At 38.6% G+C, this 44,612-nt stretch carries 44 protein-coding genes (1 of these 44 only partly in view); 15 read left to right on the forward strand and 29 right to left on the reverse strand.

The window, feature by feature from the left end:
* On the forward strand, nt 1-1,898 hold the 3' portion of the coding sequence (locus ACPC57_RS02180) for an ABC transporter substrate-binding protein/permease (RefSeq protein WP_434066216.1). The gene continues 310 nt to the left of window position 1, outside the view; the window shows 1,898 of its 2,208 coding nt (coding positions 311-2,208); its start codon lies beyond the left edge, outside the window; it ends in the stop codon at nt 1,896-1,898.
* Complete coding sequence (locus ACPC57_RS02185) at nt 1,886-2,626, forward strand: amino acid ABC transporter ATP-binding protein (protein WP_130555592.1); 741 nt, start codon at nt 1,886-1,888, stop codon at nt 2,624-2,626. The genes ACPC57_RS02180 and ACPC57_RS02185 overlap by 13 nt, the downstream gene beginning before the upstream one ends.
* Before the next feature lie 25 nt (nt 2,627-2,651).
* Here ACPC57_RS02185 and ACPC57_RS02190 read toward each other — a convergent pair whose 3' ends face one another.
* The 3 genes from ACPC57_RS02190 to ACPC57_RS02200 all read right to left on the reverse strand — a co-directional run bounded on the left by ACPC57_RS02190 (nt 2,652) and on the right by ACPC57_RS02200 (nt 5,328).
* Nucleotides 2,652-3,146: an adenylate kinase gene (locus ACPC57_RS02190; RefSeq protein WP_277837182.1), complete on the reverse strand. Its 495-nt coding sequence runs from the start codon at nt 3,144-3,146 to the stop codon at nt 2,652-2,654.
* On the reverse strand, nt 3,143-3,634 hold the full coding sequence (locus ACPC57_RS02195; protein WP_434066217.1) for a GNAT family N-acetyltransferase: 492 nt from the start codon (nt 3,632-3,634) through the stop codon (nt 3,143-3,145). Before ACPC57_RS02195 ends, ACPC57_RS02190 begins: the two co-directional genes overlap by 4 nt.
* A 122-nt stretch (nt 3,635-3,756) precedes the next feature.
* Complete coding sequence (locus tag ACPC57_RS02200; RefSeq protein ID WP_217375085.1) at nt 3,757-5,328, reverse strand: L-lactate permease; 1,572 nt, start codon at nt 5,326-5,328, stop codon at nt 3,757-3,759.
* 449 nt (nt 5,329-5,777) lie between these two features.
* Between ACPC57_RS02200 and ACPC57_RS02205 the strand changes: the two genes are divergently transcribed.
* The gene (locus tag ACPC57_RS02205) at nt 5,778-7,310 is read left to right on the forward strand and encodes an ATP-binding cassette domain-containing protein (RefSeq protein ID WP_434066218.1); all 1,533 of its coding nucleotides are present in this window, start codon (nt 5,778-5,780) and stop codon (nt 7,308-7,310) included.
* Between the two features lie 80 nt (nt 7,311-7,390).
* Here ACPC57_RS02205 and ACPC57_RS02210 read toward each other — a convergent pair whose 3' ends face one another.
* Nucleotides 7,391-8,671, reverse strand: a complete 1,281-nt coding sequence (locus ACPC57_RS02210; RefSeq protein WP_434066219.1) for an O-acetylhomoserine aminocarboxypropyltransferase/cysteine synthase family protein — start codon at nt 8,669-8,671, stop codon at nt 7,391-7,393.
* 177 nt (nt 8,672-8,848) lie between these two features.
* On the opposite strand from ACPC57_RS02210, the gene ACPC57_RS02215 reads away from it, so the two are divergent.
* On the forward strand, nt 8,849-9,175 hold the full coding sequence (locus ACPC57_RS02215) for a hypothetical protein (protein WP_434065263.1): 327 nt from the start codon (nt 8,849-8,851) through the stop codon (nt 9,173-9,175).
* Between the two features lie 138 nt (nt 9,176-9,313).
* Here ACPC57_RS02215 and ACPC57_RS02220 read toward each other — a convergent pair whose 3' ends face one another.
* Both ACPC57_RS02220 and ACPC57_RS02225 read right to left on the reverse strand, forming a co-directional pair.
* Nucleotides 9,314-9,868 carry a hypothetical protein gene (locus ACPC57_RS02220; RefSeq protein WP_239604799.1) on the reverse strand — a complete coding sequence of 185 codons (555 nt, stop codon included), beginning with the start codon at nt 9,866-9,868 and terminating at the stop codon, nt 9,314-9,316.
* Between the two features lie 20 nt (nt 9,869-9,888).
* On the reverse strand, nt 9,889-10,356 hold the full coding sequence (locus ACPC57_RS02225) for a hypothetical protein (RefSeq protein ID WP_434066220.1): 468 nt from the start codon (nt 10,354-10,356) through the stop codon (nt 9,889-9,891).
* A gap of 136 nt (nt 10,357-10,492) precedes the next feature.
* On the opposite strand from ACPC57_RS02225, the gene ACPC57_RS02230 reads away from it, so the two are divergent.
* Nucleotides 10,493-11,278: a helix-turn-helix domain-containing protein gene (locus ACPC57_RS02230; protein WP_434065266.1), complete on the forward strand. Its 786-nt coding sequence runs from the start codon at nt 10,493-10,495 to the stop codon at nt 11,276-11,278.
* Between the two features lie 613 nt (nt 11,279-11,891).
* Here the strand turns inward: ACPC57_RS02230 and mutY are convergent.
* From mutY to ACPC57_RS02270, 8 genes are all read right to left on the reverse strand, one after another.
* Nucleotides 11,892-13,043 (reverse strand): A/G-specific adenine glycosylase, encoded by a 1,152-nt coding sequence (gene mutY / locus ACPC57_RS02235; RefSeq protein WP_434065267.1) that lies wholly within the window; start codon nt 13,041-13,043, stop codon nt 11,892-11,894.
* 445 nt (nt 13,044-13,488) lie between these two features.
* A complete protein-coding gene (locus ACPC57_RS02240) occupies nt 13,489-13,881 on the reverse strand; it encodes a PaaI family thioesterase (RefSeq protein ID WP_434065268.1) in 393 nt (130 codons plus the stop codon).
* Nucleotides 13,865-15,607 carry an ABC transporter ATP-binding protein gene (locus ACPC57_RS02245; protein WP_434066221.1) on the reverse strand — a complete coding sequence of 581 codons (1,743 nt, stop codon included), beginning with the start codon at nt 15,605-15,607 and terminating at the stop codon, nt 13,865-13,867. Before ACPC57_RS02245 ends, ACPC57_RS02240 begins: the two co-directional genes overlap by 17 nt.
* On the reverse strand, nt 15,594-17,330 hold the full coding sequence (locus ACPC57_RS02250; RefSeq protein ID WP_434066222.1) for an ABC transporter ATP-binding protein: 1,737 nt from the start codon (nt 17,328-17,330) through the stop codon (nt 15,594-15,596). The genes ACPC57_RS02245 and ACPC57_RS02250 overlap by 14 nt, the downstream gene beginning before the upstream one ends.
* A 1-nt stretch (nt 17,331) precedes the next feature.
* Nucleotides 17,332-18,306 carry a phosphate acetyltransferase gene (pta, locus tag ACPC57_RS02255; protein WP_434066223.1) on the reverse strand — a complete coding sequence of 325 codons (975 nt, stop codon included), beginning with the start codon at nt 18,304-18,306 and terminating at the stop codon, nt 17,332-17,334.
* 21 nt (nt 18,307-18,327) lie between these two features.
* On the reverse strand, nt 18,328-19,218 hold the full coding sequence (locus tag ACPC57_RS02260; RefSeq protein WP_434066224.1) for an RluA family pseudouridine synthase: 891 nt from the start codon (nt 19,216-19,218) through the stop codon (nt 18,328-18,330).
* A complete protein-coding gene (locus tag ACPC57_RS02265; protein WP_434065298.1) occupies nt 19,218-20,036 on the reverse strand; it encodes an NAD kinase in 819 nt (272 codons plus the stop codon). The genes ACPC57_RS02260 and ACPC57_RS02265 overlap by 1 nt, the downstream gene beginning before the upstream one ends.
* Nucleotides 20,020-20,691 (reverse strand): GTP pyrophosphokinase, encoded by a 672-nt coding sequence (locus ACPC57_RS02270; protein WP_434065271.1) that lies wholly within the window; start codon nt 20,689-20,691, stop codon nt 20,020-20,022. The genes ACPC57_RS02265 and ACPC57_RS02270 overlap by 17 nt, the downstream gene beginning before the upstream one ends.
* Nucleotides 20,692-20,777: 86 nt before the next feature.
* Between ACPC57_RS02270 and ACPC57_RS02275 the strand changes: the two genes are divergently transcribed.
* From ACPC57_RS02275 to ACPC57_RS02305, 7 genes are all read left to right on the forward strand, one after another.
* Nucleotides 20,778-21,353, forward strand: coding sequence for a CYTH domain-containing protein (locus ACPC57_RS02275; protein ID WP_217375074.1), 576 nt, complete (start codon nt 20,778-20,780; stop codon nt 21,351-21,353).
* Nucleotides 21,354-21,473: 120 nt separating this feature from the next.
* On the forward strand, nt 21,474-22,451 hold the full coding sequence (locus tag ACPC57_RS02280) for a ribose-phosphate diphosphokinase (RefSeq protein WP_434066225.1): 978 nt from the start codon (nt 21,474-21,476) through the stop codon (nt 22,449-22,451).
* An 11-nt stretch (nt 22,452-22,462) separates the two neighbouring features.
* Nucleotides 22,463-23,578, forward strand: coding sequence for a cysteine desulfurase family protein (locus ACPC57_RS02285; protein WP_434066226.1), 1,116 nt, complete (start codon nt 22,463-22,465; stop codon nt 23,576-23,578).
* 1 nt (nt 23,579) lies between these two features.
* On the forward strand, nt 23,580-23,930 hold the full coding sequence (locus ACPC57_RS02290; protein WP_171988438.1) for a DUF1831 domain-containing protein: 351 nt from the start codon (nt 23,580-23,582) through the stop codon (nt 23,928-23,930).
* Nucleotides 23,927-24,130 (forward strand): DUF4649 family protein, encoded by a 204-nt coding sequence (locus tag ACPC57_RS02295; protein ID WP_130554878.1) that lies wholly within the window; start codon nt 23,927-23,929, stop codon nt 24,128-24,130. The genes ACPC57_RS02290 and ACPC57_RS02295 overlap by 4 nt, the downstream gene beginning before the upstream one ends.
* Nucleotides 24,131-24,306: 176 nt before the next feature.
* Nucleotides 24,307-24,945, forward strand: coding sequence for a redox-sensing transcriptional repressor Rex (locus tag ACPC57_RS02300; RefSeq protein WP_434066227.1), 639 nt, complete (start codon nt 24,307-24,309; stop codon nt 24,943-24,945).
* 3 nt (nt 24,946-24,948) lie between these two features.
* A complete protein-coding gene (locus ACPC57_RS02305; protein ID WP_434066228.1) occupies nt 24,949-25,644 on the forward strand; it encodes a gamma-glutamyl-gamma-aminobutyrate hydrolase family protein in 696 nt (231 codons plus the stop codon).
* Here the strand turns inward: ACPC57_RS02305 and radC are convergent.
* The 3 genes from radC to gyrA form a co-directional block, all read right to left on the reverse strand.
* The gene (gene radC / locus ACPC57_RS02310; RefSeq protein WP_130554875.1) at nt 25,641-26,321 is read right to left on the reverse strand and encodes a RadC family protein; all 681 of its coding nucleotides are present in this window, start codon (nt 26,319-26,321) and stop codon (nt 25,641-25,643) included. The genes ACPC57_RS02305 and radC overlap by 4 nt on opposite strands.
* Before the next feature lie 142 nt (nt 26,322-26,463).
* The gene (locus ACPC57_RS02315; protein WP_274504864.1) at nt 26,464-27,213 is read right to left on the reverse strand and encodes a class A sortase; all 750 of its coding nucleotides are present in this window, start codon (nt 27,211-27,213) and stop codon (nt 26,464-26,466) included.
* A gap of 3 nt (nt 27,214-27,216) precedes the next feature.
* Nucleotides 27,217-29,661: a DNA gyrase subunit A gene (gyrA, locus tag ACPC57_RS02320; RefSeq protein ID WP_434066229.1), complete on the reverse strand. Its 2,445-nt coding sequence runs from the start codon at nt 29,659-29,661 to the stop codon at nt 27,217-27,219.
* 190 nt (nt 29,662-29,851) lie between these two features.
* On the opposite strand from gyrA, the gene ACPC57_RS02325 reads away from it, so the two are divergent.
* Nucleotides 29,852-30,835, forward strand: a complete 984-nt coding sequence (locus ACPC57_RS02325; RefSeq protein WP_217375064.1) for an L-lactate dehydrogenase — start codon at nt 29,852-29,854, stop codon at nt 30,833-30,835.
* A gap of 198 nt (nt 30,836-31,033) precedes the next feature.
* Here the strand turns inward: ACPC57_RS02325 and ACPC57_RS02330 are convergent, their stop codons facing one another.
* The 9 genes from ACPC57_RS02330 to ACPC57_RS02370 form a co-directional block, all read right to left on the reverse strand.
* Nucleotides 31,034-31,579, reverse strand: a complete 546-nt coding sequence (locus ACPC57_RS02330) for a dihydrofolate reductase family protein (RefSeq protein WP_434066230.1) — start codon at nt 31,577-31,579, stop codon at nt 31,034-31,036.
* A gap of 349 nt (nt 31,580-31,928) precedes the next feature.
* Nucleotides 31,929-32,882: an ABC transporter permease gene (locus tag ACPC57_RS02335; protein ID WP_418127417.1), complete on the reverse strand. Its 954-nt coding sequence runs from the start codon at nt 32,880-32,882 to the stop codon at nt 31,929-31,931.
* Between the two features lies 1 nt (nt 32,883).
* On the reverse strand, nt 32,884-33,945 hold the full coding sequence (locus ACPC57_RS02340) for an ABC transporter permease (protein WP_434066231.1): 1,062 nt from the start codon (nt 33,943-33,945) through the stop codon (nt 32,884-32,886).
* Complete coding sequence (locus ACPC57_RS02345) at nt 33,938-35,473, reverse strand: ABC transporter ATP-binding protein (RefSeq protein WP_217375061.1); 1,536 nt, start codon at nt 35,471-35,473, stop codon at nt 33,938-33,940. The genes ACPC57_RS02340 and ACPC57_RS02345 overlap by 8 nt, the downstream gene beginning before the upstream one ends.
* 217 nt (nt 35,474-35,690) lie before the next feature.
* Nucleotides 35,691-36,752 (reverse strand): BMP family lipoprotein, encoded by a 1,062-nt coding sequence (locus ACPC57_RS02350; protein WP_434066232.1) that lies wholly within the window; start codon nt 36,750-36,752, stop codon nt 35,691-35,693.
* Nucleotides 36,753-36,833: 81 nt separating this feature from the next.
* Complete coding sequence (locus ACPC57_RS02355) at nt 36,834-37,223, reverse strand: cytidine deaminase (RefSeq protein ID WP_434065279.1); 390 nt, start codon at nt 37,221-37,223, stop codon at nt 36,834-36,836.
* Nucleotides 37,210-37,872, reverse strand: coding sequence for a deoxyribose-phosphate aldolase (gene deoC, locus ACPC57_RS02360; protein ID WP_277837166.1), 663 nt, complete (start codon nt 37,870-37,872; stop codon nt 37,210-37,212). Before deoC ends, ACPC57_RS02355 begins: the two co-directional genes overlap by 14 nt.
* Before the next feature lie 15 nt (nt 37,873-37,887).
* Nucleotides 37,888-39,165 (reverse strand): pyrimidine-nucleoside phosphorylase, encoded by a 1,278-nt coding sequence (locus ACPC57_RS02365; protein ID WP_434066233.1) that lies wholly within the window; start codon nt 39,163-39,165, stop codon nt 37,888-37,890.
* Nucleotides 39,162-39,752, reverse strand: coding sequence for a class I SAM-dependent methyltransferase (locus tag ACPC57_RS02370; protein WP_172006703.1), 591 nt, complete (start codon nt 39,750-39,752; stop codon nt 39,162-39,164). The genes ACPC57_RS02365 and ACPC57_RS02370 overlap by 4 nt, the downstream gene beginning before the upstream one ends.
* 75 nt (nt 39,753-39,827) lie before the next feature.
* On the opposite strand from ACPC57_RS02370, the gene coaA reads away from it, so the two are divergent.
* On the forward strand, nt 39,828-40,748 hold the full coding sequence (coaA, locus tag ACPC57_RS02375; protein WP_130555511.1) for a type I pantothenate kinase: 921 nt from the start codon (nt 39,828-39,830) through the stop codon (nt 40,746-40,748).
* Nucleotides 40,749-40,806: 58 nt separating this feature from the next.
* Nucleotides 40,807-41,055 carry a 30S ribosomal protein S20 gene (rpsT, locus tag ACPC57_RS02380; RefSeq protein WP_434065281.1) on the forward strand — a complete coding sequence of 83 codons (249 nt, stop codon included), beginning with the start codon at nt 40,807-40,809 and terminating at the stop codon, nt 41,053-41,055.
* Nucleotides 41,056-41,088: 33 nt separating this feature from the next.
* Here rpsT and ACPC57_RS02385 read toward each other — a convergent pair whose 3' ends face one another.
* From ACPC57_RS02385 to ACPC57_RS02395, 3 genes are all read right to left on the reverse strand, one after another.
* Nucleotides 41,089-42,306 carry a transglutaminase domain-containing protein gene (locus tag ACPC57_RS02385; RefSeq protein WP_434065282.1) on the reverse strand — a complete coding sequence of 406 codons (1,218 nt, stop codon included), beginning with the start codon at nt 42,304-42,306 and terminating at the stop codon, nt 41,089-41,091.
* Between the two features lie 86 nt (nt 42,307-42,392).
* Nucleotides 42,393-43,766 carry a sensor histidine kinase gene (locus tag ACPC57_RS02390; RefSeq protein WP_434066234.1) on the reverse strand — a complete coding sequence of 458 codons (1,374 nt, stop codon included), beginning with the start codon at nt 43,764-43,766 and terminating at the stop codon, nt 42,393-42,395.
* Complete coding sequence (locus ACPC57_RS02395; protein WP_434066235.1) at nt 43,759-44,430, reverse strand: response regulator transcription factor; 672 nt, start codon at nt 44,428-44,430, stop codon at nt 43,759-43,761. The genes ACPC57_RS02390 and ACPC57_RS02395 overlap by 8 nt, the downstream gene beginning before the upstream one ends.
* Nucleotides 44,431-44,612 lie beyond the last annotated feature (182 nt).

A 44,612-nucleotide genomic window follows, 5' to 3' on the forward strand; every position in this document is an offset into this window, starting at 1 on the left:
CATTCTCAGATCCATATTTTGATACAAAGATTATTGTTGCAACAACAAAAGCAAACAAAATTTCGTCTTATGAAGATTTGAAAGGCAAAACCGTCGGTGTAAAAAACGGTACAACTGCACAAACATTCTTAGAAGAAAATAAAAACAAATATGGTTTTTCAATCAAAACCTTTGATACTGGCGATTTGATGTACAATAGCTTAGCGACTGGCTCTGTTAATGCTGTAATGGATGACGAAGCGGTTATTCAATATGCTATCCAACAAGGTCAAGATTTAAGTTTAGATATACCTGGTGAACCAATTGGGTCATTTGGTTTCGCCGTCAAAAAAGGTAGCAAATACGAATACCTAGTGGATGATTTTAATAAAGCTCTGGCTGAAATGAAAGAAGATGGTACCTATGAAACCATCATGAATAAATGGTTCGGTTCATCTGATTCTTCTGAAAGTACGGATTACTCTTCTCGATTAAACCTGACAGGAAGTGTCACTGCTAAAGCTACACCTGTAAAATCAAGCTATACCATTGTTTCTGACTCATCATTTGCACCATTTGAATACCAAGATGAATCCGGCAAATATGTTGGGATTGATATGGAATTGATCAAAGCCATTGCTGAGCAACAAGGATTTACTATCACCATTCAAAACCCAGGTTTTGATGCTGCCTTAAATGCTGTCCAAGCTGGACAAGCAGATGCTGTTATCGCCGGTATGTCAATTACAGATGCTCGTAAAAAAATCTTTGACTTCTCTGATGCTTACTATTCTTCAAATATCTTACTTGCCGTAAAAAATGGAAGCGATATTGCTTCCTATGAAGACCTAAAAGGAAAAACAGTCGGCGCTAAAAATGGTACAGCCTCATATACATTCTTAGAGAGCAACAAAGACAAATATGGCTATACTTTGAAAGCATTTGATGAAGCTTCTGGAATGTATGATAGTTTAAATTCTGGTTCAATTGATGCTCTTATGGATGATGAAGCTGTTCTTCTCTATGCCATCCAACAAGGACGCGACTTTGCGACACCAATTCCAGGTGAAAAATCTGGTGAATACGGATTTGCGGTCAAAAAAGGGGCTAACCCAGAATTGATTGAAATGTTTAACAATGGCTTAGCTGCCTTGGTTGAATCAGGCAAATATGATGAAATTCTAAACAAATATTTCAACTCAACAGAAGAAACAAGTGCTACGACTTCAACAGTAGATGAAACTACTATCATTGGACTTTTGAAAAACAACTACGGTCAGCTCTTGTCTGGTTTAGGTATCACAGTTGGACTTGCCTTGCTTTCATTTGCAATTGCCATTATCATCGGTGTTATCTTCGGTATGTTTGCTGTAAGTCCAGTTAAGTCACTCCGTGTTATTGCATCTGTATTTGTCGATGTTATTCGAGGTATTCCTTTGATGATCGTCGCCGCTTTCATTTTCTGGGGTATTCCAAACTTAATCGAATCCATAACTGGACAGCAGTCACCAATCAATGACTTTGTAGCTGGTACCATTGCTCTATCTCTCAACTCTGGTGCCTATATTGCAGAGATTGTTCGAGGTGGTATTCAAGCAGTCCCAGTAGGTCAAATGGAAGCCTCACGTAGCTTGGGTATTTCTTACGGAACAACCATGCGTAAGATTATCTTGCCACAGGCAGGTAAAATCATGCTACCAAACTTCATTAACCAGTTTGTAATCACATTGAAAGATACAACTATTATCTCTGCTATCGGTCTCGTAGAACTTTTCCAAGCAGGTAAAATTATTATTGCACGTAACTATCAGTCATTCCGTATGTATGCAATTCTTGCTATCATCTACTTGGTAGTGATTACACTCTTAACACGCTTAGCTCGTAAACTTGAAAAAGGAGGTAAACAATGGCACAATTAAAAATCAATATACATGATCTCCATAAGTCTTATGGATCTAATGAAGTGTTAAAAGGAATAACCACAAAATTCTATGAAGGTGACGTTGTGTGTATTATCGGCCCTTCTGGTTCTGGTAAATCAACCTTCCTCCGCACAATGAACTTACTGGAGACCATCACAAGCGGCCAGGTAACAGTTGATGGTTATGATTTAACAGATCCTAAAATAGATGTTGATGCCTTTCGTTCAAATATCGGAATGGTATTCCAACACTTTAATCTCTTCCCACACATGACAGTTCTGGACAATATCACATTTGCCCCTATTGAACACAAGCTTTTGGATAAAACAGAAGCTGAAAAAGTTGGAATGGAATTGTTGGAGAAAGTCGGTTTATCAGACAAACGTGATGCCATGCCAGATAGCTTATCTGGTGGCCAAAAACAACGTGTAGCTATTGCCCGTGCGCTTGCAATGAACCCAGATATCATGCTCTTTGATGAACCAACTTCTGCTCTTGACCCTGAAATGGTTGGAGACGTACTTAACGTAATGAAAGACTTGGCTGAGCAAGGTATGACCATGTTGATTGTTACTCACGAAATGGGCTTTGCTCGCAAGGTTGCTAACCGCGTTATCTTTACAGATGGCGGAGAATTCCTTGAAGATGGTACACCTGAACAAATCTTCGACAACCCACAACATCCACGTCTCAAGGACTTCCTAGATAAGGTATTGAACGTGTAAGCTAAACGAAAAGCCTTGACTTGCGTCAAGGTTTTTTGATTTGCTTCAAAAAATAGTTAGCCTCTTTTCTGGATGAAAATATAAAAATTTCCTTGTCCTTATAAACGGAAAGCAGATTAAAAATATTTGGGCGAACCTGCGTTCGAAAATTCTTTACAAACTCTAATAATTCTTCATCGACAGTAATCTCAACCCATGGCATATCCACTCTCGGTTTGCCAACACGACTGTATAGCCCCTCCACGCAAACTGCTTCTGGATAATCTAAAAATAGTATCGTATCACAAGCCGCCATTCGAAGTTCATAAGTCCCCCCATAATTACCATCGACAATCCACTCTTCTTGCCTTAATACTTCTTCTTGACGAGCTTGAAAAACTTCCCTAGCAACTGTTGTCTTGTCCGATAACCAGTTTAACTGATCCAAATGATAGAGGGGCAGTCCTGTAATTTCTTTCAATTTCAGTGAAAAGGTCGATTTTCCAGCACCAGGGCAACCAATAATCATTACTTTCTTCATACTATTAACCTATAGGACCAACCTTTCTGTGTCTTTTCAACAGCTTCAAAGCCACATTTCTCAAATAGCTTACGAGAACCTGTATTCCAGTCATAGATTTCTTTGACAAGTATTTCCTCAAGCCCCACTTCCCTTGCACGCTCGATCATTCGATGTAACACCTTAGTCCCAATCCCTTTTTTCCAATACCTCCTGTCTCCAATGGCAATAGCAAAATCATCTTTAAAAAGAGTCACATCACCTATTGGTTGATACTTCCCATCTTCAAGGATTTCAATAAAATAGCACTCTCCATTTTTTGATAAATAGCTATACATACGATTAAGCAAGTCCACACTATAAACTTCCTCATCCCCATCAATGAGCCAGACCAATTCCAAATCTTGATGCCATATCAAAGCAAAATCATGATATCCATCATATTTTCTTAACCGAAGATACTTGTTGATTTCTAATAGTTTCGGTTGTTCCACTCCCTCTATAGCCACATTTTTCCCCTTAGCAAGTAATATTTTTTTCCATTTTATCACAATCTGCTATCGAACGACATCATTTTATTGATGGATTAATTCATAAACATAAAAACCTCATTTTCATGAGGTTTAGAATTTTATAAAAGTAGTCCAATCAGTGCTGCGATAATTCCATAAACAAACATTGGGATTGCTGTCTTCTGCATAATATAGCCTTCCTGGCGACGAACACCAGATACCGAAGACGCTGCAATGATGTTATTGATACAAGTCATATTGCCCATTGCCCCACCAACTGATTGCATCGCCAAAATACTAGTCATATTTAGCCCCGTCTGAGTAGCAATTGACTGCTGAACTCCTCCAAAGATCAGGTTGGAAATGGTAGCGGATCCTGAGAAAAATGCACCAATTGCACCGAGATAAGAAGCAAACAACCCCCAGAATGGTCCTGTCGCTGTCGCAAGAGACATACCAATAATAGAGACCATGGAATTGTCACCATTTAGTAACATAAATTTCACCATGGTCACCCCGCCAAGAAGAGCAAAGAATGGTTCTGCAACTTGATGAGCTGTTTGTCCAATTGTTCTCCAAACATTCCCTTTCATACTTGGATACAACCAAGATAACATAAAAACGATAAGGAAGAATGGAATAAATGCTGGTGCATACAGCAGTTCAAACGATTCGCTGGAACTCGTACCAAACACATTGGTCAAAGTGATTTTTAAAGCCTTTGTTACTTCCAAATCTGCAAAGCCAAGATTAGTCTTAAACAAGATAGAATCTGTCCTCATCAAGGCCTTAATTCCTAATTGAGGAACCCGTGTCACAACTAAGATAAGCACCAGACTAATTAATGGTAATAGGGCCTTAAATAATTCGTTCAGATTCACAGGTTCGAGCTCAGAAATGCTCGTATCAAATTTGCTTAATCCAATTTTTTTCTTAGCCAATGCAATGGAAATAAGAAAACCAATTGCACCCCCGATTAAGGAAGGAAACTCATAGTTTATAGTTGCCAGAAGTGTCATTGGAAGTGCGCATGAAAATACAGTCAAATAAACAAAAAGAAGATTTTCTTTAATCTGTTTCCAGCTGAACACATACCTTAAAGCAATAATTGGAATAACCAATCCAGCAGCTAAATGTACAAGAGAGGCTTTAAAACCAAGTTCTCCTATCTGCTGACTCGTCAACCCCAATGCTCCAAAACCAAACCAAGTAGGTGTTCCAACCGCACCGAATGAAACTGGTATGGAGTTAAAAATCAATACTGCGATGACAACTTTTATAGGCTCAAATCCTAGGGCAATTAAAATGGGTGCAGCAATCGCAGCTGGAGTTCCAAAACCAGAAGCTCCTTCAACCATAAAAGCAAAGGCATAGCCAATAATCATCATTTGTGCAACAGGATTCGGAGTCAAACCAGACATCCACCTATTGATAATCGACTGATTTCCTGTTTTCTGTTGAAAATTATTAAATAACACAGCTCCCATAATGACGGTAATTGGCGTCAGAGTTGCCCAAAAACCTGTCACCAGACCTGAATTAAGTAAAGCAAAGTCAGTTTTGAAATAGACAAGCAAAATCAAGTAAACCAAACCTGCTATCGCTGGCAAGGCATAATTCGCTGCCACCCTCAATTTTATCATCAGAAAAATCAAGACAACAATGGGTAAGACACTTAAAAAGATATCCATAAATTTTTTTCATTTCCCTATTTATTTTCAAACCAAAGATTTGAATCATCTGTCAGCTCTACATCATACCTAACCAGCATGATCAAGTAAAAGAAACCTAACATTGTGTGTATTATAGCACAGGTTGGGGAAAAAAGTAACACCCTATCTATGAATTATTTTCATTATTTTTCAACAAGTAGTCTCCTACGACCAATCATTCGTCTTGCTGACTATCTCTTTAAAAATTGACAAATCTCAATACATATGGTAAACTATTAGAAAATTGTAATTGCGAGGTAAGGAGAAATGGACAGTAACAAGTAAACTCAATTTAAGTTCAATGCTTATTTAGTAGTTTTCTTGCGTCCATTTTTCTGTTCCCTCTATTCCTTGAATAGGGTCTTTTTGAGCAGATTTTGACACACTACTAAATAGGTAGTGTGTTTTTTTCTTGTAAAGGAGGCCTTATGCTACTAACCACTCATCACCTATCCCTCGACCATCAAAAAGATTTGCGAAATCTAGTTCAGGACCTAAACCTCATTGTTAACCCTGGCGATAAAATAGCCATCATCGGCGAAGAAGGAAATGGAAAATCCAGTCTCTTACTAACCTTGATGGATTCAACACTTGTCGCCAACTACCTACTTCAATCAGGCAGTATTCACAGATATTTTCACTCACCAGTCTATATTCCCCAAAGTCTTCCACTGGAAATAGCAGAGCTAACCTTGAACGACTACTTCTTCGCTGACTTGGACAGCGACATTGATTACGGCCTTCTCTACCTCTATGCTGACCAGCTCCAGTTTGACAGCGAGCGATTTTCCAGTCAACAATTGATTGAAAGCCTGTCAGGTGGTGAAAAACTAAAAATTCAGTTAATCAAATCTCTAGCAACTCCATCTGATATTATTTTTCTGGATGAGCCGTCCAATGACTTGGATTTAGATACCTTACTTTGGCTTGAAAACTATATCATCACGAGCCCAAAAACAATTCTATTTGTTTCTCACGATGAAGACTTCCTCAGTAAAACAGCTACAAAAATCATTCACCTGGAATCTGTTAAGAAGAAAACTCTTGCACAGACTAAGGTTGAAGAACTAGATTACCAGGATTACGCACAGAAGCGCCAACAAGCCTATCAGAAACAAGTTCAACAAGCTCGGAATGACCAAAAAGAATTTGACAAAGCCATGAATAAGCACCTACGACAAAAATCACAGGTGCGCAATACCTTGCTCAATACACATGATGCTACTATGGGACGCCTCATTGCCAAGAAAATGAAGAATGTCTTATCACGTGAAAAACGCTATGAAAGAATGAAGGAAAATCTCACAGAAGTACCTTTTTATGAAGATGCCATTTCCCTCTTCTTCTCAGACATTTCACCACTACCAGCTAGAAAGCAAGTGCTTCACTTAGAAAACTTTCAATTGAACGTTGACAAGCAGCAATTAGTTAGCAATATCCATTTCAACATAAATGGACAAGGGAAAATTGGCATCATTGGACAAAATGGAATTGGTAAATCCAGTTTTCTAAAGCTAATCTATCAAGAACTCAGGCAACGAGCAGATATAAACTTGGGATACATGCCCCAGCGCTATTCAGAAGTCCTTGATGATTCTAAAACTCCACTTGATTTTCTATTGGAAAATGGCAATCGTGAGGAGGAACAACTAATCTTGACACATCTAGCCAGTCTGCAGTTTACACGACAAGAAGTTCATCACAGGAACTGTGAACTTTCAGGGGGACAAAAAGCCAAGTTACTCTTGTTAAAAATGGTTCTTGATCAAGCCAATTTTCTCTTATTAGATGAACCCAGTCGAAACTTCTCTCCTACTTCTCAGCCATATATTCGTCAACTATTTGACGATTATCCGGGTGGTTTGGTATGCGTATCACACGACAGACGTTTTTTGAAAGAAGTTTGTCAAAGAATCTACCGACTAACTGAAAGTGGACTGGAAGAACTAAAACAAATATAAAAAAGAAAACTGGCGTACATGCCAAATTTCCTTTTATTATTTATTCATAAAGAATGAAGTCAAGCAAATTAACTCATAGCCTATAATTTATCAAGAGCAAGTTGCAAATCTTCAATCAAATCATCGACGTTTTCAAGTCCGATGGATAGGCGAATTTGATTTGGTGTGACACCAGCAGCAAGCAAATCTTCTGGAGCTAACTGAGCGTGCGTGGTTGTAGCTGGATGAACTACTAGTGATTTCGCATCGGCAACGTTTGCTAGATTAGAAAAGATTTCCAAGCCATCAATAACCTTACGAGCTTCTTCTGTTCCGCCTTTTACTTGGAAAGAGAAAATAGATCCAACACCTTTAGGCAGGTATTTATCTGCCAAAGCCTTATAAGGACTATCTGGAAGTGATGGATAATTGACCGACTCAACATTAGGGTGATTGAGCAAGAAATCAACAATCTTTTCAGCATTTGACACATGACGCTCTACACGGAGAGACAAGGTTTCTAACCCTTGCAAAAGCAAGAAGGCGTTAAATGGAGAAAGGGCTGCACCTGTATCGCGAAGTAATTGTACACGAACTGCTAAAATAAAAGCTGCTGCACCAATATCACGAGTGTAACTAATATTGTGATAACTTGGATCTTCTTCAACAAATTGCGGAAACTTACCAGATGCCGCCCAGTCAAACTTGCCACTATCGACAATCACACCGCCAATGGTCGTACCATGCCCACCAATAAACTTTGTTGCAGAATGAACTGCGATATCAACACCATGAGAAAATACATTAATCAAATATGGAGTTGCAAAGGTATTATCTGAAACAAGCGGGATGTGGTGATTGTGTGCAATTTCTGCCAATTTTTCAAGATCAGGAATATTGATAACAGGATTTCCCAAGGTTTCAATAAATACCAGTTTTGTATTATCTTGAATGGCAGCTTCTACAGCTTCAAAGTCATCAATATCGACAAAGCTTGTTGTAATACCATAGCGAGGAAGGGTTTCTTTGAAAAGATTAAAGGTCCCACCATAGAGAGTGGTCGCTGCTACAATATGATCCCCAGCGTGTGCCAATGCTAAAACAGTATAGGTAATCGCTGCCATACCAGAAGCTACTGCGAGCGCCCCAATGCCACATTCTAAGGCAGCAATACGATTCTCAAAAGTAGCAACCGTTGGATTGGTAATACGAGTGTAGATATTACCAGGTTTACGTAAAGCAAACAAATCCTCCGCTTCTTGAGCATCTTCAAATACATAGGAAGTTGTCTGATAAATAGGTACCGCACGCGATTTTGAAGCAGCATCAACCTCCTGTCCAGCATGAAGTTGAAGGGTTTCAAATGAAAATTCTCTAGCCATAAAGATACTCCTTTGGTCTTTTTCAGTATTCTACCTTATTTTTACCATCTTGGCTAATATTTAAATGTTACGGGACTCTATAGTTAATAACTATAGCTATTTACTGAATAATTCTTCCATTTTAATCCAATACTCATATTACTTGAATAAAATAAGAAGAACAGATACAATGATATTATGAATACATTACTAGAATATATTGGGCCAATATTCCTTGTTATCTTGATAATTTCTTATAGTTTTTATCGGCGGTTCCATCCCGATACTAAGGATACCAAACAGCCACCTAGGTGTCCAAAATGTAAGTCTATTAAGCTTCAAACCTATACTCCAAGTCGAAAACAATATTTTCGTAAAGCTGGTATGGTCGGCCATGCAATCAACGGTGTTGAAGGAGCAATGTTTGCAATGCTCTATGAAGCCAATAGAACATATTATCGCTGCCAATACTGTGGTCAACGTTTTTCCAGAAAAGAAAACCGTTTTATCTCCAACATTGAATAACCCCACCTAATTTTTATTCGTTAACTTCTATCTTAAAACGCATTGCTTAGATTCCTTTACTTGGAATTCTAACCAATGCGTTTTTATATTTATCTACTATTCTTACCCTTATGGAATCTATCCTTACAAGTATGTCGACTAGCTAACCAACTTAAAAATTCCTGTCCAATTCAAGAAAGCCTTTCTGCGCATCCGTTCAATCTCAGTTCGAAAGAGGCCTGCTATTGTTGCACGATTTAAAACGACACTATTTTCACGAGAAGAATTCATCACTTTAGTAACAAGTCTTTCCACTTCTTCTCCTTCTCTAGTTCCCATATCCCACAATTCTTGAAGTACTGTTTTATTATACATCTTTTCATACTCTGCCATACCTTGTAGCACCCAATATCTGTGATCACTTTCGACTTCTAACCACTGCCATACAATTTCAGCATCTGCCACATCTGGTTTTTCATACTGACACGATTGACAGAGTACCATTTGATTCGCAAAACTAGTCATGTCTGTTTTCCATTTATGCGATACAATTTGATAAGCAGCCACAGCATGAGAAGTTTTACATCTCCAACATAGACCGTTGTGAACTTCTGTATCATCAAAAATCCCTCGCTCAACCAAGGTGTCCATCCAGTAGTCCTCAATCTTTGATAAATCCATTTTAGTATTTTGCATAGATAACATCTTTAACATCTTCATTCTCCCTTAAATCCTTATTTATTTTCCAATAGTTGTGACCGAATCATACTCGCTTGTAGCATTGCCAGCTCGACAATACAAGGATACTGACTTAAATCTAAATTCTCCAACAAACGGTAAGATAAAAATAACTTCGGCTGTAAATGTGTCAGAGGTTTTGACCAAATAACTTGTTCATCTTGAAGTTGTTTGATGGCCAAAAAATATAGGTGATTGACCATGAGATAGGCTTTGCCATTTAACAAATAGGCATAATCCTGCATCAAATCCCGACAAAATGATGCAATCCACACAGCAGCTGTCTTTTCAACATCGAATTGGTTAGTACGTAATAAGTTTGCTGTGAACAAACTTCCCTTTCCAAAATCCTCAGACCACCTGCCTTCAAAATCTTCCCTGTTTAACGGAGAGGTCAACCCAAAATGGCTAGCATATGTTTCCCATTCCTTATAAATATCATTCCAAGAAATAACTGTCTTCATAATCGACCCTACCTCCGTTTTTCATTTATGTGAGATAATTTTAACACCAATTTTCTGTTTTGTCAAACATGTTAAACAATATTTGCAAACAGAAATATAAAATGGTATAATTAGTTAAACAAATAAGGAGACAACCATGATACTAGGCGAAATATTAAAGGAATACCGAAGCAAACATTCATTATCAATGGATAAATTTGCGGAGCTATCTGGTTTAACAAAGGGATATATTTCCATGTTAGAAAAGAACCAACATCCCAAAACAAAAAAAGCTCTTTTGCCGACATTGGATACTCTTGAAAAAGTAGCAAAAGGAATGTCCATATCTGTTGGGGAATTGATCGAACAGTTAGACACCAATCAAGATATTGCTTTGACAATTACTCCTAGGCAATTCAAGCTTTTTCAGCAACCAATCCATCCTCAGGTCCAGCTCTTGGATAAAGAGTTACAAGAACCATTTCACAGTCAATGGCTAGCCTTTGGTCAAGAACAGTTACTGGCTATGCGGGAAACTAGTCAGACAAATATTTTACAAATGGATGATTACCGTGATCGGGTTGAGTTAGCCGTTCCAGGTAAAGTCTCTGCTGGTACTGGTTATTGGCAGGATACTGATTTGAATAACCTAGTATCATTCTTCAGTGATGACATTCCCGACAGCCACACATATGATACAATCGCCCAAGTAGTTGGGGATTCCATGGCTCCACAGATTCAAGATGGAGATTATTTATTTATTCGATTAACTCCACATATTCCATTAAATGCCATTGGGATTTTCTCCGTAAATGGGGAAAATTTTGTTAAAAAGTTCAAAGGCGACTACTTACAATCACTCAATCCAGACTATGATGATATATATCTTAATGCAGATGACGATATCCGCCCAATTGGTCAAGTGGTTGCAATTTATGAGTAAAAAAAGGAGGCTTACTCGCCTCCCTTTTCTTTTAATGGAAAAGTCTCTCATCTGATGACTGTTGACAATTGATACTCTTTTCAAAACCAAAATGAACTGGTGTCAACTTTTAATCTTGATAGAGTTGATTTAATATGTAAATTAATTATTAATTTAGCTATCCTTATGTCGATTGATTGTCCTCTACTATTTTATTAAAAGTGTGGAGATTGCTTATTATTGAAAATCACTAGAGGTTTTGATTTCTCACTTTTCTAAAACACATATTTTAAGAATGAGTTATTATGGTACGAAAATATTAGCCTTTAATGTTGATTGAACCGGATAGCTAGGCTAATGTAAGGTACAAATGCTTCACATTACGAAATTATAATTTCCAAAATATTACTTGGATAACCGATGAAAGACTTTTCCCCTACTAGAATCTGCAACTCTTTTGCAAAAGATTCAGAATCCTAGTAGTATAAACAAACTTACTGAACGCAAATAGACTCCTTTCAATTAAGCCAGATGGCGTTCAACATCTTAAATCAAACTATTTCCTTTTTTCAATTAGATTATACCATTATTGTAAAGCGCTTTCAAATAATTATGTGCTCCAAATTCAATTTTTTTAACTTTCTTTTGCTTTTACAAAAGATTCCCACATTTTCTGCTGCGGTTTTGCAAATGGATAGGTAGGAAAATCTTCTACAGAGACCCATTTCAATTCTTTTGAATCTGGAAGTGTGCTTGAATCAGATATACCTTCTATCAATTCGATTTGCCATTTGCGGTGACTAAAAACGTGCTGTACGTTATCAAATTCTTGCTCTTGCCAATCAACAGTCAGACCATAAAGTTCCGTAAAGCTCTGCCGAATATCTGGCTGAACAACTTCTTCTGCAACATCAAAGAGAGAGACTTGTTTGTCAACGACTGCTCCTTTTTCCAAAAGCGGAAAGGACCAAAAACCTGATAGAAGACCTGCTTCATTATTTTTTTCCAATAAAAATTGATTTTCTTTATTTCTAATGAGAAATCCTTGGTAGGCCACGGGAATCGGCTTTTTCTTTGGTGCTTTGATTGGATACTTGTCCATTGTACCGTTTAAGTAGGCTGCGCTAAAGGCTTTGACTGGGCTGTCCTGGGGACGTGGATTAACTGGCGATTCAATATCCGAACCCAGATCCATCAGGGCTTGGTTGAAATCACCCGGTCGCTCTGGATCAATCAATAGCTCCATCATCGCTTGGAAAATCTTGCGATTGGCAGGCAAACCAATATCATAATCAACCTCAAACAAGCGGCTGAGAACCCGCATCACATTGCCATCTACCGCTGGTTCTGGCAAATTAAAAGCAATACTGGAAATTGCTCCAGCAGTATAAGGACCAATGCCCTTTAGGCTTGAAATGGCTGCATGCGTGGTCGGAAATTGCCCATCAAAATCTTCTACCATTTGCTGCGCTGCCTTTTGCATATTCCGCACGCGCGAATAATAGCCCAATCCCTCCCAGAGTTTGAGAATGACCTCCTCTGGTGCTTGTGCTAAATCACTAATCGTAGGCAAGTGATGGAGAAACCGTTCATAATAAGGAATGACAGTGTCAACTCTTGTCTGTTGTAGCATGATTTCCGACACCCATATAGCATATGGGTCCCTTGTCCTTCTCCAAGGCAAATCACGTTTATTATCATCATACCAGTCTAAGAGTGCCTTGCGAAAAGCTTGAATCTTTTCCTCCGGCCACATTTCAATTCCATATTCATTCAAATCTAACATAAGTTTAGTATAACACAAAGAAAGGGAGCCAGCTTTTGCCAACTCCCTTATCTTGTTTATACTTAGCTTCATCATCATTCTTCTTAAACAGTTTAATGTAAGTTTTATGACTTTTGGGCCGATATTTTAACTCTGCTCTACATATAATATAGGTTAACTACTTCACAATTACCAATAAATAGACAATATGCCATCAAAATATCCTCCTATTTTAACTTATGATAATAATTTTACTTGTTTTTTTACACATTTTTACACTTTCACGCTATTAGATTTTTTCATTTGAGGGTATTATATAAAAAATAATAATACACGGTGGGAGCACAATGAATCTAAAGAAATGCAGACAGATACTTAATGCTGTTGCGCTGTTTGTACTAATAAGCGAATGAATTTGTTTCTCTCAATCTAACCAAGACTGTCTGCTTTTGATGTTCGTTGAGTATTATTCTACTTTACCTGTTACAAACATGGTAAAGCTTGCTGAAGCAAGTAGCTGTTTATCTTGATTTTCTATCTTTACTTCAACGACCTTTGTTCTACTTCCATCATGTGTGCAAGAACCAGTGACGGATAAGGTATCACCAAGTTTTGCCGCCTTCATATAATGGATATTGGACTGTAGGGTGACAGAATAAGAACCACCTGCTACTGTTGTCAAGCCTGCTACTGAATCTGCTAAAGTAAAGAGGAAGCCTCCATGAGCCATACCATATGGATTGAGAGAATTTTCAGTCACCTTAGTAGTCAGTAACACCTCTCTCTCATTGAGCATTGTAGCTTGATAGTCATCTAAAACTGTAATCGGTTGTAATTCTAATTTATCTAACACGTTCATCCTCCTCTGATTGCTGACTCGTTTGCATTTGGTAATATACACCCTGCTCCTTCATCAACTCTCTATGATTTCCTTGTTCAACAATTTTTCCATCCACCATGACTAAAATCAAGTCAGCTGATTGAATGGTTGATAGGCGATGAGCAATAATAAAACTGGTCCGTCCTTCCATCAATTTGGCAAATGCTTCTTGTACTAAAATTTCTGTCCGTGTATCAATAGAAGAAGTCGCCTCGTCTAAAATCAGGATTTTAGGTATCTTGACAAAGACACGAGCAATAGACAAGAGCTGACGTTGCCCTTGGGATAAGGCTTCTCCTCCATCTGCCAAAACTGTATCATAGCCTTGTGGAAGCTGACGAATAAAGAAGTCTGCATTAGCTGCCTTAGCCGCCTCAATGACCAATTCCCGCGTGGCATTTGGATAGCCATAGGCAATATTATCATGAATGGTACCAGATTTGATCCAAGTCTCCTGTAAAACCATCCCAATCTGTCTGCGAAGATCCTCACGACTGTACTGGCTAATCGGAACCCCGTCTAAAACAATCTGACCAGCCGTTACATCGTAGAAGCGCATAAGCAGGTTAATCATGGTTGATTTACCAGCACCAGTAGGTCCAACAATGGCTACCTTTTGTCCAGCTTCGACATCAATGTCCAAATGTTCTATCAGAGAACGGTCAGGGCTGTATGAGAAAGACACATTGTCAAAAGAAATAGCTCCCTTCAACTCCTCTGAATCGATTTTCCGCTCAGCCTGATCGTCAATGCTATCTAAAGCCAAGATAGCAAACAGCCTGTCTGCACAAGCTAAGGCGCTCTGCAATTCCGATAGGACTGAGGAAATATCATTAAAGGGCTTGCTGTACTGACTAGCATAATTGAGAAAAGTTGTCAGTGAACCCACTGTAAACTGCCCTGCCATAATTCTCAGCGCTCCAAGTCCTGCAAGTAAGGCATAGATAATAGCATTGATAAACCGCGTACTTGGATTGACCGTTGAAGAGGCAAAAATAGCCTGTTGGGAATAGGTCGCATACTGTTCATTCACAACTTGAAAACCATGCGTAAATTGCTCTTGAGCATTGAAAGATTGGACCAAGGTCAGTTGACTGATGGACTCTTCCAAAAGTTGAGCTTGCTTCCCACGTGCCTGTGTTTGTTTTCTATAATAACCATAGGATTTCTTAGCGATATAACGTGCAACAAGCAGAGACACAGGAGTCAGGGCAACAACAACCAACATCATCGTCAAGTCAAGCCTAGCCATAGTGAAAATGGTTAAGAAAATGGTTAAGATACCTATGAAAAATTGATTGAAAACCATTAAGAGTCCGTTGGTTAATTGCTCACTATCACTTGAAAAACGAGCTACCAAATCACCAACTGAATGACGATCCAGATAAGACAAGGGCATGTGGTGCAGCTTAACATAGACCTGTTCACGCAAGTCAGCCACCATTCCATAAACCAAGCGATTGGTTACTAGTGGGAGATACCATTGCACCAGCGTATTAAGCAAGATAACCATCACCATTTTGCCAATTATCCCTAGCAAGACCTGACCATCCGGTATCAATACTGCATCAACTGCCTGACCAATCAAGATAGGCAGATAAACTGTCAGAAGCACCTGCACCACAGTTCCCACCAACATAAAGGACATTCGAAAGGGTTGGCCTAAAACCAATCTGACCAGTTCCTTAAAACTAGATTGTTTCATGGCTGTCCTCCTCCCTATGTTGTGATTGATCGATTTCTTGGTAAATGGCAGAGCTTCTCAGCAAGTCTTCATGACGGCCAAGTCCCACTTGACGCCCTTGATCCAAGACCAAAATCTGATCAGCTGTTCGTAAACTATTGGTTCTCTGAGATACCATTATTAAGGTTTGCTCAGGAAATGCACGACGAATAGCGGACAATAACCTACTCTCTGTCAGATAATCCAAAGCAGAGGTCGCGTCATCTAAAACCAATATCGGTGATTTCTGTAAAATAGCGCGTGCAATGGTCAAACGTTGACGCTGTCCACCAGAAAAATTCTTCCCAAAGGCTTCGACAGGACTATCCAAGCCTCCTTTGTCCTCAATGAAGGACCTAGCCTGTGCGATTTCTAGCGCTGCCCATAACTCACTGTCCAATACACTTTCTAAGCCTAATGACAGGTTAGAACGCACAGTCCCAGCAAAAAGCTGAGCCTGTTGTGGAACGATAGCTAATTGCTGCCGCCACTCTTTCAAATTCCTAGGACTTTTCCCCTCAATAAAGAAAGAGAGTTGGCTGGTCGGTATGGAATAAAGTGCCTGTAAAAGGTCTACTAAGGTTGATTTCCCTGAACCAGTCCCACCAATCAGACCCATAAACTGTCTCTTACATAATTCAAAATCAATATCAATTAGTGATTCCTCACCAGATTTTGGATAAGAAAAGGAAAGATGGTTCACAGAAAAAATCAATTCCTTGTCTCTACTATAAACTACTGGCAAATTGGCATCCACATCTTCAGATTTCTGCTCAAAAACCTCTTGAATACGCTGTGCTGAAATATAGGTCTGATTAAGAGTTGTCACAACCATAATCAATTTCACCAATTCAACTAAAATTTGAAGAAGATAATTGATTAGAGCAACCAGCATTCCTTGCTCCAAACGATTATCGGAAATAGCACTATTGCCCTGCCAGATGAGAAGAATCAAGGTCCCATTAACTACCAAAAACGTCAAAGGCGATAAGAGACTGGACCAAAAACCAGCCTGTAGCTGTTGCTTCTTATATCGTTGATTTATGCCTTGAAATGTCTTGATTTCCCGTTCTCTCTGCCCAAAAGCTCGAATCACTCTCCAGCCAGTGATCGTTTCTCGTACCTGTCCTACCAAACCATCTAATTCCTTTCGAATAGATTGATAAATACGACTGGTCAGGACTGAAATCCCCGTTACGATGACCAACAACAGCAGAATCATTCCTAGAAAATAGATTGATAGACTTGGGCTAATATAGAATGCCATGATCAGTGAACCAAATACGACAATCGGAGCCCGTAGGAATAAACGTAAAAAAGTATTGATACCTGTTTGAACCTGCAAAGTATCACTCGTCAATCTGGTTAATAAACTGGCAGATGAAAGTATGTCTCGACTTGATTTTGGAAGAGAAAGGACTTTCTGATACAAATCATTCGTTAATGCTTTTGTCACTCCGACTGCTGCTTTGGCTGAGAAATATTGCGCTGTAATCGAGACAATAATTCCAATACAAGCAAGTCCAACTAGTAAAAAAAGCATAGCAACCAGGTCTTCCCGGTTGCCATTTGGAATAATTGTATCTACGATATAGGCGATTATCAACGGAACAAGAAGTTCAAAGCTAGCTTCCAATAGCTTGAAAACTGGACCTAGAATGGATTCCTTGATATAGTCCTTAAAATACCGTGATAAAAATCTCATATTAACGGTGCTCCAAAGCTTGAACTGCCGTAATCAAGGTCAAATTATAAACATCGTCTGGGTTACAACCACGAGACAAGTCATTTACCGGTTGGTTCAACCCTTGTAAAACCGGACCGACAGCCGCGAATCCACCCATACGTTCAGCAATTTTGTAACCAATATTACCAGCTGAAATACCAGGGAATATAAATACAGTCGCTTGGCCTGCTACTTTTGAACCTGGAGCTTTTAATTTACCAGTAGTTGGAACAAAGGCTGCATCAAATTGTAATTCACCATCCAAATCCAATTCTGGACGCAATTTTTGAGCAATTTTTGTAGCTTCAACAACCTTATCCACTTTAGGACCCGTACCAGAGCCTTTTGTAGAATAGCTGAGCATCGCAACTTTTGGATCAATACCAAACATTTTTGCAGTACGTGCAGAGTTAATTGCAATTTCTGCCAATGTTTGGGCATCTGGATCAATGTTTATGGCACAGTCACCAAAGATATAGCGTTCTTCACCTCTCACCAACAAGAAGGCGCCGGATGTTTTAGAAACACCTGGCTCAGTCTTAATAATTTGAAGCGCAGGACGAACTGTTGAGGCAGTTGAGTGAATAGCACCAGAAACCATTCCTTCTACAACGCCCATGTAAACCAACATGACACCAAAGTAATTGACATCTTTCAATAATTCATGAGCTTGTTCTTCCGTTACCTTCCCTTTACGGCGTTCCACAAAAGCTCCAACCATCTCATCATACTTATCATAATGAGCAGGATCAATGATTTCAAACCCTTCAGTAATACCTTCAATATCCAAATAAATCTTGATACGTTCTGGGTTACCAAGCAAGACTGGCACTACATCTGATTCATTCACCAAACGCTTCGTCGCTTGAAGGATACGAGGTTCTTCACCTTCAGGTAAAACAATACGCACTTTTTTTCCCTCTAGCTTGCTAACTAGCTGTTCAAAAATTTTCATGAGCAAACTCCTTAAATTTTATTAACTTTTTAACTGATTGATAACAGCCTGAAAATCCTCCGGAAGCGCTGCTTCCAAATCAACCCCTTCGACTGAAAAAGGGTTAGTAAACACAAGATTGTGGCAATGAAGAGCTTGACGCTCAATACCACACTCTAAACTCCCACCATATAAATCATCACCAAGTAGTGGAAATCCAATATGGGAAAAATGGACACGTATCTGATGAGTGCGACCTGTATGTAGTTGTATATCCACAAGATGAATATTGCCCCAAGACTGGACAAGTTTATAAGAAGTATGAGCATACTTCCCATTCTGCGTTACACAACGGGTAATAATACTATCCTCTGGTCGACCAATAGGGGCAATAATGTCCCCTTCTTGCTCTAACTCCCCATCCCCTCGAACCAAGGCGAAATATCTCTTACTAATTTGCTTCGCCTGTAATTGTTTATCTAATCGGGCATGGGCATAGCCATGCTTAGCAAACAACATGAGCCCAGATGTATCTCGATCCAATCGCGTTACAATGTGAACCTGTTTGTTTTCATATTTTTGTTCGACTAAATATCCTTTAACGAAATTAGCAATTGTAGAAGAATGGAGAATCGAAGGAATAGAGGCATAACCAACAGGCTTGTTGATTGCTAAAAAATGTTCATCCTCATAGACAATATCCAAAGGAAAAGAAATCGGTTTCAAACTTCCAGTGGCATCTTCTTCCGCAGGTATGTTTATTGTAACGCTATCTCCAATTTCAAGCAAGTAAGTAGCATTCTGTTCACTACCATTGACCAAAATACTACCACCTGTATATTTAATTTTTGCCAAAAGTCCTTTGGAAACTCCCTGGGCTTTTAAAAAAGTTTTCACCTTTGTGTGCTGATCCGCAACAAAATCAAATCGCATTACTCCACCTCTCCAATAAAGGCATCCTTAACACGATTCCAAAAACTAGTGTGGCTAGGTGTCGCAACAAAATGGATTTTGCTATTGTCAATCTGATACTCAATGCAATCAATGTTGTCGTAGATAATCGTTTTATTATCCACCGCTATGGAGTAGCGATCACTATGTTTTGGTTCAATGACAATCTTGTCTTTTTTCGGCACAACGATGGAAGACCCAAGTGTCCTGTAAACACGATTGTTTAAACTAGCCACTTCAGCTATTTGCATGGCCTCAATTGTAGGGTGCAATACTGCTCCACCAAGTGACTTATTATAGGCAGTTGAACCAGTTGGTGTTGAAACTGAAATACCATCGCCACGAAAACGTTCAAATGGCACATTATTGATAATAATATCTGCTACCATCGTTTTAGACAATCGCTTGATTGTCGCCTCGTTGAGAGCTTTCATTTCAACGATTCTTCCATCCGTCAATTTCACTTTTACATTTAAAATCGGATAAGAAATACGCGCTCCCGTATCTAATTTTAAATTCTCGACAAGATTTTCAACCTCAAAGTCCCTATAATCAGTATAAAATCCTAAATGCCCAGTATGAATACCGACAAAACGGACCCGATCTATCAACTTCTCATATTTATGAAAGGCTGATAAAAGCATACCATCACCACCGATCGAAATAACAATATCTGGATTTTTAGGTGTTAAAATAAAATTCTCTTCTTTTAACCTTTTCCAAAGCTCCTTAGAAACAACCTCGCTTTTTGGGTTCCGACTGGCGAGCAATGCGACTTTTTTTCTACCTGTATTCTTCATCTGTATCATCGCTATTTCCAACGCCGTCATTCAACTTTCGATAAGCAGGATCAAAGAGTGCCTGAGCCTCTTGAATGTCGTCGCGGATTTTTCGCATCTCCTCGTCTAATTGATAAGCTATCTTTGCGGTAATTTCCAAACGCTTTTTAATTTCTTCAGGAAAATTCCCTTTATATTTGTAATTGAGTGAATGTTCAATAGTAGCCCAAAAATTCATTGAAAGGGTGCGAATTTGGATTTCTGCCAAAACAGTTTCATTTCCATTTATAGTATCAACTGGATAAGATATCACTACATGGTAAGAACGATAGCCAGAGGCCTTCATATTGTTGATATAATCGCGTTCATGGACAATTTTCATATCTTTCCGTTTACGGAGGATAGCCAACACTTCCTCGATGTCATCAACAAATTGTACCATAATACGGACGCCTGCAATATCTTGCATATCTTGAGCCAAATGTTCCAACTTAATGTGCCTAAGCGCCATTTTCTCTTGAATAGACTCAATCGGCTTAACTCGACCAGTAACAAATTCAATTGGAGAATGACGATTGGCTTTGCGGTATTGTTTCCGAATACCCCTTAATTTAATCTTTAATTCTCCCACTGTCTGAATATAGGGATCTAAAAATTCTTCCCAATTAAATTCCATAAGGTCCCCTTTCTTGTAAAAACTATTAAAATGTATTAGAATAACACAAAGACGAATATATTATAACATATGAAAGGGTTTTCTGTATGAAAAACCATCTCGAAATTGAGTATAAAACCTTATTAACAAAATCAGAATATAATCGGCTCCTCTCTGAATTTTCTGATGTTACCCCCATTTATCAAACTAACTACTACATTGATACTCCGAATCTTGACATGAAAAACCACCGCTTTTCGCTTCGCATTCGTACGTTTGCGGATATAGCAGAGCTAACATTGAAAATTCCTCAAGAAATCGGAAATCATGAATACAATCAATTGTTAGATATTAAAACTGCACAGGGCTATATTGACCATTTTGAACTTCCATCCGGTCCAATCTCTGATATTATTTCTAAAACATCAATTCCATTAAATCAACTAGCAGTTTGGGGACATTTAAAGACCAAGCGATTGGAAAAAGAAACCTCAATCGGATTGATGGCACTTGATGAGAATGACTATTTTGGGCAAACGGATTATGAACTAGAAGTTGAAGTATCAGACGCTGAAGAAGGGAAAATACTATTCGATGAATTCCTAAAGAAAAAATCTATCCAATTCAAATACGCTAGTAGCAAAGTAGCTCGAACTGCAGCTCAGATAAAATCAGCTCAATAAAGCTGATTTTTTTGACTTTACTACTGAAAAAAATAGGATTTTTTGGTAAAATGGAGTTATGTGTTGTTAAATTACTTTTATGATTTTTCATAAAAAAGCATTAAAAAAGGAGTTTCTCAAATGGTTCAACCAACTGGTGATCATAAAATTAAACTATTCTCGCTAAACAGTAACCGTGATATCGCTGAAAAAATAGCAGCTGCTGCTGGACTGCCTCTAGGAAAACTTTCTTCTCGCCAATTCTCAGATGGAGAAATTCAAATAAATATTGAAGAGAGCGTTCGTGGCGTTGACGTTTATATTATTCAATCAACTAGTTTTCCAGTCAACAACCACCTTTTGGAATTGCTTATCATGATTGATGCATGTAAACGTGCAAGTGCAAACTCAGTAACTGCTGTCATTCCATATTTCGGCTATGCTCGTCAAGACCGCACTGCTGCACCACGTGAACCAATTACAGCAAAACTAGTTGCAAATATGCTTGTTAAAGCGGGTATTGATCGTGTATTGACTCTTGATTTACACGCTTCTCAAATTCAAGGTTTCTTTGATATTCCAGTAGATAACCTGCTGACCGAACCATTGTTCGCATCATACTACATGCAAAAAGGACTCTGCGGTGAGGATGTCGTCATTGTCAGTCCAAAAAATTCCGGTATCAAGCGTGCTCGTAATATTGCAGAATTTTTGAATGCTCCGATTGCGATTATAGATTATGCTCAAGACGATTCTGACCGTGCAGAAGGCTATATCATCGGTGACGTAGCTGGCAAAAAAGCAATCTTGGTCGATGACATTTTAAATACTGGCCGTACATTCTCACAAGCCTCTAAAATTGTTGAAGATGGCGGAGCTACTGAGATTTACGCTGTTGCCAGCCATGGTCTTTTCGCTGGAACAGCTGCGCAATTGTTGGATCAAACATCTATAAAAGAAATTTTAGTGACTGACTCAGTTGCAAGTAAAGAACAACATCCAAAAAACATAGCATTCCTAACTGCAAGTGACTTAATCGCTGATGCTATTCACCGCATTCAAGAACATCTTCCACTCAGCCCGCTCTTTAAATTTACAAATCCAGAAAAAGAAAACTAGGAGTACAGTCTTTGATATATTTAGATAATGCTGCTACTACTGCTCTATCTCAGGCAGCCATATCAAGCATGTTTGAAGTTAGTCAACATCACTATGGAAATCCTTCCAGCATCCATGGATTTGGCCGAGATGCTAACAAAGTACTCAGAAAAGCACGAGCAGACATTGCCAGAGTACTTTCTGTAAGTCCTGATACAATCATTTTCACATCTGGCGGATCTGAAGCAGATAATCTTGCTATTCAAGGTTACGCTTTAGCAAATATGCATCGTGGAAAACACCTTATTACAACAGCCATTGAACACCATGCTGTGTTGCATACCATGGAATACTTAGAGCAACGTTTCGGCTTTGAAATTACATATATAAAGCCAGAAAATCAAGAAATCACAGCTCAACAGATTAAAGAAGCCCTACGACCTGATACAATTCTTGTTAGTGTCATGTATGCCAATAACGAGACTGGGCAACTGCTACCTATAAGGGAAATCGGTTCTCTCTTGTCTCAACATCAAGCTGTATTCCATGTCGATGCTGTTCAAGTAGTTGGGAAAATTCCAATCAAACCACAAGAACTTGGTATTGATTTTCTGTCCGCTTCTGCCCATAAATTCCATGGACCGAAAGGGATTGGTTTTCTCTACTCTTCAATTCACAAATTCGATTCACTGATTCACGGAGGGAAGCAAGAAAATCAACACAGAGCAGGAACAGAAAATCTCCCTGCAATTGCAGGGATGGCTGCAGCGCTCGTCCATCAATCAACACAAATGATTCAAAATATTGAGTATATCTATGATCTGAAATCCTATACACTCAAAAATTTAAGTGAATTTGATTTTTACGTTAATCAAGCCGGTGCTCATTTACCTCATGTACTGAATATTGGCTTTCCAGGACGACTCAACGAACAATTGCTAATGCGGTTAGATTTGGCAGGAATCGCTATTTCCACTGGATCTGCTTGCACAGCAGGTGTCGTTGAAAATAGTCATGTACTTGAGGCAATGTATGGAAGTGACTCTCCTCGATTGAAAGAATCCGTACGTATTAGTTTTTCAGAATTGAATACCAAAAAAGAAATTGATATCTTACTATCAGCTTTAAAAATAATTATTGGAGGTTAGCATGGCATTCCAACAAACCGTAGCATTGAAAGATTGCGATTATATTTACCATATTAGTCCAATTGTAAAAAAATATACATTACGAGACAATACCTTTGAGGTAACAAAGGCTGGTCACTACCAACTCACTCGCTTATTAGAAGAGGTCCCAAATTCAAACCAAGGATTTTTACTAAAAATCATCATCAATCAAGATCTACAAGGCTTTAAAATAAATATTACTGATCAATCCGGACTTCATTTAGTGAATATTTTTAAAGCAGAAAACAATAAAGTCATTCAAGAAAAATTTTACTTCCTGATGGATAGTTTGGTAGATCGTGATATCTTTACTAAAGAAGGAAAATTATGATTACTATATATTATAAAGATGCTTTTCAAATTGAGAGACATCAAGAATTTGACAATCTGGAAGCAGCAAGACTCGCATTTGCAGGTTGTCTCACTTTACCTGATTATTACCCAGTAACTCAAATTCTTAGAGATGGAATTCCATTGGATTTTCAAGGAAGAATTGGGGACCTCTATCAGTATTTACAATCCATAGATTAAACAGAAAACTGTTTAATCTTTTTCAGTTCAATCTGTTGATTTTTTCACAAACTTGCACTAAAATAGTAGAAGATAATCTATCATTTACAAAAAAAAATATTATTATATATAAAATATAAAAAAATATTATTCTATATTTTGTAGAACAACATAAAAATGTTTTTAAGGAGATACATGTGAAAAACGATAAAAATACTGAAATTCCACGCGCCACAGCTAAACGACTATCCATTTACTATCGCGTATTTAAACGATTCTATGCGGAGAAAATCGAAAAAGCAAGTTCAAAAGAGATTGCAGAGGCAATCGGAATCGACTCTGCTACTGTCCGCCGAGATTTCTCATATTTTGGTGAACTTGGACGCCGTGGATTTGGTTATAATGTGAAGGATTTAATGGACTTTTTTGCCGATATTTTAAACGATAACTCGATTACCAATGTTATATTAATCGGAGTTGGGAATATGGGTCGTGCCCTTCTTCACTACAAGTTTCACGAAAGAAATAAAATGAAAATCATCATGGCTTTTGAAGCTGATGATAATCCTGCAGTCGGAACCATAGATGAAAATGTTCCTATCTATGCGATTTCAGAGTTAAAAGATCGCATCAAGGAAGCTAATTCTCAGACTGCCATCTTAACGGTTCCGAGCGTTAAAGCTCAAGAAGTTACTGATGTATTGGTTGAAGCTGGCGTTAAAGGTATTCTTAGCTTTTCACCAGTCAACTTGACCGTTCCTAAAGATGTTGTTGTCCAATATGTAGACTTGACAAGTGAACTACAGACACTACTTTATTTCATGCGCAAAGGATAGAAAATGAGTCAACCAATCATTGGTATTTCCGGAAATCATTATAAAACAGGGGATCATACAGAACCCCTGCTTTCTTATACTCAAACTTGCTTAGTGAATGCTATTGAAGATGCTGGTGGCATTCCACTAATTTTTCCAGTCACTCGTCCACAACTTGCTGAGCAGTATATGAAACTAGTTGATAAATTAGTATTGACTGGTGGACAAAATGTTGAGCCTATTCACTATCAGGAAAAATTACTCATAGATAGTAGCAATTATTTTCCTGAGCGAGATCGATTTGAACTAGCACTGATAGAAGCTGCTCACCATCAAGAAAAACCTATATTTGGCATTTGTAGAGGCCTGCAGCTCTATAACGTCGCCCAAGGTGGCAGTCTCCATCAAGAGGTTTTAGGGCATTGGCAGGAAAATACCGGCAATCAACCTAGCCAAGATCTCTATTTCCCAATTGAAAGCCAATTATCACAGATCTATGCTCAAGAGCCAACCGTTAACTCATTCCATCGCCAAGCAATCAACAAATTAGCTCCCTCTTTGGAAATTATCGCCCTATCCCCAGATAAACAAACCATTGAAGCGGTACAGTCTACAAGAGACTCTCATACCTTTTTGGTTGTTCAATGGCATCATGAATTACTTTACGGCGAACGAGAGACGGAAAATAGGCTATTTGATTACATCGTCAATCAGTTCTAAAACAGCTCACTTTCCTCTCGGAAGGAATAGTAATTTTTATTACCTACAATTAAATGATCTAATAAGACCAGTCCTAGCACATCGCAGGACTGTTTTAAATTTTCTGTAAAAAGTAAGTCATTCTTACTAGGGTGAACCGACCCCGAAGGGTGATTATGGACAATAATCACCGATGTGGCCATGCATTTGATAGCATGATGCAGGATTTCCCGTGGTTCTGCAATACTACGATTCACACTTCCAATAAATATTGTCTCCTGTTTGATGATTTGATTTTGTGTATTGAGATAGAGCGCAACCAAATGCTCTTGTTTTTTATCTCCAATTTCTTGAATCATCTTGCGACCCAATTTTTCACTACCTAGTACTTGCTCATTTAGCAACAAGTGGGATTGATTGATCCGTTTTCCGAGCTCAATCATGGCTTTAATCTCTATTGCTTTTACACGACCAATACCCGTTAAAGTCTGCAATTCTTCGATAGATAAATCTCTTAAACTTGCTAAATTCTCCAATTGATTCAATAATTTATTGGATAAAATGGTGACAGGTTCGTTTTTCGTACCCGTTCGAATAAAAATAGCTAATAACTCTTGATTACTTAGGCGTTCTGGCCCAACTTCGACTAAACGCTCACGTGGTAAAAGCGATTCTTCTTTAAAATCAATTTGATACATAATTTCCTCCTCATACATCTATTCGTAAAACAAGGAAAAAGAAAGTTGAAAGATATAGAGAATACGTGCTCTATTCATTCAACTTTCTAAATTAATTCGAAGGTTACATAAAAATGATTTAAAAGCTGGCAATCGTCTTGTCTTATTGACCATAATCAAACTGATTGTATCCGTGAGAGAAAGCTTTTTTTATATCCTCTGCTGCATCAGCATATGGAATAGAAATTTCAAGAATACCTTTTACAATAATCCTTTGTGTTGAATAGTAGTCCGTACAAGTAACCAAAGTCACTTCTGTGCGTCCTTCGACATCGTCAATAACATAGACGCTTTCTGGACTTACAACTTCAACACTATCAATCACATAGGTATAGATTGTATTTTTATCAGTTAGGTAAATCTTCATTCCTTTTTCAGCTCGATCCAATGGAGAGAAAAGGACATTCGCAGACCCGGCAACACCGAAGATATGGTGACTGGCTAGGGCATAGTTTCCTATTCCCATTTCTTGAGTCTCTTTCATCGTTCCAGCTCCATACATTAGCGACGTATTCCCTACACCCTTGAAAATTGGCAAATTAATTCCCAATTCTGGCACAGCAATTCCACCAATAACTGGCAGTCTCTGTGCTTCCCATTGCGCCTTGAGAATAGCCTCCGTCGAAACGGCTTCAACTTGATCAAAATCAAAAGTTGAGTCCGCTTGTTTATTCTTTTCAATATCTTCAGAACTGATATTTGTAATCTGATACTTATTAGTATTCCAACCAATAATAAAATTTCTAATCGAAGTATTGAAAATAAGGGCTAGTGAAATCAAAAAGAGTATCAAGGCAAGTAAATTCATCCATGTTCTGTTCTTGCCCTTCTTTTTCGGTGAACGTTTTGACATTCCCTACTCCTCTTGATCTTTCTGATCTGCTGCATCAACTAAGGCAAAGGTCATAATTTTTGCTTCTTCATCTAGTCGCATGACTTTAACACCCATTGTTGAACGACCGGTCTGTGAGATATTAGCAACACTTGTACGGATGATAACTCCTGTATCCGTAATAACCATAATATCTTCATCGCCCTGTACAGTTGTTAAACCAGCAAGAGGGCCATTTTTATCAGCAACTTTCAGAGTGATGATGCCTTTACCACCACGGCCTTTCCTTGGATATTCAGAGGCTGGTGTACGTTTTCCATAACCTTTTTCTGAAAGGACTAACACTTCCTGATCATCAGATACAATGGTCGCACCGACTAAATGATCTCCTTCACGGAGTTTTATTCCACGTACGCCTGTTGCGGTACGGCCCATATTTCGAACATCTGTTTCTGCAAATCGAACAGAATAGCCAAATTTTGTCCCCATAATAACATCAGCTTGACCATCAGTAAGGAAAACATTGATTAGTTCATCATCATCTTTCAAATTCAAAGCCTTGAGACCGTTTTGTCGAATATTGGAGAATTCATTTACATTTGTACGTTTAACAATCCCTTGCCGCGTCGCAAAGAAAAGATAGTGATCAGCGGCTTGATCCTTTGTCACATTGATAATGGTCTGAATAGACTCATTTTCTTCCAGTTTCAATAAGTTGACAACTGGGAGCCCCTTAGCGGTTCGACCATATTCAGGAATTTCATAGCCCTTGAGACGATATACACGCCCCTTATTGGTGAAGAAAAGCAGGTGATCATGGGTACTGGTTGATATTAGTTCGCGAACGAAGTCATCATCTTTCACACCTGTACCTTGGATTCCACGTCCGCCACGTTTTTGAGCTTGGAATTCATCTTGTGCCAACCGTTTGATATAGCCTTGATTGGATAAGGTAATCAATACATCTGCTTCCTCAATAAGATCCTCATCTTCCAAGGAAAGGACTTCACCAACCATCAATTCAGTACGACGTGGGTCAGCATGTTTGCGTTTTACTTCTTCTAGTTCTTCTTTGATGATCATGACAACACGTTCAGGTTTTGCCAAAATATCTGTCAAATCAGCTATCAAAGAAACCAATTCGTCATACTCTGACTGGATTTTATCACGTTCCAATCCGGTCAAACGACGAAGACGCATATCCAAGATCGCCTGACTTTGTCGTTCGGACAAGTCAAAACGTTCCATTAATTCAGCTTGAGCAAGTGCATCCGTTTCTGAATTACGAATGATACGTATGACTTCATCAATATGGTCCAGAGCAATCAGCATGCCTTCTAAAATATGAGCGCGTGCTTCTGCTTTTTCCTTATCAAATTGAGTGCGACGTGTAACAACTTCTTTTTGGTGTTCAATATAAGACTCTAAAATTTGACGTACAGAAAGAATCTTCGGTACCCCATTTTGAATAGCCAACATATTGAAACTAAAGTTGGTTTGCATTTGCGTTTGTTTAAAGAGATTGTTCAAAATAACATTAGCTGAGGCATCTCGACGCACTTCAATTACAAAGCGAACCCCTTCACGGTTAGATTCGTCTCGAACAGCTGTAATGCCATCAATACGTTTTTCTTGAACCAATTTAACAATATGCTCTTGAACCTTAGACTTATTGACCATATATGGGAATTCAGTAACAACGATACGTTCACGTCCGTTTCCATATTCTTCAATTTCAGTACGAGAACGAAGAACAATTGAGCCTTTACCAGTTTCATAAGCACGGTGAATTCCAGATTTACCCATGACCAGAGCTCCTGTTGGAAAGTCTGGCCCAGGTAGGACTTCCATAATTTCACGCGTCGTTACATCAGGATTGTCCATCACGAGCTTAACAGCATCAATGGTTTCACCCAAATTGTGCGGTGGAATGTTTGTTGCCATACCAACCGCAATACCAGTAGTCCCGTTCACCAATAGATTAGGGAAACGTGCTGGAAGTACTTCTGGCTCACGCTCGCTCGAGTCATAGTTATCCACAAAATCAACCGTGTTTTTATTGATATCACGCAACATTTCAAGAGCAATCTTGCTCATGCGCGCCTCAGTATACCGCTGGGCAGCGGCACCATCACCGTCCATGGAACCAAAGTTACCATGACCGTCAACCAGCATGTGACGATAGCTCCACCATTGAGCCATACGGACCATTGCATCATAAATAGCACTATCACCATGAGGGTGGTATTTACCCATTACATCACCAGTGATACGTGCAGATTTTTTATGTGGCTTATCTGGAGTAAGACCAAGTTCGTTCATTCCATAAAGAATGCGTCGGTGTACGGGCTTAAGACCATCACGTACATCAGGGAGAGCGCGTGCAACGATTACACTCATGGCATAATCGATGAAAGAGGTCTTCATCTCATTAGTCAAATTTACCGTAACTAAATTTTTGTCTTGCATTAATATGCCTCATTTCAACTGTCGTTAATACTACTATTATACCATATTTTTCAAACGTTTTCTTCTTTTGAAATCACTATGTAAACATTTTCAAACGATCTTTCTTTAGTGACAAAGGTCTGAAAAAATGCTAGAATGGTTAGTGGTTGGGATAGCTATCCCTAAATAAAACTAAGGAGATGTTTAGATAATGACTGCAACTAAACAACACAAAAAAGTGATCCTTGTCGGTGATGGTGCCGTAGGTTCTGCTTATGCATATGCCCTTGTAATCCAAGGTATCGGTCAAGAATTGGGTATCGTAGATATCAATAAAGACCGTACACAAGGTGACGCAGAGGATTTGAGCCACGCTTTGGCCTTCACTTCACCTAAGAAAATTTATTCAGCAGATTATTCTGATGCTCATGATGCAGATCTTGTTGTATTGACAGCTGGTTTGCCACAAAAACCAGGTGAAACTCGTCTTGAATTGGTTGAGAAAAACCTTCGTATCAACCAACAAATCGTATCTGAAATTGTTAAATCTGGCTTCGATGGTATTTTCCTTGTTGCTGCTAACCCAGTTGACGTTCTTACTTACTCAACTTGGAAATTCTCTGGTTTCCCTAAAGAACGTGTCATCGGTTCTGGTACTTCTCTTGACTCAGCTCGTTTCCGTCAAGCATTGGCTGAAAAAATCGGTGTTGACGCTCGTTCAGTTCACGCTTACATCATGGGTGAACACGGTGACTCTGAATTTGCTGTTTGGTCACATGCAAACGTTGCTGGTGTGAAATTGTATGACTGGTTGCAAGATAACCGCGATATTGATGAGCAAGGTCTTGTAGACTTGTTCGTATCTGTACGTGATGCAGCTTACTCAATCATCAATAAAAAAGGTGCTACATATTATGGTATCGGTGCTGCACTTGCACGTATCACAAAAGCTATCTTTGACGATGAAAATTCAGTACTTCCATTGTCAGTTTACCAATCTGGTCAATACGAAGGCGTTGAAGATGTCTTCATCGGTCAACCAGCTATCATCGGTGCACATGGTATCGTTCGTCCAGTTAACATTCCATTGAGCGAAGCTGAATTGCAAAAAATGCAAGCATCTGCTGCCCAATTGAAAGACATCATTGACGATGCTTTCGCTAACCCAGAAATCGCTGCTGGTGTTAAAAACTAATTCTATTATTAAATAGCAAAAAAGGTGAGTCAATTAGGCCACCTTTTTTATATCCATTTGAATTAGCTTTGATATATCGTCATTTTCCGCTTGCCGTACTCCACGAAAGTGATTTGTTACGTAAGTCATATTTCAAACCTAGAACAGCCAGACTCTAGGCTGTTCTAATAACCTGCATCTCAGTTCCTTGTCTGAAAGCTAATTAATTCGACTATAATTTCTTCGATCATATCTCAACATTCCAATTCCATCGGTTACAGTTGATTCAACTAAGGTTAATTTTTGTTCCTCTGGCAATTGTTGGAATAAGGGAATTCCATCTCCTAAAATGGTAGGGATTATGCCGATGATAAAATGATCAATGACCCCAGCTTTCAAGCATTCTTGAACAAGGGAGCCCCCACCAAACAACCAGATATCTCCCCCTTCATCATGTCGTAACCACTCAATTTCGGTAAGAATGTCTTTGACAAAACGAACATTTTCATAGTCTGATTTGTCAGCATGGCTAGCCACAAGAAATTGCTTATCTTGATAGCCCTCAATCATCTCTAAGGGGCAATCATCTAAAGATTTACGACCCATAATAACAGTATCACATGACTGAAAAAATGAAGGATTGTCAAACTGCAAGGGGGTATCATATTTATTTGTACCATGTCCTTCAATCCAATCATAACTTCCATCTTTTCTAGCAATAAAACCATCAAGACTCATTGCAATATTTAATACTAATCTTCTCATATGCTTCCCTCAATTCAACGTTTTATCGAAAAATTATTATACCACAAGTAGCTAGGAAAAGAAGAAAAAGTATCATCAAGAATATAGTCGAAAGAATTAGCTTTCAGACAAGGGACTGAGCCGCAGGCTGTACTAGAGTACTGCAAGGCGAAAGTGACGAAGTATCAAAGCTAATTCAAATGACTATAAAACCAATCAAGTCAGAAATGTTCACCTCAGCTCAGCTATTTTACATAAGGAAAAAAACAAAGAAAAAACGCATAAAATTATGTTCCAAAAACACTGATTTTATGCGTTTTATTGTTAGATTATCTCAATTCTCAAGCTCAAAATCGAGAGTGTACCTACCTTATTTAGATTTAATGTAGTTAACACCGTCTGCTTTTGGCGCTACTGCTTGTCCAAAGAAGGCAGAAAGGGCAATAACTGTAATCAAGTATGGAGCGATTTGGAGATATACTGATGGAATATCTTTCAAACCAGGCAATTGACTACCAATAACCGCAAGACTTTGTGATAGTCCGAAGAATAGACTAGCAAGCATTGCACCAATTGGGTTCCATTTACCGAAGATAACTGCCGCCAAGGCAATAAATCCAGAACCAACAATCGTAGTCGCCGAGAAGTTGATATTAACAGATTGGGCACTTACAGCACCACCAACACCGCCTAAGAAACCTGAAATCAGTACACCTGCATAACGCATTGCGTATACATTGATACCAAGGGTATCAGCTGCTTGAGGGTGTTCACCAACAGAGCGAAGTCGCAAACCAAATTTTGTTTTATACAAAACAAACCAAGAAGCAAATGCAGTCAGTATAGCGACATAACCCATCAAACTTGTATTTTTAAAGAATAAATCACCAATAACAGGAATATCTGCCAATACTGGGAAAGAGAACTTACCAAAAGACTCACGAATACTATCAGTTTGTCCTTTATTATAGAGAACCTTAACAAGGAAAACACCGAGTGCAGGTGCTAGTAAGTTCAATACGGTACCAGAAACTACATGATCCGCTCTAAAGTTAATAGTGGCTATCGCATGGATAGCGGCAAAGACAACACCAGCCAAACCACCAACAATGACCGCTAAAAATGGTGTAGCTTTACCAAAAGTTTCAGCAAATTCAATGTTGAAGACAACACCAGCAAAGGCACCAATAACCATGATTCCTTCCAAACCAACGTTTACGATACCACTTCGCTCAGAGAATACTCCTCCAAGACTTGTGAAAATCAAAGGTGCTGAATAAATGAGCATTTGCGAAATGAGTAGGGTTAAAATAGATAAGTTCATCTTACTTAGCTCCTTTCGCTACTTTTTTTGAATTCAAAAATAGTTCAAAGATATACTTCACACCAATGAAGAAAATAATGGACGCTGTAACAACGTTTATCAATTCTGGTGGAATTTGTGCACGAACCATACCAGGTGCACCTACAGAAAGTGTACCAAATAAGAATGCTGCAAAAGGAATTCCCAGTGGTGAGTTCGAAGCCAGTAGGGCAACTGACATACCATTGAATCCAATATCTAAATTACCACTTTGAATATAAACGTTCTGGAAAGTTCCCAACCCTTGGATTGCACCACCAAGTCCAGCTAAAGCACCGGAAATAACCATTGATAGAATAATCGTTTGTTTAGCTGACATACCAGCGTAGTTAGATGCAGTTGGGTTGATACCCACTGAACGAATTTCAAAACCAAGCGTTGTCTTTGTCAGTAAGAACCAAATAACTATGACAGCAATAATGGCAAAGAAAATACCAATATTCATCCGTGAGTTGTTCGTTAGAGCTCGCAACCATTCTGTTTGATAAGAGGCGTTAGCAGAAACGTTAATTGTAGAATCTGTATTTTTCATCAAATTTTCTGAAAATACATCACGAATGATATAGTTACATGAATAGAGAATGATGTAGTTCATCATAATCGTAACAATAACTTCACTCGTTCCGAGATAGGCACGAAGGATACCAGGAATTGCGCCAGCAATACCACCTGCTACCATCGCTATCACAACCGTAGCCAAAATCAAAACTGGTCGTGGTAAATCAGGATTTAACAATGCAAACCAACCTGCAAAGACCCAGCCGACATAGGCTTGACCAGACAAACCAACGTTGAAGAAACCTGCGCGACTTGCGACTGCGAATCCTAACGCAGTAAAGATTAAAGGAGCCATTGCACGGAAAATCTCACCGATTGATTTGATGTTCCCAAAAGCAGAGTAGAATAATTCCTCATATCCCCAAATTGGATCATAGCCAAAAATGAACATGATGATTGCCCCAAGCACTAAGCCACTGATTGCCGCTAGCAATGGTAATAGTAGTGTTTGATATTTCTTAAGCATGTACTTCTCCCTCCTCGATATGACCACCAGCCATCAAGACACCCAATTCTTGTTTGTTTGTCTTAGCAGGATCAACAATACCATGAATGACACCATCGTGGATGACAGCAATACGGTCTGATACATCCAAAATTTCATCCAATTCGAAGCTGACAACCAATACTGCTTTCCCCTTATCCCGTTCAGCAATAAGACGTTTACGAATATATTCAATGGCGCCAACATCCAAACCACGTGTTGGTTGACTGACAATCAATAAATCAGGATTGCGATCGATTTCCCTTGCAATAATCGCTTTTTGTTGGTTACCACCAGAAAGAGCTTTTGCTGGAACTAATTCACTTGCACCACGCACATCAAATTCTTGCATCAATTGACGGGCCTTTTCATTAATCGCTGTGTAATTCAAAATACCATTTTTAGAATTTGGTTCTTTATAGTAAGTTTGTAGAGCAATATTTTCAGCAACGGTCAACGGAAGCACTAAACCATAGCGGTGACGATCTTCAGGAACGTGACTCACCTGCATCTCAGTAATCTTACGTGGTGATTTACCAACCACTTCCTCACCTTTAATCGTGATAGAACCAGATTTCACTTTACGAAGTCCAGTAATTGCTTGAATCAATTCACTTTGTCCATTGCCATCAATACCTGCAATACCCACTATTTCCCCTGCACGTACGTCAAGAGATAAACCTTTCACTGCTGGGATACCGCGGTTTTCATTGACTACCAAATCTTTAATAGAAAGAACAACTTCTTTTGGATGGGATTCAATTTTCTCTGTTTTGAAAGAAACAGAACGCCCAACCATCCATTCAGCCAAATCTTGGTTAGTTGCTCCTTCAACTGCCACAGTTTGAATCGATTTACCACGTCGAATAACCGTTACACTATCTGCAACAGCACGAATTTCATCCAATTTATGCGTAATCAAAATAATTGATTTGCCTTCTGAGACTAAGGTCTTCATAATCTTCAACAGCTCTGCAATCTCTGCCGGAGTAAGTACAGCAGTTGGTTCATCAAAGATTAATAAGTCTGCACCACGATACAGTGTTTTTAAAATTTCCACACGTTGTTGTGCCCCTACAGAAATATCCGCAACTTTTGCAGTCGGATCTACTTCAAGACCGTAGCGAGCAGAGAGTTCTTTAATTTCTGCAATAGCCTTCTTAAGGTCAATAACACCGGCTTTAGTAGTTTCACTACCTAAAATGATATTTTCAGCAACAGTAAAGGCATCCACTAACATAAAGTGTTGATGGACCATCCCGATACCCAAGTGTGCAGCTTTGGAAGGGGAATCAATTTTCACTTCCTTACCATTAATGACAATTTCACCGCTTGTAGGCTCCAATAAGCCTGCAAGCATATTCATAAGTGTCGATTTACCCGCACCATTTTCACCCAAAAGGGCGTGAATTTCTCCACGTCTGACATTCAAATTAATATGGTCGTTGGCAACAAACTCACCAAATATTTTGGTGATATTACGCATCTCAATGACATAATCCTTAGTCATAATCTAGTTCCTTTCTGATTACAGTTAAACAGAGTGAGCCGACTGCCAACCACTAATTCCCATTTAAGAAAGTAGGGTTACTAGCAGGTTTATTCCAGCTAACTGTACCATTTTTACCAGTAAAACCTACCAATTATGATAGGCTTTACTGAGAAAAATCTCAGCTTCTAAAAGGGCGACCGAGTGGACGCCCTTTCGGAATTCATCAATATAAAACTTATGGTTTTTCTGGTACTTCTATTTTACCATCAAGAATAGCTTGTTTTGCGTCAGCAACAGCTTTCGCAGCATCATCTGAAAGGTTAGTTTCAGCCAACTCTACACCTTTATCAGCAAGAGTATAACGAACGATTTCACCACCAGGGAATTCACCATTTTCAGCTTTTGTAGCAATATCTTTTACTGCTGCACCAACTTGTTTCAAAGTAGATGCCAATACAAAGTTAGATTCTTTACCATCTTTAGAAGTGTAAGCACCTTCTGCAGATTGGTCACGGTCAACACCGATTACCCAAACTTTATCTGCTTCATTACGAGTTTCGTTTTCAGCTTTAGCAGCGGCAAACACACCATTACCAGTACCACCAGAAGCGTGGAAGATAATATCTGCACCTGCAGCGTATTGAGCAGCAGCGATAGTTTGACCTTTAGCAGCATCACCAAATGAACCAGCGTACTGAATATCAATTTTGATTGACTCATCGACAGATTTAACACCAGCTACAAAACCAGCTTCAAAACGGTCGATAACTTCACCTTTCATACCACCGACAAAACCAACTTGTTTCGTTTTAGTTGATTTAGCAGCCGCAACACCAGCAAGGTAAGAAGCTTCATGGTCAGCGAAACCAACGCTAACTACGTTATCTTCGTCAGCAACAACACTATCAACGATAACATAGTGTATATCTGGGTTGTTTGGAGCCACTTCTTTAATCGCTGATTCCAACGCAAAACCAATACCAAATATTAGGTTGTAACCACCTGAAACTGCTGAATCAAGGTTAGTAATGTAGTCTGATTCACTTGCTGATTGGAAATAGTCATAACCATTACCTTTAGAAAGACCCGCTGCATCGCCCCACTCTTGAAGACCTTCCCACGCAGATTGGTTAAATGAACGGTCATCAACGCCACCGATATCGGTAACAATTGCTGCTTTAATGTTTGAAGCACTATCAGATGATGACGAATCATTCTTTGCAGTACGGCTTCCGCAAGCTGCTAAAGAAAGAGCTGCAACTGAAGCTAGACCAAGGCCAACAAATTTCTTGTTCATTTCTGAACCCTCCTAAAAAAAGTTTTGCAACTATTGTGTTGCAGAATGAGATTGCTACAGTCATTAGACTGCCCATATAGACTAAGATAAGTCTGTAAAAGAATATGGAAGTAATTCCCCGACTGTCATCACGACTGTCGATTTATCTTTAGCGACAAGAGTCACTTTTAAATCCTTATCAAAAAATTCCGTCATAACTTGGCGACATGCTCCACAAGGAGATATTGGCTTCTCTGTTTCACCATAAATAATAATTTCAGAGAAGTCACGTACTCCCTCGGAGATTGCTTTAAAAATCGCTGTTCTCTCGGCACAATTCGTCAACCCAAAACTAGCATTTTCTATATTCACACCTGAATATAGTTGCCCAGACTTTGTAACAAGAATAGCACTGACTGGAAAATGTGAATAGGGCACATAGGCATATTTGCTATTGTCTACAACTAGTTCTATTAAATTAGTAGTCTCCATCCGCCTGTGCTCCGTTCATAATTGCTACACCTGACGATGCACCAATTCGAGATGCTCCAGCTTCGATGAAGGCAATAGCATCTTCATAAGAACGTGCACCACCAGAAGCTTTAACGCCCATGTCTGGACCCACAGTTTTTCTCATCAAGGCGACGTCAGCAACTGTAGCACCACCAGTTGAAAAACCGGTAGAAGTCTTCACATAATCAGCTCCAGCTTCTTTTGACAATTGACAAGCTCTCACTTTCTCATCATCTGTTAATAAGCAAGCTTCGATGATTACTTTAACAAGTTTATCACCACTAGCATCTACAACTGCTTTAATATCATCCAAAACCAAGGCATCATTTCCTGCTTTTAAAGCACCTACATTGATCACCATATCAATCTCATCAGCACCATTAGCAATAGCATCTTTGGTTTCAAAGGCTTTAACTGCAGAAGTATTTGCTCCCAAAGGGAAGCCAATTACTGTACAAACTTTAACATCACTGTCTTTCAGGCTTTCTGCTGCCAATGAAACCCATGTTGGATTTACACAGACACTAGCAAAATCATATTCTTTTGCTTCAGAAAGAATCTTTTCAACCTGTTCTTGTGTTGTTTCTGGTTTTAAGATTGTATGATCAATATATTTATTCAATCTCATGGTTTTCTCCGTACATTAATAAATTATTTCAATAATTTCTTTCGTCTTTACACTTACTTTATCTATTTTAACATTTTTTTGAAAATTTGTAAGCATATTTTCCGAAATATTTTCATTGGCATATATTGTCGCAATCTGTTCACCTTCTGCAACAGATTCACCTACTTTTTTATGGAAAACAATTCCCGTTTCGTAATCCAATTGATCCGTTTTTACAGCGCGACCTGCACCAAGTTTCATGGCAAATAAGCCAAACTCCAATGCTGGTAGAGCAACGATATAACCGTCTTTCTCTGCATAAACAGGAACTTGGTGTGACACTTCTACAGGTCGGTAGAGATCAGATAAATCACCACCCTGTGCAAGCACCATTTCCTCAAACTTCTTCAATGCGAGGCCATTATCAATATGCTGTTTAACTTCTTCAACGCTTTTTTCAACATTCGCAAGACCTAACATGATATGTGCTAACTCGCAAATGAAATTGGTTACATCCTCGCGACCTCTCCCTTGCAATATTTCAAGGGCTTCTAAAATTTCTAATCGATTACCAATTGAAGTCCCTACTGGTTGTGACATGTCTGTCAGAACTGCGACTGTTTTACGGCCAACAGCTTTCCCTAAATCAACCATGGTTTGTGCAAGAACACGCGCATCCTCCACAGTCTTCATGAAAGCCCCCTCACCAACAGTGACATCTAGAAGAATCGCATCTGCACCTGCTGCAATTTTTTTAGACATGACAGAACTTGCAATTAAAGGAATAATATCAACTGTGGCAGTGACATCCCGAAGGGCGTAGAGTAATTTGTCTGCTTTCACCAGATTGTCAGATTGGCCAATTACTGCAACACCAGTTTCTTGGACTTGTTTAATAAAATCTTCTTGACTAACTTCAATTTGAAAACCATTAATCGATTCTAACTTGTCTAGTGTACCACCAGTATGGCCTAAACCACGACCGCTCATTTTTGCTACAGGAACACCAAAACTTGCAACCAGAGGGGCAAGAATCAGGGTGACCTTGTCACCAACACCACCAGTAGAATGTTTATCCACTTTTATACCTGGAATGGCCGATAAATCAATCTGTTCACCCGTTGCAACCATAGACATGGTTAAATCTGAAATTTCACGCGTTGACATGCCCTTAAAGTAAATAGCCATCGCAAGAGCAGACATCTGATAATCTGGAACAGTTCCAGCTACGTAACCGTCAATCAACCATTTGATCTCATCTGAAGATAATTCTAAACCATCTCTTTTTTTTTGAATTAAGTCAACTGCTCTCATTTGTTCACACTTTCGAGGATATAATATCCTTTATCCTTCCTGATAATTTCACAGTTTCCAAAAACCTCTTCCATCTTAGCCTTTGCACTTGGTGCACCTTGTTTTTTCTGAATTACAATAGTAAGCGTGCCATTTTCGGATAGATGATTCTTAGCTCCTGAAATCACTTGGTGAACAACCGCCTTACCAGCGCGAATTGGAGGGTTTGAAACAATATAATCAAATTGTTTTGTCACATTTTCATAGATATCGGATTGGAAAATGTCGACAGCAACATTGTTTAGTGTAGCATTTTTTTCAGCCAATGCCAAGGCTCTGTTATTGATATCTATCATTGTAGTGTCAACATGATAGACCTTTGCAAGTGTTAAGCCAATCGGACCATAGCCACAACCTACGTCAAGCAAAGACTTTCCTTCTTCTAAATGAAGAGACTTTAAAAGCACCTGACTTCCATAATCTATCATTTTCTTACTAAATACCCCTGCGTCTGTTTGGAATGTCATTGGGGTATCCAGTAAAAGAACACGAAGTTCATGAATATCATGTGCAGTACTTGGATTTTTCTCGTAATACATATTTGACATGTCTTAATTATATCATTTCCAAAAAGCGTTTACAAGATATTTTACTTGAAATCTAAATCGTGCTACAATAGGCCCATGAAAAATGAATTTATAAATTTTGAACGCATTAGCAGAGAAACCTGGCAACAACTTCACCGCCATACGACAGTTCCACTTACACAAGAAGATCTAAACTCCATAAAGAGTTTCAATGATAATATAAAACTCCAGGAAGTTTCGGACGTCTATTTACCATTGATCAATCTCATTCGCATTTATCGTAAAGCTCGCACGGATTTAACCTTTTCAAAAAGTTTGTTTTTACAAAAGAAAATCGAAGAACAACCCTTTATCATAGGTGTGTCTGGTAGTGTTGCTGTCGGAAAATCTACAACCAGTAGACTTCTGCAAATATTACTTTCCCAAACATTTAGGCATGCAAAAGTTGAGTTGGTTACGACAGATGGATTTCTTTATCCAAATGCAGAGCTTCAAGAAAAAGGTCTTCTTGACAAAAAAGGGTTTCCTGAATCATACAATATGGAGCTGTTACTGAATTTTGTGGATACTATAAAAAATGGTGAATCTTTTAGCATTCCTACTTATTCACACGAAATTTACGATATCGTTCCAGATTCTTATCAAACCATTGAAGCACCTGATTTCCTCATTGTGGAAGGCATCAACGTATTCCAAAATCCTCAAAACCAACGATTGTATGTGAGCGACTATTTTGATGTTTCGATTTATGTAGATGCTGACGTGGATAATATTGAAACCTGGTACTTGGAACGATTCCAAAAATTGCTGAAACTAGCTGAAAAAGATCCCACAAACTATTACCATCGGTTCACACATTTACCATTTGCAGAAGTCATTGAAATGGCTCAAAGTATCTGGAAAAATATTAACTTGGCCAACCTAGAAAAGTATATTGAACCGACACGAAACCGAGCAGATATCATCCTACACAAAGGATTGAATCACGAAATCGATGAAATTTACTTAAAAAAATAAATTTCACTTGTCAAATGCAGTGTTTTCATGTATAATGTTATAGTTAGTACAAGAAAGGGTGGAGGTGAAACCATTGGCAAACATTAAGTCAGCTATCAAACGCGCTGAATTGAACGTTAAACAAAACAAAAAAAACTCAGCACAAAAATCAGCTATGCGTACTGCAATTAAAGCATTTGAAGCTAACCCATCTGAAGAGCTTTTCCGCTTTGCTAGCTCAGCAATCGATAAAGCAGAAACTAAAGGTTTGATTCATAAAAACAAAGCAAGCCGCGACAAAGCACGTCTTGCATCAAAACTTGCATAATAAAAAAGAAGTCTATCAAGGACTTCTTTTTTTCTAGTCTAATACTAATTCAAATGTTAAGGTCTGTTCATTGTACAGATATTGGTAAGTTTCAATCCAGCCCAGTACTTCAAATAGTCGATTCGTACCCGAAGCTGCATATTCCACCATTTGATTCAAGGCTGCTTGATTAGAAAATTGACACGCAATCCGGCGCTGACCTGCCTGATAAAGATTAGAAACAGTTTGAACGACTAATTCCTCATCAAAATTCTCAAAATAAGTGCCTTGCTGAACGTAATAATTTAAGGCATTGTCAGTACAAGAAGGATAGACAAGTGGTCTTTCCGTATATGGATATTCTGTTCCCCAATAACTCAGTAAGTCCACATCAGCAACTCTATTTCTATACAAGATGGAATCTGGAACACATAGATAGTCATAGCTAATAGTAGATTGCGCTTGACTCCCCATAGCTTCTTCAAAGACTGGATCACCCCAGGTTGAATCTACACCATAGTATTGCTGATCAATCTTCACTAAATTCCAAGCGTGTTCAATGGTTTCACCATTTGTTCCAGTCACATTACCAGATACATAGACAGCTTCTATCCCAGCCAATTTACATAAATATTGAAAGGTTCGGCTATACCCTGCACATACCGAGCTATTAGCTAGCAAAACTGATTTTATGGATTGATTGTCCCAACTAATCTGACTATCACTCAAAGCTGCAAGATTATAATCCGTATGCTGAATAATGTATTCATAGAAGAATTTCACAGTATCGTATACGTGATCCTTTGGAGCTTGACTAACGATAGATTGTGCCAAAGTTGCTATTTTTTCACTTTCTTCTTCAACCTGCAACGGATAGTCAGGCTCAGAAAGGTCCTGATAATCAATGCCATCCCTCATTGCGTCAGTCATCCAGTAATACTCAGGGAAATCATTTGCTACAGAGAAAAATGCACGCGTATAGGTCTCATCGTCTACTCTGTCAATTGTAATCTGCTGTTTGAAGGTACGCAAACCATTAGCTAATTGGAGGTAGACACGGCGTTCCTCATCAGTGTCTAATTGTTGATAATAAAAATAATCAGCAACTTCCTCCCTCATCTGTTGCAACTCATTTTCAAGGACTTTAGCTTCTTGTGATGCTTCTCCGCTGATTACCTTGCTAAAATCCTCTTTTTGAGGAAAGTATGAACAGCCTGTCAACTGGGTGCAAGCCAATATGATTAATATAATTAAGTAACTCTTCTTTTTCATGACCTACTCCTCTCCTCCATCCTAGTATATCATACTTTTGAACCGACAAAAAAATGATAGGCCACATTCCTATCATTTTTCTTATTTTATCTCGGTAATCTTACCTCAAAAATAGTTCCTTTAGGCTGATTATCCCGCACAGTGATTGTGCCTTTCAAACTATTGGAAATTTGTAAGGCTAAGGATAAACCGAGACCAAACCCACCCTTGCTCCGAGTACGGGCCTTGTCTACACGATAAAATCGATCGAAAATTTTCTTTTTATCACTATCACTGATACCCAATCCATTGTCTGCTACCGTAAAGTAAACTAACTTATCTTTAATATTGGCTGTCACTTGTATAGCGCCATCTTCTTCGGTATACTTCATTGCATTATCAAATAGGATGGTTAGAAGCTGTTTTACCAACACCTTATCGGTCCGAATTGGTTGATCAATCAAATTATTAACCGTGACTGTTTTACCATTTTCATCTGCAATCATCATGTAATTCTCAAAGATTTCATCAAAATAGCTAGGTGGGACTTCAACTATATCTAATTTGAAACCATCATCTCGACGAGCTAAATTCAGTAAATTCGTAGTTAACATACGCATATTACGAACTTCCTCTAGGCTTGATCCTATACTCTCACTACTTTCCAAAATGGTTGCATTTGGATGTCTAAAAAGACCTTCCAAACGATTCTGTAACACAGTTAAAGGTGTTCTCAATTCATGACTAGCATTCTCAACGAAATCCTTTTGTTTTTGATAGCTAATTAAGATAGGTCGCATACTCAAATTTGACAGATAAATACTAGCCAAGATGGAAATAAGCCAAGCAGATACCATGACAATAGCTACAGCAGTTTCATACGTCTCAATGGATGATTTTATCTGACTCACATTCACGAAAATTGTCGCGTATTTAATATCATAGGAAGAATAATAGCCAAGGTCATCTGGCGCCAATTCAATAGTAACATAACGATAATCTTCTGAACCCCCGAATGTAGAATCAACCGTTACTTCCTTTATTTCGCCTAAATTTTTCTTGTCTAAGGATAAATCAGACAAACCGGTAAAGCTATCGGGGTTAACTACTTGACCATCTTTTGAATAAAGCAATACATGTGTATTGTAACCAAGTTTCAACTGATCGTCTTTCTGATTTTTAGGGGAGTTTGGTATATCTGAATTAGATTCTGCAGAATCACTTTCATCAGCAATATTTCCATCTTGAATAATGAATTCTGAATTTGGTTCATAGGTCCGTGCAATGGCAAAACCAACCACCAAAGCAGGGGCATCTTTGATACGAGCCAGTGTTGAATCAGAAGTCTGATACATAGTTGAGCGCATTAACTGGAAGATAATGGCGGTCATTAATCCGAAAATGAGTGTAAAAACAGCAAAATATCTGATAAAAAAGGAAAATTTATCTGTTGAAATAATTTTTTTAAATCGCTTAGACATTTTTCAAAATGTAACCGACACTACGAAGAGTTTGAAGATTTTCTCCAAATGCAGTTCCTTTCAATTTTTTCCTTACTTTCGATACGTAAACTTCAACAACTGAAATGGTTGTATCACTATCAAATCCCCAAATACGATCAAAAATCTGTGTTTTAGGTAAAATCACATTTTGGTTCTGTAAGAAATATACCAACAAATCGAACTCTTTCCCTAACAATTCTACTTCTTGACCGTTGACTGTCGTGGTATTTGTAGATAAGTCGACAGTAACATCTCCGTATGTTAGAGTATTTTCATTGAACTTCCCTGCTCGTTTTAACAATGCTTGAATACGCATTTTGAGTTCTTCTAAATAGAATGGTTTTGTGAGATAGTCATCTGCACCCAATTCAAACCCATGTCCTTTATCATCTAGGCCTTCCTTGGCTGTCGTAATCAGAACAGGAGTTGAGATCCCTTTTTCACGCAATTCTTTTAATACTTGAAAACCATCTTTCTCAGGTAACATTAAATCTAAAAGAATTAAATCATAAACTCCTGTTTCCGCTTCGTAAATACCTTCTTCACCATCAAAAACTTGCATAACGTCTGCAAAATCATCTAAAAAATCAAAGACTGAATTAGAAAGGCTTAAATCGTCTTCAATCAATAATATTTTTATCATAGGTTACCTTCCCTTAGCGTTTTATCATCAGTATACCATAAAAATTTCATTAAAACGCCTAATAGCTTTTTATAATTATTTACCTAAATTATATCAAACGTAACTGCCCAATAACAAGGTATCTATCCAATCACTCCTTCCTCCAGTATACTGTTATAAAAAACAAACTGGAGGATTTTTTA

Source organism: Streptococcus sp. VTCC 12886 (assembly GCF_049893425.1).
GTDB lineage: Bacteria > Bacillota > Bacilli > Lactobacillales > Streptococcaceae > Streptococcus > Streptococcus suis_AA.

Coding starts and splice junctions, on each gene's coding strand:
- ACPC57_RS02185 (WP_130555592.1), top strand. CDS start 1,886: ATGGCACAATTAAAAATCAATATACATGATCTCCATAAGTCTTATGGA.
- ACPC57_RS02190 (WP_277837182.1), bottom strand. CDS start 3,146: ATGAAGAAAGTAATGATTATTGGTTGCCCTGGTGCTGGAAAATCGACC.
- ACPC57_RS02200 (WP_217375085.1), bottom strand. CDS start 5,328: ATGGATATCTTTTTAAGTGTCTTACCCATTGTTGTCTTGATTTTTCTG.
- ACPC57_RS02205 (WP_434066218.1), top strand. CDS start 5,778: ATGCTACTAACCACTCATCACCTATCCCTCGACCATCAAAAAGATTTG.
- ACPC57_RS02210 (WP_434066219.1), bottom strand. CDS start 8,671: ATGGCTAGAGAATTTTCATTTGAAACCCTTCAACTTCATGCTGGACAG.
- ACPC57_RS02215 (WP_434065263.1), top strand. CDS start 8,849: ATGAATACATTACTAGAATATATTGGGCCAATATTCCTTGTTATCTTG.
- ACPC57_RS02220 (WP_239604799.1), bottom strand. CDS start 9,868: ATGTTAAAGATGTTATCTATGCAAAATACTAAAATGGATTTATCAAAG.
- ACPC57_RS02225 (WP_434066220.1), bottom strand. CDS start 10,356: ATGAAGACAGTTATTTCTTGGAATGATATTTATAAGGAATGGGAAACA.
- ACPC57_RS02230 (WP_434065266.1), top strand. CDS start 10,493: ATGATACTAGGCGAAATATTAAAGGAATACCGAAGCAAACATTCATTA.
- mutY (WP_434065267.1), bottom strand. CDS start 13,043: ATGTTAGATTTGAATGAATATGGAATTGAAATGTGGCCGGAGGAAAAG.
- ACPC57_RS02240 (WP_434065268.1), bottom strand. CDS start 13,881: ATGAACGTGTTAGATAAATTAGAATTACAACCGATTACAGTTTTAGAT.
- ACPC57_RS02245 (WP_434066221.1), bottom strand. CDS start 15,607: ATGAAACAATCTAGTTTTAAGGAACTGGTCAGATTGGTTTTAGGCCAA.
- ACPC57_RS02250 (WP_434066222.1), bottom strand. CDS start 17,330: ATGAGATTTTTATCACGGTATTTTAAGGACTATATCAAGGAATCCATT.
- pta (WP_434066223.1), bottom strand. CDS start 18,306: ATGAAAATTTTTGAACAGCTAGTTAGCAAGCTAGAGGGAAAAAAAGTG.
- ACPC57_RS02260 (WP_434066224.1), bottom strand. CDS start 19,218: ATGCGATTTGATTTTGTTGCGGATCAGCACACAAAGGTGAAAACTTTT.
- ACPC57_RS02265 (WP_434065298.1), bottom strand. CDS start 20,036: ATGAAGAATACAGGTAGAAAAAAAGTCGCATTGCTCGCCAGTCGGAAC.
- ACPC57_RS02270 (WP_434065271.1), bottom strand. CDS start 20,691: ATGGAATTTAATTGGGAAGAATTTTTAGATCCCTATATTCAGACAGTG.
- ACPC57_RS02275 (WP_217375074.1), top strand. CDS start 20,778: ATGAAAAACCATCTCGAAATTGAGTATAAAACCTTATTAACAAAATCA.
- ACPC57_RS02280 (WP_434066225.1), top strand. CDS start 21,474: ATGGTTCAACCAACTGGTGATCATAAAATTAAACTATTCTCGCTAAAC.
- ACPC57_RS02290 (WP_171988438.1), top strand. CDS start 23,580: ATGGCATTCCAACAAACCGTAGCATTGAAAGATTGCGATTATATTTAC.
- ACPC57_RS02295 (WP_130554878.1), top strand. CDS start 23,927: ATGATTACTATATATTATAAAGATGCTTTTCAAATTGAGAGACATCAA.
- ACPC57_RS02305 (WP_434066228.1), top strand. CDS start 24,949: ATGAGTCAACCAATCATTGGTATTTCCGGAAATCATTATAAAACAGGG.
- radC (WP_130554875.1), bottom strand. CDS start 26,321: ATGTATCAAATTGATTTTAAAGAAGAATCGCTTTTACCACGTGAGCGT.
- ACPC57_RS02315 (WP_274504864.1), bottom strand. CDS start 27,213: ATGTCAAAACGTTCACCGAAAAAGAAGGGCAAGAACAGAACATGGATG.
- gyrA (WP_434066229.1), bottom strand. CDS start 29,661: ATGCAAGACAAAAATTTAGTTACGGTAAATTTGACTAATGAGATGAAG.
- ACPC57_RS02325 (WP_217375064.1), top strand. CDS start 29,852: ATGACTGCAACTAAACAACACAAAAAAGTGATCCTTGTCGGTGATGGT.
- ACPC57_RS02330 (WP_434066230.1), bottom strand. CDS start 31,579: ATGAGAAGATTAGTATTAAATATTGCAATGAGTCTTGATGGTTTTATT.
- ACPC57_RS02335 (WP_418127417.1), bottom strand. CDS start 32,882: ATGAACTTATCTATTTTAACCCTACTCATTTCGCAAATGCTCATTTAT.
- ACPC57_RS02340 (WP_434066231.1), bottom strand. CDS start 33,945: ATGCTTAAGAAATATCAAACACTACTATTACCATTGCTAGCGGCAATC.
- ACPC57_RS02345 (WP_217375061.1), bottom strand. CDS start 35,473: ATGACTAAGGATTATGTCATTGAGATGCGTAATATCACCAAAATATTT.
- ACPC57_RS02350 (WP_434066232.1), bottom strand. CDS start 36,752: ATGAACAAGAAATTTGTTGGCCTTGGTCTAGCTTCAGTTGCAGCTCTT.
- ACPC57_RS02355 (WP_434065279.1), bottom strand. CDS start 37,223: ATGGAGACTACTAATTTAATAGAACTAGTTGTAGACAATAGCAAATAT.
- deoC (WP_277837166.1), bottom strand. CDS start 37,872: ATGAGATTGAATAAATATATTGATCATACAATCTTAAAACCAGAAACA.
- ACPC57_RS02365 (WP_434066233.1), bottom strand. CDS start 39,165: ATGAGAGCAGTTGACTTAATTCAAAAAAAAAGAGATGGTTTAGAATTA.
- ACPC57_RS02370 (WP_172006703.1), bottom strand. CDS start 39,752: ATGTCAAATATGTATTACGAGAAAAATCCAAGTACTGCACATGATATT.
- coaA (WP_130555511.1), top strand. CDS start 39,828: ATGAAAAATGAATTTATAAATTTTGAACGCATTAGCAGAGAAACCTGG.
- ACPC57_RS02385 (WP_434065282.1), bottom strand. CDS start 42,306: ATGAAAAAGAAGAGTTACTTAATTATATTAATCATATTGGCTTGCACC.
- ACPC57_RS02390 (WP_434066234.1), bottom strand. CDS start 43,766: ATGTCTAAGCGATTTAAAAAAATTATTTCAACAGATAAATTTTCCTTT.
- ACPC57_RS02395 (WP_434066235.1), bottom strand. CDS start 44,430: ATGATAAAAATATTATTGATTGAAGACGATTTAAGCCTTTCTAATTCA.